General features: G+C 45.8%; 54 protein-coding genes and 1 pseudogene (2 of these 55 cut by a window edge). 26 read left to right on the plus strand and 29 right to left on the minus strand.

Annotation, left to right across the window (positions count from 1 at the left end):
- Both map and glnD read left to right on the plus strand, forming a co-directional pair.
- On the plus strand, positions 1-208 hold the 3' end of the coding sequence (map, locus tag KBW69_RS12930) for a type I methionyl aminopeptidase (RefSeq protein ID WP_257255309.1). The gene continues 593 nt to the left of window position 1, outside the view; 208 of the gene's 801 nt are visible here — the last part of the coding sequence; its start codon lies beyond the left edge, outside the window; the stop codon is at positions 206-208.
- Positions 209-298: 90 nt separating this feature from the next.
- Positions 299-3,034 carry a [protein-PII] uridylyltransferase gene (gene glnD, locus KBW69_RS12935; protein WP_257281120.1) on the plus strand — a complete coding sequence of 912 codons (2,736 nt, stop codon included), beginning with the start codon at positions 299-301 and terminating at the stop codon, positions 3,032-3,034.
- A 123-nt stretch (positions 3,035-3,157) separates the two neighbouring features.
- On the opposite strand, the gene KBW69_RS12940 is transcribed toward glnD, so the two are convergent.
- From KBW69_RS12940 to KBW69_RS12985, 12 genes are all read right to left on the minus strand, one after another.
- Complete coding sequence (locus KBW69_RS12940) at positions 3,158-3,367, minus strand: transposase (RefSeq protein WP_257281156.1); 210 nt, start codon at positions 3,365-3,367, stop codon at positions 3,158-3,160.
- A 135-nt stretch (positions 3,368-3,502) separates the two neighbouring features.
- Complete coding sequence (locus KBW69_RS12945) at positions 3,503-3,928, minus strand: type II toxin-antitoxin system HigA family antitoxin (RefSeq protein ID WP_257281121.1); 426 nt, start codon at positions 3,926-3,928, stop codon at positions 3,503-3,505.
- On the minus strand, positions 3,925-4,239 hold the full coding sequence (locus KBW69_RS12950; RefSeq protein ID WP_257281122.1) for a type II toxin-antitoxin system HigB family toxin: 315 nt from the start codon (positions 4,237-4,239) through the stop codon (positions 3,925-3,927). Before KBW69_RS12950 ends, KBW69_RS12945 begins: the two co-directional genes overlap by 4 nt.
- A 178-nt stretch (positions 4,240-4,417) precedes the next feature.
- Positions 4,418-4,816: a group II intron maturase-specific domain-containing protein gene (locus tag KBW69_RS23800; protein ID WP_373690694.1), complete on the minus strand. Its 399-nt coding sequence runs from the start codon at positions 4,814-4,816 to the stop codon at positions 4,418-4,420.
- 369 nt (positions 4,817-5,185) lie between these two features.
- Positions 5,186-5,902, minus strand: coding sequence for a hypothetical protein (locus KBW69_RS12955; RefSeq protein ID WP_257281123.1), 717 nt, complete (start codon positions 5,900-5,902; stop codon positions 5,186-5,188).
- Positions 5,903-5,952: 50 nt separating this feature from the next.
- Positions 5,953-6,252, minus strand: a complete 300-nt coding sequence (locus KBW69_RS12960) for a hypothetical protein (protein ID WP_257281124.1) — start codon at positions 6,250-6,252, stop codon at positions 5,953-5,955.
- Between the two features lie 147 nt (positions 6,253-6,399).
- A complete protein-coding gene (locus KBW69_RS12965; protein WP_257281125.1) occupies positions 6,400-7,164 on the minus strand; it encodes a hypothetical protein in 765 nt (254 codons plus the stop codon).
- Positions 7,165-7,218: 54 nt separating this feature from the next.
- Positions 7,219-7,509, minus strand: coding sequence for an integrase core domain-containing protein (locus KBW69_RS12970; RefSeq protein ID WP_257281126.1), 291 nt, complete (start codon positions 7,507-7,509; stop codon positions 7,219-7,221).
- A 48-nt stretch (positions 7,510-7,557) separates the two neighbouring features.
- Entirely contained in the window at positions 7,558-7,638 is an 81-nt protein-coding gene (locus tag KBW69_RS23805) for a hypothetical protein (protein WP_373690696.1), read from the minus strand.
- On the minus strand, positions 7,635-7,904 hold the full coding sequence (locus tag KBW69_RS12975) for an IS3 family transposase (protein ID WP_257281127.1): 270 nt from the start codon (positions 7,902-7,904) through the stop codon (positions 7,635-7,637). Before KBW69_RS12975 ends, KBW69_RS23805 begins: the two co-directional genes overlap by 4 nt.
- A 113-nt stretch (positions 7,905-8,017) precedes the next feature.
- The gene (locus KBW69_RS12980; RefSeq protein WP_257281128.1) at positions 8,018-8,185 is read right to left on the minus strand and encodes a hypothetical protein; all 168 of its coding nucleotides are present in this window, start codon (positions 8,183-8,185) and stop codon (positions 8,018-8,020) included.
- A 244-nt stretch (positions 8,186-8,429) separates the two neighbouring features.
- Positions 8,430-8,834: an ACT domain-containing protein gene (locus tag KBW69_RS12985; RefSeq protein ID WP_257281129.1), complete on the minus strand. Its 405-nt coding sequence runs from the start codon at positions 8,832-8,834 to the stop codon at positions 8,430-8,432.
- Positions 8,835-8,953: 119 nt separating this feature from the next.
- On the opposite strand from KBW69_RS12985, the gene KBW69_RS12990 reads away from it, so the two are divergent.
- Both KBW69_RS12990 and KBW69_RS12995 read left to right on the plus strand, forming a co-directional pair.
- On the plus strand, positions 8,954-9,409 hold the full coding sequence (locus KBW69_RS12990) for a transposase (protein WP_257281130.1): 456 nt from the start codon (positions 8,954-8,956) through the stop codon (positions 9,407-9,409).
- A pseudogene (locus tag KBW69_RS12995) lies at positions 9,339-10,039 on the plus strand (transposase). Before KBW69_RS12990 ends, KBW69_RS12995 begins: the two are co-directional and overlap by 71 nt.
- 196 nt (positions 10,040-10,235) lie before the next feature.
- Here the strand turns inward: KBW69_RS12995 and KBW69_RS13000 are convergent.
- Positions 10,236-10,481, minus strand: coding sequence for a DUF2442 domain-containing protein (locus tag KBW69_RS13000; RefSeq protein WP_257281131.1), 246 nt, complete (start codon positions 10,479-10,481; stop codon positions 10,236-10,238).
- Between the two features lie 22 nt (positions 10,482-10,503).
- Complete coding sequence (locus KBW69_RS13005) at positions 10,504-10,698, minus strand: DUF4160 domain-containing protein (protein ID WP_257281132.1); 195 nt, start codon at positions 10,696-10,698, stop codon at positions 10,504-10,506.
- A gap of 239 nt (positions 10,699-10,937) precedes the next feature.
- Between KBW69_RS13005 and KBW69_RS13010 the strand changes: the two genes are divergently transcribed.
- The gene (locus tag KBW69_RS13010) at positions 10,938-11,495 is read left to right on the plus strand and encodes a hypothetical protein (protein WP_257281133.1); all 558 of its coding nucleotides are present in this window, start codon (positions 10,938-10,940) and stop codon (positions 11,493-11,495) included.
- Positions 11,496-11,571: 76 nt separating this feature from the next.
- Here the strand turns inward: KBW69_RS13010 and KBW69_RS13015 are convergent, their stop codons facing one another.
- Both KBW69_RS13015 and KBW69_RS13020 read right to left on the minus strand, forming a co-directional pair.
- Complete coding sequence (locus KBW69_RS13015) at positions 11,572-11,802, minus strand: hypothetical protein (RefSeq protein WP_257255205.1); 231 nt, start codon at positions 11,800-11,802, stop codon at positions 11,572-11,574.
- Between the two features lie 768 nt (positions 11,803-12,570).
- Positions 12,571-12,735, minus strand: a complete 165-nt coding sequence (locus KBW69_RS13020; protein WP_257281134.1) for a hypothetical protein — start codon at positions 12,733-12,735, stop codon at positions 12,571-12,573.
- On the opposite strand from KBW69_RS13020, the gene ltrA reads away from it, so the two are divergent.
- Both ltrA and KBW69_RS13030 read left to right on the plus strand, forming a co-directional pair.
- The gene (gene ltrA, locus KBW69_RS13025) at positions 12,703-13,860 is read left to right on the plus strand and encodes a group II intron reverse transcriptase/maturase (protein ID WP_257281157.1); all 1,158 of its coding nucleotides are present in this window, start codon (positions 12,703-12,705) and stop codon (positions 13,858-13,860) included. The genes KBW69_RS13020 and ltrA overlap by 33 nt on opposite strands.
- Before the next feature lie 368 nt (positions 13,861-14,228).
- Complete coding sequence (locus tag KBW69_RS13030) at positions 14,229-14,555, plus strand: type II toxin-antitoxin system HicB family antitoxin (protein ID WP_257281135.1); 327 nt, start codon at positions 14,229-14,231, stop codon at positions 14,553-14,555.
- Between the two features lie 610 nt (positions 14,556-15,165).
- Here KBW69_RS13030 and KBW69_RS13035 read toward each other — a convergent pair.
- The 5 genes from KBW69_RS13035 to KBW69_RS13055 all read right to left on the minus strand — a co-directional run bounded on the left by KBW69_RS13035 (position 15,166) and on the right by KBW69_RS13055 (position 21,139).
- On the minus strand, positions 15,166-15,801 hold the full coding sequence (locus KBW69_RS13035) for a LysE family translocator (protein ID WP_257281136.1): 636 nt from the start codon (positions 15,799-15,801) through the stop codon (positions 15,166-15,168).
- Between the two features lie 107 nt (positions 15,802-15,908).
- Positions 15,909-16,610, minus strand: coding sequence for a hypothetical protein (locus KBW69_RS13040; RefSeq protein ID WP_257281137.1), 702 nt, complete (start codon positions 16,608-16,610; stop codon positions 15,909-15,911).
- Between the two features lie 113 nt (positions 16,611-16,723).
- Positions 16,724-17,284 (minus strand): hypothetical protein, encoded by a 561-nt coding sequence (locus tag KBW69_RS13045; RefSeq protein ID WP_257281138.1) that lies wholly within the window; start codon positions 17,282-17,284, stop codon positions 16,724-16,726.
- Positions 17,285-17,966: 682 nt separating this feature from the next.
- Positions 17,967-19,346: a cysteine--tRNA ligase gene (gene cysS, locus KBW69_RS13050; RefSeq protein WP_257281158.1), complete on the minus strand. Its 1,380-nt coding sequence runs from the start codon at positions 19,344-19,346 to the stop codon at positions 17,967-17,969.
- A gap of 98 nt (positions 19,347-19,444) precedes the next feature.
- Positions 19,445-21,139, minus strand: a complete 1,695-nt coding sequence (locus KBW69_RS13055) for a glutamine--tRNA ligase/YqeY domain fusion protein (RefSeq protein WP_257254596.1) — start codon at positions 21,137-21,139, stop codon at positions 19,445-19,447.
- Positions 21,140-21,526: 387 nt separating this feature from the next.
- Here KBW69_RS13055 and KBW69_RS13060 point away from each other — a divergent pair, with 387 nt between their 5' ends.
- Together KBW69_RS13060 and KBW69_RS13065 are read left to right on the plus strand one after the other, a co-directional pair.
- On the plus strand, positions 21,527-22,018 hold the full coding sequence (locus KBW69_RS13060) for a peptidylprolyl isomerase (protein ID WP_257254595.1): 492 nt from the start codon (positions 21,527-21,529) through the stop codon (positions 22,016-22,018).
- A gap of 12 nt (positions 22,019-22,030) precedes the next feature.
- Positions 22,031-22,780: a UDP-2,3-diacylglucosamine diphosphatase gene (locus KBW69_RS13065; protein ID WP_257281139.1), complete on the plus strand. Its 750-nt coding sequence runs from the start codon at positions 22,031-22,033 to the stop codon at positions 22,778-22,780.
- A gap of 20 nt (positions 22,781-22,800) precedes the next feature.
- Here KBW69_RS13065 and KBW69_RS13070 read toward each other — a convergent pair whose 3' ends face one another.
- Positions 22,801-23,427: a tRNA-(ms[2]io[6]A)-hydroxylase gene (locus KBW69_RS13070; RefSeq protein WP_257281140.1), complete on the minus strand. Its 627-nt coding sequence runs from the start codon at positions 23,425-23,427 to the stop codon at positions 22,801-22,803.
- Between the two features lie 314 nt (positions 23,428-23,741).
- Here KBW69_RS13070 and KBW69_RS13075 point away from each other — a divergent pair, with 314 nt between their 5' ends.
- The 3 genes from KBW69_RS13075 to KBW69_RS13085 all read left to right on the plus strand — a co-directional run bounded on the left by KBW69_RS13075 (position 23,742) and on the right by KBW69_RS13085 (position 26,006).
- The gene (locus tag KBW69_RS13075) at positions 23,742-24,602 is read left to right on the plus strand and encodes a universal stress protein (RefSeq protein WP_257281141.1); all 861 of its coding nucleotides are present in this window, start codon (positions 23,742-23,744) and stop codon (positions 24,600-24,602) included.
- A 478-nt stretch (positions 24,603-25,080) separates the two neighbouring features.
- On the plus strand, positions 25,081-25,638 hold the full coding sequence (locus KBW69_RS13080; RefSeq protein ID WP_257281142.1) for a hypothetical protein: 558 nt from the start codon (positions 25,081-25,083) through the stop codon (positions 25,636-25,638).
- Positions 25,639-25,733: 95 nt separating this feature from the next.
- A complete protein-coding gene (locus KBW69_RS13085) occupies positions 25,734-26,006 on the plus strand; it encodes an HU family DNA-binding protein (RefSeq protein ID WP_257254590.1) in 273 nt (90 codons plus the stop codon).
- A gap of 207 nt (positions 26,007-26,213) precedes the next feature.
- Here the strand turns inward: KBW69_RS13085 and KBW69_RS13090 are convergent, their stop codons facing one another.
- From KBW69_RS13090 to KBW69_RS13115, 6 genes are all read right to left on the minus strand, one after another.
- On the minus strand, positions 26,214-27,104 hold the full coding sequence (locus KBW69_RS13090; protein WP_257254589.1) for an omptin family outer membrane protease: 891 nt from the start codon (positions 27,102-27,104) through the stop codon (positions 26,214-26,216).
- A gap of 49 nt (positions 27,105-27,153) precedes the next feature.
- Positions 27,154-27,483, minus strand: a complete 330-nt coding sequence (locus KBW69_RS13095; protein ID WP_257254588.1) for a helix-turn-helix domain-containing protein — start codon at positions 27,481-27,483, stop codon at positions 27,154-27,156.
- 112 nt (positions 27,484-27,595) lie between these two features.
- Positions 27,596-28,822, minus strand: coding sequence for a glycosyltransferase family 9 protein (locus tag KBW69_RS13100; protein WP_257281143.1), 1,227 nt, complete (start codon positions 28,820-28,822; stop codon positions 27,596-27,598).
- Positions 28,819-30,069, minus strand: a complete 1,251-nt coding sequence (locus KBW69_RS13105) for a GtrA family protein (protein ID WP_257254586.1) — start codon at positions 30,067-30,069, stop codon at positions 28,819-28,821. Before KBW69_RS13105 ends, KBW69_RS13100 begins: the two co-directional genes overlap by 4 nt.
- A gap of 247 nt (positions 30,070-30,316) precedes the next feature.
- Complete coding sequence (locus KBW69_RS13110) at positions 30,317-31,780, minus strand: glycosyltransferase family 39 protein (protein WP_257281144.1); 1,464 nt, start codon at positions 31,778-31,780, stop codon at positions 30,317-30,319.
- 323 nt (positions 31,781-32,103) lie between these two features.
- The gene (locus tag KBW69_RS13115; RefSeq protein WP_257254584.1) at positions 32,104-33,366 is read right to left on the minus strand and encodes a NupC/NupG family nucleoside CNT transporter; all 1,263 of its coding nucleotides are present in this window, start codon (positions 33,364-33,366) and stop codon (positions 32,104-32,106) included.
- 677 nt (positions 33,367-34,043) lie between these two features.
- Between KBW69_RS13115 and KBW69_RS13120 the strand changes: the two genes are divergently transcribed.
- From KBW69_RS13120 to KBW69_RS13175, 12 genes are all read left to right on the plus strand, one after another.
- On the plus strand, positions 34,044-36,440 hold the full coding sequence (locus KBW69_RS13120) for an ATP-dependent helicase (protein WP_257254583.1): 2,397 nt from the start codon (positions 34,044-34,046) through the stop codon (positions 36,438-36,440).
- 457 nt (positions 36,441-36,897) lie between these two features.
- Entirely contained in the window at positions 36,898-38,010 is a 1,113-nt protein-coding gene (locus tag KBW69_RS13125) for a hypothetical protein (RefSeq protein WP_257254582.1), read from the plus strand.
- 386 nt (positions 38,011-38,396) lie between these two features.
- A complete protein-coding gene (locus tag KBW69_RS13130) occupies positions 38,397-39,596 on the plus strand; it encodes a hypothetical protein (RefSeq protein WP_257281145.1) in 1,200 nt (399 codons plus the stop codon).
- A 423-nt stretch (positions 39,597-40,019) separates the two neighbouring features.
- A complete protein-coding gene (locus KBW69_RS13135; RefSeq protein ID WP_257281146.1) occupies positions 40,020-41,126 on the plus strand; it encodes a hypothetical protein in 1,107 nt (368 codons plus the stop codon).
- A gap of 254 nt (positions 41,127-41,380) precedes the next feature.
- Entirely contained in the window at positions 41,381-42,610 is a 1,230-nt protein-coding gene (locus KBW69_RS13140; protein ID WP_257281147.1) for a hypothetical protein, read from the plus strand.
- A gap of 261 nt (positions 42,611-42,871) precedes the next feature.
- Positions 42,872-43,996 (plus strand): hypothetical protein, encoded by a 1,125-nt coding sequence (locus KBW69_RS13145; RefSeq protein WP_257281148.1) that lies wholly within the window; start codon positions 42,872-42,874, stop codon positions 43,994-43,996.
- Positions 43,997-44,469: 473 nt separating this feature from the next.
- Positions 44,470-45,576 carry a hypothetical protein gene (locus KBW69_RS13150; protein WP_257255593.1) on the plus strand — a complete coding sequence of 369 codons (1,107 nt, stop codon included), beginning with the start codon at positions 44,470-44,472 and terminating at the stop codon, positions 45,574-45,576.
- A gap of 211 nt (positions 45,577-45,787) precedes the next feature.
- Complete coding sequence (locus KBW69_RS13155) at positions 45,788-46,900, plus strand: hypothetical protein (RefSeq protein WP_257281149.1); 1,113 nt, start codon at positions 45,788-45,790, stop codon at positions 46,898-46,900.
- A gap of 877 nt (positions 46,901-47,777) precedes the next feature.
- Positions 47,778-48,374, plus strand: coding sequence for a hypothetical protein (locus KBW69_RS13160; RefSeq protein ID WP_257281150.1), 597 nt, complete (start codon positions 47,778-47,780; stop codon positions 48,372-48,374).
- Positions 48,375-48,727: 353 nt separating this feature from the next.
- Positions 48,728-49,846, plus strand: coding sequence for a hypothetical protein (locus KBW69_RS13165; RefSeq protein WP_257281151.1), 1,119 nt, complete (start codon positions 48,728-48,730; stop codon positions 49,844-49,846).
- A gap of 143 nt (positions 49,847-49,989) precedes the next feature.
- Positions 49,990-51,318, plus strand: coding sequence for a hypothetical protein (locus KBW69_RS13170; protein ID WP_257281152.1), 1,329 nt, complete (start codon positions 49,990-49,992; stop codon positions 51,316-51,318).
- A 349-nt stretch (positions 51,319-51,667) separates the two neighbouring features.
- The gene (locus KBW69_RS13175) at positions 51,668-52,792 is read left to right on the plus strand and encodes a hypothetical protein (protein WP_257281153.1); all 1,125 of its coding nucleotides are present in this window, start codon (positions 51,668-51,670) and stop codon (positions 52,790-52,792) included.
- Between the two features lie 84 nt (positions 52,793-52,876).
- Here the strand turns inward: KBW69_RS13175 and KBW69_RS13180 are convergent, their stop codons facing one another.
- Positions 52,877-55,237 carry a DNA polymerase II gene (locus KBW69_RS13180; protein ID WP_257281154.1) on the minus strand — a complete coding sequence of 787 codons (2,361 nt, stop codon included), beginning with the start codon at positions 55,235-55,237 and terminating at the stop codon, positions 52,877-52,879.
- 256 nt (positions 55,238-55,493) lie between these two features.
- Between KBW69_RS13180 and hmgA the strand changes: the two genes are divergently transcribed.
- Positions 55,494-56,804 (plus strand): homogentisate 1,2-dioxygenase, encoded by a 1,311-nt coding sequence (gene hmgA, locus KBW69_RS13185; RefSeq protein ID WP_257255625.1) that lies wholly within the window; start codon positions 55,494-55,496, stop codon positions 56,802-56,804.
- A gap of 76 nt (positions 56,805-56,880) precedes the next feature.
- Positions 56,881-57,671, plus strand: the 5' portion of a protein-coding gene (gene fahA, locus KBW69_RS13190; RefSeq protein ID WP_257255624.1) for a fumarylacetoacetase. 520 nt of this gene lie beyond the right edge of the window; only the first 791 of its 1,311 coding nucleotides appear in the window; its start codon is at positions 56,881-56,883; its stop codon lies off the right edge, out of view.

Genomic DNA, 57,671 nt, shown 5'->3' on the forward strand with positions numbered 1-57,671 from the left:
TAACGACTGCGTTCTGCAGGAAGGCATGACATTCACCATTGAACCTATGATCAATGCTGGTAAGAAGTTTACCAAACTCCTGGGAGATGGATGGACTGCGGTCACCAAGGACCGTCGCCCTTCTGCCCAGTGGGAGCACACCATTCTTGTTACCGCTGACGGCGTCGAAATACTGACTCTCAGAAGTGAAGAGACGCTTCCCTTTTGATCCCTGAATGGCTCGCTCATCTTATCAATAAAATCTCACCTATAAAGAGTGCGGGCCGGTTTTATTAGCGACGGAGTGCCAGGACCTATTATGAATCACGCAAGCCCACAGATTCCCGACCAGTTTAAAGCCCAACTGTTTGATAAAGACGCATTTGTTGCCGCTCTGAGCAACCAACCCTCCATCCCTCTTTACAAAAACACTATTCAGTCTGGCAGGGAAACGCTGAACCAATGGTTCAGTAAAGAAGTCAATATTGATCAGCTGGTTTACAGCCACACCTGGCTCATAGACCAGATTCTTATCACAGCGTGGGAACAGTCTGCCTGGGACGATTCTGAACACATCAGCCTGCTCGCTGTTGGGGGTTATGGCCGCGGCGAGCTTCACCCCGGTTCCGATATCGACATTCTGATTCTTCTGGAGAGTGACGAGTACCAGATCCATCAGTCTGAAATCGAAGCTTTTCTAACGACTTTGTGGGACATCGGCTTAAAAGTAGGTTCCAGCGTCCGATCCTTAAGAGAATGCACTGAACAGGCCAGAAGTGATCTGACGATCATCACCAACCTCATGGAAGCTCGCCCCCTGTCCGATCCTGAAAACCTGAATAAACAACTTCAGGAGAAGATCGACATCCACCACATGTGGCCCAGTAATCAGTACCTTCAGGCCAAATTTGACGAACAGAAAGCCCGGCATAAAAAGTACGCTGACACTGCCTACAGTCTGGAACCTAACATAAAAGGCTCACCCGGCGGCATCCGTGATCTACACATGCTGGGCTGGACGGCAAGACGTCATTTTGGTACTCAGGACCCCATCAAGCTTATGGCCCTGAATTTTCTGACGGAAGCTGAATACGAACAACTGATCCGCTGCCGGGCGTTCCTTTGGAAAATACGCTGGGCGTTGCATACACTCACAGGCCGGGGCGAAGACAGACTTCTGTTTGACCATCAGCGATCACTGGCTGAACAGTTTGGTTACCAGGACCACCCGGGCTCACTGGCGGTTGAACAATTCATGCAAAGCTACTTCCGCACGGTTCTAATCGTTGGCCAGTTCAAAGACCTGATCCTCCAACATTTTGATGACAAGATCCTGAATGCAGACAAACCGCAGACGATAACCCCGATCAATGAGCGATTCCAGATACATAATCAGTATATTGAAGTCACCCATGACCGGGTATTCGCTGATCACCCGCCAGCTATTCTGGAAATGTTTGTCCTGATGACCCGAGACCCGGATATTCTTGGCCCAAGGGCTGAAACCATCCGGTTACTGCGCGATATTCGTCACACTGTTGACAGCCAGTTTAGAAAAGATCCCAGATGTGCAAAATTATTCCTTCAGCTTTTGCAGGCACCCTACGGATTGACTATCAGCTTGAGAAGAATGGCCCGTTTTGGGATCCTTGGCCGCTACCTGCCAGAGTTTGGCCGCATAATCGGACAGATGCAATTCGACCTGTTCCACACCTACACAGTCGACGCTCATACGCTATTACTGATAAAGCATCTGCGCAGCTTTCGTTACGAAGAAAACAAGCAACGATACCCTATTGCTTCTCGAATCATCCATGACATAAAAAAACCCGAACTGCTCTATGTTGCCGGACTTTATCACGACATTGGCAAGGGTCGTGGAGGTGACCACTCCCAGCTGGGCGCAGTTGACGCCGAAGTATTCTGCCGAAGACACGGCCTGCGTCGTGTAGACACCAAACTCATTGTCTGGCTGGTACGCGAGCACCTCACCCTGTCGACCACAGCCCAGAAAAAAGACCTGTCAGACCCTGAAGTCATTCAGGATTTCGCCCGTAAAGTGGGTAATTTGAACAGTCTGAATCATCTCTATCTGCTCACTGTTGCCGACATTAATGCCACCAACCCTGAGTTATGGAATGGCTGGCGCTCTTCTCTATTGCAACAACTGTATAGTCAGACCCGGCAGGTTCTGGAGTACGGCATAGAGAATATGCCTGACAGTGATGAAAGACTGCAGGACATTCAGCAGGAGACTCTCGAACTTCTGGCTGACAACAATCTGGACACCCAATCGATCCAGTCACTCTGGGAGACTCTGGATGATGACTATTTTTCCCGTCATGACCCCCATGAAATTGCCTGGCATACCCGGGGAATTCTCGCTCACGAGGGAACACCCCCCCTGGTTCTGACCCGTGAAACCGACACTGACAGGGAACACAGTGGTTCACAAATTTTTGTTTATGCGCCTGACCGCCCCAATCTGTTTGCTGCGACGGTAGCCGGACTCGACTATCTGCACATCAGTATTCAGGACGCAAGAATCATCACTTCCAGCGATCAGTTCAGCCTGGACACTTACACGGTATTAGAAGAAGATGGTTCTGCTATCGGCAATAATGAATCACGCATTATGCAGATTCAGAGTTACCTGCAACAAATCCTCAGTGCCCCCCGGCAAATGCCAGATGCAGCACAGAAGCGCACCCCCAGACAACTGAGACACTTTGCCAAAGAGCCCCAGATTACCATCAGTAACTTGCCTGGGATTAAAAAGACACTGCTTGAGATCAAGGCAACCGACAGACCCGGGCTTTTGGCCAGAGTCGTAAGAACTTTCGTGGATCTGGAACTGCAAGTGCACAATGCCAAGGTAGCCACCTTTGGGGAAAAACTCGAAGACAGCTTCTTTATCACAGATAAAAACCATCAGCCTATCAGCGATCCCGATGTTGCCGAGCATATCTGCCAGACTCTAAAGCAGGTACTGCAACAGGCCTCCGAACAAGATGTCATCCACTTTCAGAAAGCTTTAGCTTCCAGTCAGCATTAAGTAGTGTTGCAAGCTGTTTATGACTCAATTGTGCGCGGTGTGCCTGCGCCTGTCAGGAGCCTGAGCACGACAGCATCAACAGCTTGTGCACGCTTTTTTCATGACCTGATCAGTAATGACTTATCAGACTCTACTCGTTAAGAGAGCACCGGCAATTTTGTGCAGGCAGCGGGTAGTGTCTCTCGGATCGTTGATGATTTTGGCAAGAGCTTTCGATAACTGAAGTTTCCTATCAGGTTGTCGGAACAAAAGCACCCCGGCGTTGGAGGTGATGCCGCCACCAGTAAAATCAGCCTGAACCAGTCGTGATTTACAGCGTGGAAAATGAGCGATATTGGAGGTACAAACAAAAAACCATCTCGCCCTTCTTTTTTATCGTGCAATATGCGGGCTAAAGCCAATTTCAGCCGCTGCGCCGCAGGCGCAGTTGGGTATAGGGCGAAGCCAGGAACGAACTGGAATTTTTTGTTATGCTCCGCTGAAGAATACAGACGGCGATATTTTGAAGCGTTGTGAAAGAGCCTGAATATGATCCCTGGTTAAATTTCTTGAACCATTCAAAATCATTGAAACCAAACTTTTACTTCCCAGTTCACTTTTTAAATCATCAGCTTTTAGCTGATATTGATCCATTAGTGTTCTTAGAACAGCTACACCATCATCCAGAGCTTCAACCCTTTTATTGAAATCCGAGAAACCCTCAGACTCATCTTCCCATTTTTCAATGGAGATAGAGAGTACTTCAATTAGAGGAAGATATTTATCGTAATCTTCGATTAGTTCTTCCATCAGTTCCAGAGCTTGCTCATACTCTTCCTCACTATGAATGCGACTTACAAAGCCTGCTTCAGAGAAAAAGTCTACAGCCTTTTGCTTTAGATTTGTGTATCTCATGTACCAGCCTCCTTTGCGTACTTTTTACATAGTTTGTCGTATTCAGCGTGTGAGACGATGTGTTTGACATACATTCTGCAATCCCTGAACTCAATGAAAGCTATGAGTCGAAGGTTGTTGCCACCAATATCTACTACCCACCATTTATCTTTGTACTTGAAATTATCCAAACTGGGGAATAGTGATCTCAACTCATTCGGGCTACGAAAATCACCATTTCTCAATGACTTATAGACTGCTTCTATCGCAGTAGCATCGTTTGGATACTTATTTGTAGCATCGTTAAACGGCTTTCTTGAGATAACGTGCATAAAAGCCTCTACATTCACTTATTGTGAACTCTAGCACGCACAATAGAACTTTACAAATTGTGAACTCAATGATTTGTATAGGAGCATAATCGGGATAGGGCAGAGTCTCACAACTCTGCTCCTCCCACAACACCGGCCATACGGATCACGTAGCACGGCGTTTCAAATCACTTTCATTTCATCTTTCTGCCAATGAAGGCAGACCAAGATTTCTAAAGTATCTATTCGGCAATGCTTGGGTTAAGGCTGGACTGCCACTTAAACGCCAAACTCCGTGTGCTGACTTTGCTGTATTCCATGCAAGGTACTGACTCACGCCTAATCGTCTAAGCACTCTGTAGCCTTTCCCTCCCCATTGCTTCAAAAGATAACATCGCAATCGGCGTCGAATCCATTTGTCCAGATCTCGCAGAGGACTCAGCACTTCAGATATATCGAAGTACGCTTTCCAACCAAGCAGGGATTTTCTTAATTCTGTGATTATCTGGTTTATTGAATGACCTCTCGTTCGACGGCTCAGCTGTTTGACGGTCTGTTTCAGTTTAATCAGTGCTTTCGCGCTGACTTTAACCTTCATTTCTCGTCGGCTGAACGTAATGTCCAGAAAGCTTCGCTCACGCCCTTGCCCTTTCGCTAACCTTCGGCTCTGCGAATACCTGGTAAGAGGACTTTCACCTCTCTAGTTAAGTGCCATGCTCGGCACACACGCCTGCCTCAACCGCGCGCCGAATGCGCGTCGGGTGGAGCCCGTCAGGGCTGTACAAATTCCACGCATTTGTTATGCCTTTGTTCGGATTATCTCAGTTCTTGAAAAACCTGAGGGCATTGTTCAGCAATTCTTAGCAGGGCTTTTGCGGAACCTTGAGGGTTTCGACGCCCTTGTTCCCATCTTGTATGGTTCTTATGCTGACACCCATAAAACCAGCAAAAGCAGATTGAGAAAGCTTTAGCTTTTTTCTGATTTCTTTGGCTGGTGATGGGTCTGAAGCTTGCTGCTGACACCACGCACTTGCCAGGCTCTTGCTCCAGTGTATGCTATGTTTTCATGCCCGCACTTTTTATATAACTTGAAGAAAGTAACATAAAGTTTTGATCGATCCTTTGCTAGTGGAATCTTTTTCATTATTCGTTTGTATTTGCCAAGAATTATTTCTTTCATTTCTTTGTGGAAAATCATAGGTGCTCCAGATGTCATATTGAATTCTTCGAATACTAGTATTCTAGAGAACATCAAATAATCACAAGCATTTGGGGATGCGCTGAACGACCTATCGGTTATCAGGAACTCACTATCAGAAAATAAATCTTTTATTTTTATAGTTGAGCTTTGATAATCTGATTCAATGATTTCAAACAAGGAAGACTTTGACGACAGGAGTGACTTTAGGATTATTTTTTCAATATTCGTTTTTTCATATGTAGGGTTTTCTAAACATCTAATAACAACATTTTTTCCATTTTGATCAAAATGGTCGTTGATAGCATAATCAGTATATTGATCCATTTCTACATAAGATTCTATAATAAGCTTATTTTTCTTTATCAAACCAAATGGACGAGCTGCAATCCTCATTTCTGATCCGGATAGCGCTTTAAAAAGCTTGCTGTTAAGATCTTTACTTATGGCACGAATTTGATCGTACTCAGGGTATGTGCTTTGCATTTTAAAAATCTTCTAGAGCTAAGGATGATGAAATATTGCATGAGCTTTGATTAGAGCCTAACCGCAAAGCTGACGGGCAGCATAGCTGCCCCCATCAAGCGAGTTGTTAGGTGGCATGTTAATTGCGCGAGGTGATTCACGATCTGAATCAAAAACTCTTCGTCTTTGTCGAAACGACGATCAATCGCTTTATTGAATGCTTTTTGTTCTGCAATAAACGCATCAACCTCTTTGAACTTCTCACGTTGTTCATTGAGAATCAGGGAGTCAACTCCGTGAGTAGCTTCAAGAATTTTGTTGTTTTCGTGGAATGCATAGTCGAGAGCGTTTACCTTGGCTTCTGGTGACATAGATACTACCTGTTTTTATTGAGTGAGCCATAAGCGTAGCAAACATTGAAAGATGACACAGAGACACCTAACGCTAAGCTGTGGGGCCGGAGCATGCAGTGCGGAGATCCGCCCCGAAGGGGTGATTCCCGATTTAGGTTGTGGTGCTTATTTCATGTATGATGACAAGGCATTAGTATCAAGCGGGGTTAATTCAGTTTTTAATGTGTTGTACATATGTGCTTGTATATGCGTACAATTTACACTCATCAATGCTTCAGCTTTTTTAAGTTTTCCTTCAATCTGCTCTTTAGTCTGTATGTAAAAACCACCTATTGAACCGTCCCAGCCTATAAAATATTCATCGATCAGAAATATTAGTGTGTCAACTAATTGGCCAGTAGCGATGTCTTTAACGATAACTAATTCTCCTGCTTTGAGACTTGAGGTTACTAACTCTGACATATGCTTTATTATTACTACATCCTTTGTGAATGAAGCAACTTGTGATAAATCAACTATCTCCCCCGTTGCAACAAATATCAGTACGACACTGCTAGGGGGGAATCTTGTAGCGAGCATTCCTCTTCCAAGCAACTCACCATCATCGTATTTAAATATATTTTTCCAACCACTTGCCATTAGTTCAAAAAAACGGTCATTTACATTAGAAGGTAATTCACAAGTTTCCATTTCATCATCGAACTCAAACATTATCCTTTGTCGGGCAAATGATTCCAAAGGAGTACTTTGGCCTCCAAAAAAATCATAGTCAATGCCATTTATCAAAACAGGGAAAAAATTGAAATGATAATATGGAGTAACTGCATGACTTTTTTCAGATGAGCTTTTTATTACAATTTTTATTGCGAAAGATTCACTTGAAAACACTAATAAAGAGAGTAAGAAAGTTAATAAATACTGACGTTTCATCGACCTTTAACCTCAGTCAATCTTAAAATCTTTAGAGTAGTAGCAGTTATAGAATTAGCAACCTGAGTGTAATCGAGCTCGATTGTAAAAATGCTGAATGTGCCCTGCTATAGCATCTCGAAGATGATGGATATTCCAGAACGTCTCTTCGGTCACGAGCTCCCCCTTCAAGGTATGGAAAAAGGACTCCATTTCAGCATTATCACTACAACGCCCAGGTCGATTCATACTGGCAATAAAGCCATAGCGTTTATGCAGTCTCTGTATCTCTGTGGCACGATACTCAACGCCCATGTCAATGTGGAACACCAGCCATAGCTCAGGTCGACGTTTTCGGACGGCCATCAACAAGGCTACTCTGGTTAGCTTGGCGATTCGATGATTTTTAAGTGACTAGCCAAGCACACTGCGGGAGTAGAGGTCGATAACAACAGCCATATAACACCACTGCCCTCGCACTTTTATGTATGTCACATCTCCGACCCAATACTGATTGATAGCTGTGGGTTTGGCGAGGTCTTTGCGGACGTTTTTTGCAGGCTCGTCCACACGGGGCGACAATGGTTTCTTCGATAGATGCGTGTTTTACGACCCACCAGACCTGCGTTTATCATCATGCGTTCAACGCATTTTCTGCTCACACAAATGCCTTGCAGTCTGAGAGTCTTGAAGAGTCTGGGGCTGCCATAGCGACCTTTATATTTTTTAAACAGGGCAGTAATTCGCTTTAACAGCTTCACGTCAGACTGCTGTCGGATACCAGGGGTTCTGATATTCCAGGCATATAAACCACTCCTGGATACATTGAACCTCTGACAAAGCCTCTGAACGCCAAAGCGATCCTTAAAGCGGGCTATGAACGAGAATTTTTCCTGCGTTGTTCCGCAAGGAACCTTTGCCATTTTTTTAGCAGGTCATTCTCCAGTTCAAGTTCGGCAATCCGTTCTTTCAACTGGCGCAGCTGGCCTTGCTCGGAATGTACATCAGATGGAGTTGACTTAACTTTGCGCTCATCAGCCACGAGCTGTCTCTCAAAATATTCCTTGCGCCAACGAAACAACATATAGGGATGAATGTCGAGAGCTCAACGACATCCTTTACCATTTTGTTGAGTCCAATGGTCATTCTAACAGGCGACACTTTAAATACGCTGGTGTACTGGCGAGTTTTTTCCCAGTTTGATAAGCAGGCACGTGGTCACCGTTTCAGTTAGATTTGAGTGTCCACTAAAACGGGGGAGATTCACATCCCTTTGACTGAACTTGTTAGCCGTTTTTCACCGATATTTCGTGCAGAGCAGCCAATGCGGCTTGCGCCTTTTCCGATTGAACAAAAACATGATCATGAAAATATGCTGCAATTACATTCGCACTGATACCTTTTGACGCAAGTTTGTTTGATATTATTGCAGTTAACCCAACAGCCTCTAAGCTTGAATGCACAGTTAAAGTGATTTGCTTGTAGGTATTTTCAAAACTAATGTCAGCATTTTCTGCAGAGCTTTTGGATAAAACCAATGTTAAGCCCTCTAATTCAGTGAAAGTAGCAAGTGGATTTAAGTATATATATTCGGACAGTTGACCTGTTACATTGCAAAATACAAACTCACCTTCAACTAACACAGGACTCATACTTTCCAGAAGTCTTTCAAGATCTACTATTCCTGTCATTACGATACATCTCGATGTTGTTATGACGGCTAACCTGCATATTGCACGATAAAGAAGAAGGGCGAGATGGTTTTTTTATAATTCAGTTGCTTACACCGACAATAACTACCAAATCGCCCATGACAAATTGTACCTCCAATATCGCTCATTTTCCACGCTGTAAATCACGACAGGTTCAGGCTGATTTTACTGGTGGCGACATCACCTCCAACGGCGGGGAGCTTTTGCTCCGACCACTTGATAGGAAACTTCAGTTATCGAAAGCTCTTGCCAAAATCATCAACGATCCGAGAGACACTGCCCGCTGCCTGCACAAAACGGAAACCGTCGTCAAACAGCGCCTATATGTTCTGGTTTTAGGCTACGAAGATCTGAATGATCACCAACAGCTTCGCTATGACTTGGCTCTGCAAACAGCTACAGATTCTGAGCATCAACTGGCCAGTCAATCAACGCTCTGTCGCTTTGAAAAGCACGCAAACAGGGAACAGGCTGTCCAGATGCATGAGATTCTCATTGAGCAGTTTCTTGCTTCATTCCGCAAGCCGCCCAAAAAAAATCTTGTTCCGGGGTGACAGCGGCTTTTGTCGGTCTCAGATATTAAGCTGGTGCGAGCGGAGCAACGTCGATTACATCGCAGGCATTGGCACAAATAGTCGATTAAATGCGTTGTCGCTGGATGTTCGACATCGGGCTGCCATGGGCTTCAAGGAAACCAGAGAGAAACAGCGTTGTTTCGCCACGCTCAGCTACGCAGCCAAGAGCTGGAAAAAGCGAGAGCGTAAAGTAGATGTAAAAGCTGAGTTCACAATCAAGGCAGACAATACACGGTATGTTGTTACTAACCTGAAGGGTTCTGCTAAATGGCTATACGACAGATGCTACTGTATGCGTGGTGACATGGAAAACCGATAAAAGAACAGCAATGGTTGTTCTCTGACCGCACCGGTTGCCATAAATGGTGGTCAAACCAGTTTCGTTTACTGATGTCTGGAATGGCCTATGTACTGCTGGAATACTTAAGAAGCGGTTACCACAAGCGCACGAAATTTGCTCGTGCCCAGATGCCTACATTGCGTAACCAGTTGTTGAAAATAGGTGCCGTGACTGTCCGCAACACTCGTCGGACCAGCATCCATATGAGCAGCAGCTTTCCCGATCAAAAGCTGTTTCTGGAACTGACGAGGAAGCTGGTTCCTGGATAACGGGGAATGTGCTGTTCCCGGCACGGAATAAACAATGGGGTAAGGGGGAGTTATGTCTGAATTTTGAAAAAATGGCTTTTAAAGGCTGAAAGCTTCCAAAATGACTGCCCGACAGAAACTGATGGACTAAACGTCAGCAGTTCAGACGTGGTGATGCAATATGCAGGTTAGGCGTGATTTGCACTTAGCAGGATTTTTAGTGGACACCGAGCAAGAGACCTTTAACACTCAAATCTTCATCAAGATCAGGCCAATGGATACCATCCCCCTCGCCAAGCAACTCCCAATTGTTGAGTTGTTGTTTGGTTCCATTTGAAAGAGATGGAAACCAAGAGATTGGTACGAGTATAACTCTGCCATCAACCAAGCTAACAATTAGCTCAGATTCAGAAAATTTAACATCTTGAGCTAATGGGTGCGCCTCAACCTTTAAAGTATTCATTCCATGCCTCCAAGAATTTATCTTAATTTTTATCTACATGCTTTTGAAGCTCCCTTATCTCTTTGGCAGAGAATCTTGTTGAGCTTGCAAGCATGACAGGTTTTAAGCAGAATTTTGCGAGAGCTTTGTCACGCTGAATATGAATATGGGCAGGTTCTCCATTTTCATTGGAGTAGAAGAAAAACCTGTATGGCCCGATTCTTAAAATAGTTGGCAATCTGAGCACTCCCATGGTTAGATCATTTAGAAAACAAAATATTGATGTTCGTCTGAGATCATATGATTATGAGTCATAAGATAGCTGATTCGTTCAATTTTTTCGATTTTTGTTTTAGCGCCTAACGCCTGGTTCAGCCGCCGCCGAAGGCGTTCGGGTGGAGTGGCGAAGCCACTGAACGAACTGAAATCATTTGTTATGTTTCTATAATTCGATGCTTAAAGTTTAAGGGGTTTCTAATGCGTAAAAGTATCCTGTCTTTAGCAATGGTTTTTATTTTGAACTCTTTTGCTTTGAACTCATACGGTATTGAAATATTTCTTAAAGATGGAAATATTGCTATAAAAGATATTAATTTTTTAAAGGTTATTACGCCTACAGATTTGCGCTTACAGTCAATAACTAATTTAATCATAAATGATTCTTTTTATAATCCATCTCATGGCTATATTACAAATATCGCAGTAACAACAGAAGATAGTTCTGACATTATTTTTCAAGTTAATGAAGAAGGTGTTGTTTCCGAAGGGTGTCAATATTCCTCTTGCGAACAAAGTACAGCTTCCTCAATAGCAGAACCTAATTGTTTTGCAGGCGCGTGTGAATATCCATCTAACAGGAAGGAAGAAACTTCTTTACTTGGTGCGAAAGATCGATATAAAAGAGTAAAAACCATTAAAGCATCGCCTTTCATATGTTCTTGTTGCAAAGAAAAGAAAACTAGCAAGAATACATTCAGAGCAGATGAAGAGATTATATGCAATGCATGCTATGGAGAAAAAATTAGTAAAGAGTGACTACTTTGTGCAACATAACCGCAAAGCTGAGGGGCAGCGTAGCGGTCCCCGTCAAGTGAGTTGTAAGGTGGCGTGGTTATTGGCGGGAGAGTAAGGCTTGGAGCATTTCTTTGATAGCGGCAATATCAGAACCTTGCTGGTCAAGGCGCTTATCTTGCTGGTCAAACCGTTCGCTGGTTTCTTTGCTCTGTTGGTCAAATCTCTGGTGCATCTCACTACGGGTTTGACCAAGGCCGTCAACTACGTCAGTCAGGGTATTACGGATATGATCAATCTCTGTCGACTGAGGTTTGGATTTCGCACCCATGGGTTACCGCTTACCCTTTCGCTAACCTTCGGCTCTGCGAATACCTGGTAAGAGGACTTTCACCTCTCTAGTTAAGTGCCATGCTCGGCACACACGCCTGCTTCAGCCGCCGCCGAAGGCGGTCGGGTGGAGGGGCGCAGCCCCGGAACGAACTGGAACTTTTTGGTACGCCCGGCATGGGCATGAACTTATGGGGTGAAAGTCCCCTGTGGGTAAACCAGCATCGGATCTTGCGCCTAATAAGCCAACCGATGATAACCACTAGCTTAAGGCAAGTGCAATCCCGCGAGGGATTGTGCGGAGGCAGTCTGACTGCAAAGGTGCGAGCCGACGGACAGAAATTGCATACAAGGCCGAGTCTCGTGGGCGAGTGAGCCAAGGATCACAAAGCCCTCTGGTTTGAGAGACACGGTAAATGCGGCGGTTGTGCTCCGACAGTTCATGTTCTTATCCGGGGAGGTCTGTTCAACATGCGATTGGTTATTCCCAGTTCTCAGCCACTGGTTACAACAGGCTCGGCGAGCAAGATTCATCACCCTGTTCGAGCAAACCCGATGACAACCGATAGCGCCCAAAGGAGTAATCCTGTGTGGTGATTGAACAGAAGTCAGCAGACGTCATAGTAGTTGTTCGACAGGAGTCGTCAGCGAAGGACTGAACACCGAAGACAAAGAGGAGACTGATTCCCTCGGAGCAGTGCAGCCGAACGGCGAAACACTGTATCTGGCGACAGAATCTTTAACCAGCTTTGAACCACAATCTACTAAGTTATGCACTGGAACCTGCCAACTTACTGAAGGCATGCGACTGCATGGATGCAGGAGGTAGGGCGAAGCAGGAGCCAGAGCCGAGAAACAGGTCAGAAGCAACAAGGGCGCTCCCGGCATTGATGGAGTCACCATTGAGACCTACCCTGACTTTGCTAAACAGCATTGGCCTTCAGTGCGCCAAGCCTTACTGGATGGAACATATAAACCGTCTCCGGTGCTTCGGGCTGTCATTGAGAAACCCGATGGAGGAGAAAGGTTGCTTGGAATTCCTAACGTTCAGGATAGGGTCATACAACAGGCCATAGTGCAGGTGTTAACCCCTATCTTTGATCCCGGATTTTCAAACAGCAGCTTTGGTTACAGACCGGGAAGATCTGCACAAGATGCCGTGCAACAGGTTAAACGCTATATCAAACAGGGGCTGCATCAGGCAGTTGACGTTGATCTGAGTAAATTCTTTGATACCGTCAGCCATGATGTCCTTATGTCGAGAGTCTCTCGTAAGATTAACGACAAGTGCCTATTAAAACTGATAGGCCGCTACCTTCGTGCTGCCGTCATGATTGATGGGCAATGCTACCCGACTCGGGTAGGTATGCCACAAGGCGGCCCTCTTTCGCCGCTACTGTCAAATGTACTTCTCGACGATCTGGACAAGGAACTGGAATACCGGGGTCATTGCTTCGCACGTTACTGTGATGATTTTGTGATACTCGTTGGCAGTCAACGATCAGGGGAGCGAGTGATGGATAGCATTACCCGTTACCTTGAACGAAGGCTGAAATTAACGGTAAATCCGACCAAAAGCGAGGTGGTGAAAGCCACCAAAGCAGAGTTCCTGAGTTTCACCTTTACAGGTAAGAAAATCCGGTGGACAGAGAAGAGCCTGCGCTGTTTCAGGCGGCAAGTCCTTAAACTCACCAGCCGCAGCTGGGGTGTATCAATGGGCTACCGCTTGCGAAAGCTTACCGAATATATCAGGGGCTGGATGGGTTTCTTCAGAATAACCGAATATTACCGTCCTATACCGCTACTGGATCAATGGATACGTCGGCGTATCCGCTGCTGTTTTATCAAGCAGTGGCGTAAACCGAAAACCCGCTATCGAAATTTGGTCAGGTTGGGCGTTGATCACATCAAAGCCGCCGGGATCGCAATCAGTAGCAAAGGGTATTACCGGTTAAGCAAAACCTTTGCAACACAGCAGGCACTCAACGACAGTCACCTCGCAAAACTTGGGCTTGTTTCACTGAAAGACTTATGGATTAAGTTTCACTATCCTCGGTGAACCGCCCGGTGCGGACCCGCATGCCGGGTGGTGTGGGGAGAGCTGGAGAAAGACCAGCTCTTACCCGATTATGTTGCGTCTATCAGCTTGCGAATAGTATTAATAGTGCTACTATACCCATATGGCTAATATCACTGAAATTCTCAGTCAGATGAGAAGTAACCCCAAAGGCGTGAGGTACAAAGACCTGTGTAAAGTCTGTGACTCATACTTTGGTACACCAAGGCAGTCAGGATCAAGCCATAGGGTGTATAAGACACCTTGGGTTGGTGATCCAAGAGTGAACATTCAAAACAGCAAGGGCAAAGCTAAACCTTACCAAGTACGGCAGGTGTTACAGGCGCTTGACCGCATAGAGGTTGATAAAAATGGATAAGCAAATTGATAGATATACATACCGGGTAACATGGTCTGAGGAAGATCAAGAATATGTTGGTTTATGCGCCGAATTTCCTAGTTTGAGCTGGCTGGAAGAGACACAAGTAGCCGCTTTATCAGGAATCCAGAATTTAGTTCTGGAAACTGTAGAAGAAATGGAAAATGCCAATGAAGAAATACCTCAACCATTTTCAACTAGAGACTATAGCGGAAAAGTTCTCTTAAGAATTACACCAGAAACGCATCGTTTACTGGTTATCCAGGCAGCAGAATCAGGAGTGAGCCTGAATCGTTATATAGCCAGCAGGTTGCACTGAGCAACATAACCGCCTGCGTGTGGGATGCCGCCACAGGCGGCATCCCAGGCAGCTTGCTGCCGACACCACGCTTTTGTTAGGTTTTCGATTGTTTGAATGCCCCGGTGGTTGCCCACCGAGGACTTGGAATTAGAGTAAACCGATTTCGTGAAGAACCATTGTGCAGGCGGATACCGACATAATGATTCTATCTACACTGACGTTTACTCTGGTTGCGATAAGCATTTTCATGGCTGATACCATTTCAATGCAGTCGCAACAGCGCTGCGCGACTACGTTAAACGTGGCCGTGCTTTGGTGGTTACTGTGATAGACGTACTTGTCCAGTGCGGGAACACTGGGGCATTGCTTCTCAACATTGACCACCTAACGGAGTGTGTGCCCAGGCTCCGGGGAGTTTTCCAGTCGGGGCCGACTGTTCCCGCAGCCGGTTATCCTTGACTGGGAACTTCCAAACTTTTTATCTGCCGATAAGATTGTATGGCGTGACGGGCTTAGTATTTGAGCTAAATCACAGACGCCGGTTGAGGGAACCTAACGCCTGGGTGAACCGTGCGCCGAAGGCGCGTCGGGTGGAGCCCTTTAGGGCGGAACGAATTCCACCCAATTGTTAAGCTGACGGTTTTGCAGATGTCAGAAATAATCCTGTACTGATGAAAACGCTACCTGAAACTTTGTTAAAAATTTTGGCTCTTCCACTTCTCATAAGCCAATTAGTAGATTTGCTTCCAAAGTAGGAATAAAGCATAAGCCAAAATAGTTCCATTGTTGCAAAGGTGGCTGTAAATACAATGTATTGGGTTATTAATGATTGCTCAGCAACGATGAACTGGGGAAATAATGCTGTAAAGAATGCAATTGCTTTTGGGTTGCTAGCACCTACTATAAATCCACTTCTGAAAAGATTTGTTACTGATTGTTTTTTACTTTTCTGATTATTCAGAGCTATTTCAATGTTCTCTGATTTTGATGTAAATGATTTGATTCCTAAATAAATAAGGTATATAGCTCCAACCCATTTTATTATATTAAAAGCAAGCTCTGATGATGAAATAAGAACTCCAAGACCAGTAAACGATAATGTCATTATACCAGTGATTGCAGTCAAACTACCTAGAGCTACATAGATTGAGGACTGAAAGCCATCTGTCACTGACTTTGTAAGACAAAGAAGCACACTTGGGCCAGGTACAACTGTTAGTACAAGAATCGCAACTGCATAAATCGCCCATAAATCAAAATCCATTATTTACTCCATTCTTTCTTTAGTCAGCTTAACGCCTGCTTCAGCCGCGCCGCCGCAGGCGGCGTCGGGTGGAGGGGCGAAGCCCCGGAACGAACTGGAAGCATTTGTTATGCGTCTTCTCTCTGTTCTAGTAGTGGGCTTGGTGTACTGCTTGGAAGCTCTTCTGTTCTTGCTTGTGTTTTCCAAACTATTTCTGATATTTCTTTTATGCGGTCAACAATAGGTTTAGCATCCTTACCAAATTTCCCGATAACCACTCCAGCGTCGCCAATCATTCCCCAGAATCGATCAAGATCAGAAACTCGTTTATGTAATTCTGACTGTAGTGACTCCAATCTTTTTAACAATCTTTGTCTGTGATTTTCTTCAAAGTTTTGATTCTCTGAAATCTTTATGCGCAACTCATTAACAAGAGTTTGAATCCTATCTATATCTCCTTGAGAGAACTCATATGCAAAATTAGATTTTAAAACAACTTGATAGCGTTTTTTATACGACTGTAGCTTTATCTCATTTGACTGAGTGTAATAAACTTCACGAGTGGCAGAAACATAGTTAAATAAATTTTGACATATCTGATCAAAACTACCTTCTATTTGTGGCGGCATAACTCCTGAAAAAAATTCATTTGATTCAATTATCGTATCAATTAAAGCTGCTCCTTCCATTAGATTTTCAAGTTCAAATTCTTCCCATTCTTGATTTGGAAATTCCGAATTCAAGCTATCTAATGTGATAGTACAAGCTTTAACAATAGCTTCGACTGGATTTTCATCAACAGTCTGTAGAAATTCTTCAGTGAATAACATCTATACTCCTTGTTTTGTTTTGACGCATAACGCTTGGTTCAGGTGACGCGCCGCAGGCGCGGTCACCTGGAACCACTTGTTATGCGCATGTATGATGTAAGTGCAGTTAATATCTATTTAAATTCTTTAAGTTTTGATTGGGCATTTTTAACCGTAGAGCTTCTTCTATAGGACAAAATATCTGCAGCAAACTGTGAAATAAATTGATCCGAATAGTCCTCAAATTGATTATTTAAGTTATTACTGCTGTAGGCTAATGATGACATATGAAAATTTGATGATTGATATTCTAAAAATAAGTTGTCATATCGTTCGTAGCTTTTTTTATATGAGTCAACGGTTAGACTACCAACGCAAGTCCCGTTCTCTGTTCGTATAGTCATTCCAGCAATTAAAAGATTTACTGATAAAGGATTAATTTCAGAGCCTAGTGGATTTGTTATAACTGATACCCCACTTTGCTCTAATTTCAATCTTGTGTTTTGTCTTATTTTTTCAGCATTCGTCCAGCAATTGTTTTTTCCCATATCGTTAACAATCAAATATACGTTTTTTATGAGTCCTAATGTCTCTTGTTTTTCGACCACAACGTATGATTGATTATCTTCAGCGTGTGATAAATTTGCTGCCATTATTAAAAAAAATAACAACATTTTTTTGGATAGAAGTTTCATTTAAAATACCGTGCAATATGTGATGAGTACAATGTAGCGCATAACAGCTATTAGACCTCAAGCGAGTGATATCAGATATTACACTCACACGCGGCATATCCCCCAAAATCAGGGAAAATAAACTCACTTGAGATATATCCCAACTTTTCAACCTGTCGAAAAATCATGAATTATCAACAGCTTATAAGCTATTTTAACTACTGCACTGAATAAGCCGCAAGTGAGTTATTTGCATTTTGGTATTTCTGCCAATAATACTGTACAAAATAACAGCCATTGAACTTGCCATGCCATCTCATTTTATGACAGATGTACGAAATAGCCTCAGTGTGAAGCGCTAAAGTTTGAAAACTGAACAATCGATTTATTGGGCACAAAGACCTAAAGAAAATCAGGATTTACAATCATGTGTCAAACCCTGGTGATCAAGTGGTAAAGAGCCTTTTGTGCTAAACATAAAAGGCACGCTACCGCCCGAGGAGCTTCAACTGCCAAAACAGCTGACAAGCGCTTATCCTCTGGCTCAATAGCTTTTTTGACAGTCTGAGTGAGTATGTTTTATTGCACGACATGGTATCAGTATTCACTATTAATAAACAGGTATTAGCGCCTGATTGTGAATGCAGGAGTGAAAGCTTTTGAGGAAGACAGGGCCTGAGGATATCAAGCCCTGTGCAGTCTGTCAGCGTTCAATACGCCAGCTGGTCCCTTCACGACTGTCCTGAAGGATAACACCCCGACTGGCCAGCTCTTCACGGATACGATCCGCTTCAGCGAAGTCACGAGCTTTTTTGGCGTCCTTGCGTCTCTGAATCATTGCTTCAATCCAAGCCTCATCAACATCGGCTCCGGACTTCAGGAACGACTCAGCATCCCCCTGCAGAACCCCCAGAATACCGCCCAGTTTGACCAGCAAGGCTGCCAGCGGCAATGCCTGCTGCTCATCTTCGGCACGCACGGTATTTAGCTCACGTACCAGCTCAAACAGAGACGCCAAGGCTTCCGGAGTATTGAAGTCATCATCCATGGAAGCCATGAACTTTTCTTCAAAACGAGTACCTTCAGCCGCACTGACACCCGCTACATTGAGCCCTTTCAGCGCTGTATACAGACGCTCAAGACGAACCGAAGCCTCTTTCAGACTGTCTTCCGAGTAATTGACCGGGCTGCGGTAATGGCTGGAAATCAGGAAGTAACGTACGACTTCGTCCGGGTACTTATCCAGCACTTCGCGAATCGTAAAGAAGTTACCAAGGCTTTTGGACATCTTTACATTATCAATGCGGATCGCACCCGAGTGCATCCAGGTATTCACGAAGGTCTGGCCATTGGCCGCTTCACTCTGGGCAATCTCGTTTTCATGGTGAGGGAACTTGAGATCCGAACCGCCGCCATGAATATCAAAGGTTGCTCCCAGGCAGCATTTACCCATGACCGAGCACTCGATATGCCAGCCAGGACGACCATTACCCCAAGGGGAATTCCAGCTTGGCTCGCCTTCTTTGGCACCCTTCCAGAGCACAAAGTCCATAGGATCTTCTTTTTGCTCATCGACTTCGATTCGGGCACCGGCTTCCAGCTCTTCCAGAATCTTGCCAGACAGTTTGCCATAGCCATCGAATTTGCGAACCCGAAAATAAACGTCGCCATTACCCGGTGCGTAGGCAAAACCTTTCTCGACCAGATCGCCGATCATGTCGATCATGCCTTCCACGTGTTCGGTCGCTCTGGGCTCCTTATCAGGCTCCAGATTACCCAAACGCCTGAAGTCTTCCCGCATAGCCGCAATCATGCGATCCGTCAGTACATCAATGGTTTCACCGTTTTCAATAGAGCGACGAATAATCTTATCGTCAATATCGGTGATATTGCGAATATAAGTCAGGTTGTAACCTTTGGCTCTCAGGTAACGAGAGACCACATCAAAAGCCGTAACCGTTCTGGCATGACCAATATGGCACAGGTCATAAACTGTCATACCACAGACGTACATCCGCACATGATTTTCATCCAGCGGTTTAAAGGCTTCTTTGGTGCGGGTCAGTGAGTTGTATATCTGCAACACGTTATTTGTCCTGTAGCCCGATGATTCAGGCTATATGCTCTCCTCGTTGCTCTCCTGACAATGGAGGCTGACAAGGAGAGCTTGATTCCACTAATTCAGACTTTGCTGGCCCAGGTATCCTTGAGACCAATCGTCATATTGAATACTGGCTTTTCAGCACAGTGCTCTCGTCGATCGGCGACAAAGTATCCTTCTCTCTCAAACTGAAAGCCCTGTTCCGGTTTGGCTTCCACCAGAGAGGGTTCTACCCAGCCTGTCACGACTTCCAGAGAAGACGGATTCACATGGGCCATAAAGTCTTCCTCACCCTTGTCAGGAGCAGGGTGATTAAACAGTCGATCGTACTTACGGATCTCTGCCTGCTTGCCGTGGGTCGCTGACACCCAGTGAATGACACCGCGAGGCTTAATGCCTTCAGGAGGATTTTCACCCACAGTACCGGGTACATAGCTGCAGTGAATCTCTGTGATTTCGCCCTGCTCGTCTTTGATCACTTCGTCTGACTTGATGACATAAGCACTGCGCAGACGGACATATTCACCAGACACCAGACGCTTGAACTTCTTGCGTGACAATGTGGTGTCTTCAGTAAAGTCAGCGCGATCAATATACAATTCGTGTGTAAACGGCAGGTGACGCTCACCCAATTCAGGCTTGTTTGGGTGTACCGCTGCTGTCATTTCCTGTAACTCACCTTCAGGCAGGTTGGTAATCAGGACTTTCAGTGGGTTCAGAACGGCCATAGCGCGAGCTGCATTGTTGTTCAGGTCGTCGCGAATCGCATGTTCCAGCATGGAAACATCGGCAATACCATCGGAACGACTGACGCCCACCATATCGGAGAACTTGCGAATAGAAGCCGGTGTGTAACCACGGCGACGCATACCGGACACAGTGGGCATACGGGGATCGTCCCAGCCTTCCACTATACCTTCGTCCACCAGCCGCTTCAGTTTACGTTTGCTGGTGACGGTGTAGTTCAGGTTAGTTCTGGCAAACTCGTACTGTTTCGGCCTTGAGGGTACCGGCAGGTTTTCAATAAACCAGTCATACAACGGACGATGGTCCTGAAATTCCAGGGTACAGATCGAGTGTGTCACTCCTTCAATGGCATCTTCCTGGCCATGGGCAAAGTCATAGCTTGGATAGATACACCATTTATCACCAGTCTGGTGGTGGGGAACTTTGCGGATGCGATAAAGGATCGGATCACGCATGTTCATGTTGGGGTTTTGCAGGTCAATCTTCGCCCTCAGGCTGCACTGACCTTCTTCGTACTCACCGGCACGCATCTTTTCAAACTCTGTCAGGTTCTCTTCCACAGAGCGCCTGCGGCATTCGGTTTCAACACCGGGGTTATTAAAGTCACCCCGATTTTTAGCCATGGACTCTGCATCCTGATGATCCACATAAGCAAGGCCTTCTTTGATCAGGTAGAGGGCCCACTCATAGAACTGATCAAAGTAGCTGGAAGCGTAGCGTACATCTCCGCTCCAACTGAAACCCAGCCAGCGAACATCTTCCTGAATGGCATCGACATACATCTGCTCCTCTTTCTCGGGATTCGTGTCATCAAACCTCAGGTTACATTGACCATTGAATTGCTCAGCCAGTCCAAAGTTCAGACAGATAGAAGTAGCATGACCTATATGCAAAAAGCCGTTGGGCTCTGGTGGGAATCGGGTCTGGACCGATTGAACTACACCAGCGGCCAGATCTTTTTCAATGATCTGCTCCAGAAAGTTACCCGATTTTGATGGTTTGTTGGATGAAGTGTCTGTCGTGCTCATTGCAACCAGCGTCTTGGAGGAGAAAGCCCTCTCTAACATAGAAGCCCGAAAAATATCAGACCCTTTTGGATCTGACCTGTTCATGCTTTAGAGGGAATGCATTATTTTAACGTAAAAAAACCTTTTGCCACCCAAAGTGATCATGGATTTCTCCATCACTCATGGCTGTTCAGTCAACAGCTGAGACTAACATTTTCCCGGCAAAGGGTACAGGTCGGACCGGCTTTTGGCTTGAGGTTTCCGGAATAGTGCCCACTGTATCACCCTACCTGATTCAGTCGCTCAACGCTGTTTATTCCACTCAGGACTTTTACACAAGCATCATAAAGACCTAGAATTGCAAGTTTTCCGATCGCGAACCATCAGAACAGAGATTACGGTAACCCTATGGTTATACTGCATACCAATTTTGGCGACATCAAACTGGAACTGGACGCCGAAAAAGCCCCCAAGACCGTGGCTAACTTTCTGGAATATGTAAAGAGCGGCCACTTTGACGGCACCATCTTTCACAGGGTCATTGATGGTTTTATGATCCAGGGCGGTGGTTTTGAACCGGGTATGGTTCAGAAAGACACTCAGGCAGCTATCGAAAACGAAGCGGATAATGGCCTGAAAAACGCCGTAGGTACCATTGCCATGGCCAGAACGATGGATCCTCATTCAGCCTCATCGCAATTCTTTATCAATGTCTCTGACAACCATTTCCTTAACCACACCTCCAAGACACCGGATGGTTGGGGCTACTGCGTATTTGGTCAGGTCACTGAAGGCATGGATATTGTGAACAAAATAAAGGCGACTAAAACCACCTTCCGTGCCGGTCATCAGGATGTTCCTGTTGATGACGTGGTGATTGAATCTGCGGTCGTGGAATAGGAAGCCCTGCGAATGAACATAAAGTTCATTTCTGATTTGCATTTGACACCCGAACGCCCGGACACTGTCCGGGCGTTCTCTTCTTTCATGCAGGAACAGGCCTCCCAATCTGACGCACTTTACATTCTGGGCGATTTCTTTGAGTACTGGGTAGGCGATGACGCTATGGAACCCTTTCATCATGACATAGCTCATCAGCTCAGAGCCTACACAGATTCTGGCAAACCATTGTTTCTGATGGCAGGCAATAGAGACTTTGCTATTGGCAAGGATTTCCTGAGAATGACCGGAGCCACCTGGCTCAATGATCCCTGCGTCATTGACCTGAATGGCGAGACGGTTCTTCTGATGCACGGGGACCTGCTCTGCACGGGTGACCAGCAATACCTTCGCTATCGGAAGGTGATCCGTAACCCCCTGGTTCTGGGCATCCTTCGCCTGACTCCGCGGAGTTACCGAAAAAAACTGGCTCAAAAATTACGCAGCAACAGTAAAAAAGCCAAATCCACGAAATCTCTGGCCATCATGGATGTCGCTCCAAAGGAAGTGGTTCGGCTGATGGAAAAGTATCAGGTCAAAACGCTGATCCATGGTCATACCCACCGTCCGAACACCCATGAAGTTGCGCTGACTTCAGGAACCGGCAAACGGATTGTTCTGGGCGATTGGGACCGACAGGGCTGGGTATTAACCTCTAATGAATCTGGGCTGAAGATGGATGCTTTCGAAATACAGTCAGTCCCACATCAGATCGTCAGCTAATTGCTGACGAGTCAAATCCTTCAGGCGGTGACCGGGACACCACTGTGAAAACGGAACTCTTCATCCGCGGACTCAATGGCTTCCCGTTCTACCCCTGCAAAAAAAGCCACCCGTTCTTCTATGGATTCATCAGAAATGCTTTCTGCCAGAGTCAGATAATCCTTAAAATGGCGGCCTTCCGACTTAAGCAGTGACAGGTAAAACTTCTTTAGCTCATCATCAAGATAAGGGGCCAGCTTGTGGAATCGCTCACAGGAGCGGGCTTCGATGTAGGCACCAATAATCAGGGTATCCACCATTCGAGCAGGCTCCCAGGTTCTGACGTGCTTTCTAAGTACGCCGGCATAACGAGAAGCAGACAGCGGTTTGTAGGGGATACCCCGTTTTTTGATAATGGCCAGAACCTGTTCAAAATGCCTCAGCTCCTCACGGGCCAGACGGGACATTTTGTTGAGCAAATCAAAATGCTCGGTGTATCGGTACATCAGGTTCAACGCCGTGGAGGCCGCCTTTTTTTCACAATTAGCATGATCGGTTAACAGAATATCCTGATGTTTCAGGGCCTCTGCAATCCATTCATCCGGCGTTACACAGGGTAAAAAGGCATACAGTTCAGGAAAGCATACGGCCAGGCTCTGGTCACTCATTATTTCTATATCTCTAAATTTCCGGGTCTCTAAAAAAAGGTTCCAAACAACCAAGTCTCACTAAACGGCCCCGGTTAAGTCTGGACGAAGGTTAAAATTTCGGCACTACCTTACCTTTAAAGCTGAATGCTGTCATGGGTTCCTTGCCACTGATGGCAAGGACTTTTTAGTATTTCATTAATATGTTAATGGTATTGATGCAGATCATTTTCTCCCATTCGGCTATTCAGTACGATGCCATTAGTCTATAAAAACAATTAGAGCTGAGACCCCCTCAGGGTTATTGAAATCCTTAAGGTATAGAGGAGCAGGCCATGCAAGGAATACAACGAATACTGGTTATTGTTGATACTCGCAAAGCCCGTCATGTCGCACTCAATCGAGCCACCCAGCTGGCCAGGGCAGCCCACTGCAGCCTGCATATTCTGGCTCCGAACCCCAAACCTGACGCAACGTCTGCTGAGGTACTCACCGCCCTCACCAAACATGTCGAAACTGAAGGTATAGAGGTCGCCAGCCAGCAATTATGGAGAAATAACCTTCTCGACACCATTGTCCATGTCAGACAGTTGGAACGAAGTCATCTGGTGGTCAAGGATTTCCGGCAGGAAAGCTTTATGGAAAAACCTTTCTCAACGCCCACAGACTGGGCATTGCTAAGAAAAAGCAGAGTTCCTGTCCTGCTGGTTCGTCATGACCGCCCATGGGAAAATCAATCTATGCTTGCGGCCATTAAGGCCGATCCCGGAGACGCCGACCATCAGCAGCTGAATACGGCTATCATGGAAAACGCCAGGGCAGTCACAGACTATTTTGAGGCTGACCTGCATCTGGCTTCTGCCTACCCCACTATCATGCTGGCAATGTCTGACAAAGGAGATGGTCAGACCAACGAGGACCGTTACCTGAAGAACTGTCAGCATTTTGCCAAAGATTACGGTATTACTGAGGATTCTATCCATCTGATGCCTGCACCGGCCGAAACCATGATTCCGGATCTTACCCGTGAGCTGGCGACATCACTGCTGATCATGGGTACGAATGCCCGCTCAGGGCTCAGTGGACTCACTCTGGGCAATACCGCTGAAAAGTTGGCCAGCAATATCGACTGTGATCTGCTTGCCGTTCAATCCAGACACCACATGCTACCGCTGGAGCGTGAGCTGGAAGTCTGACCGAAACAGAACCCGTTCCTGAATGCTACTTTCTGTCATTCCATTCAGGTATACAGAAAGTAGCCATAACCCACCAAACCTCCCCAACACCTCATCATCACGACTCTTTACGGCAGCCTCAAGGGCACTCTGAAACACATCAGTTCCAACAGGATTCAGGACGAAAACGGCGAGAGCTTCTATATTGTTCGGGTCAGACCGGAAAAAAGCGATCTGGGCACTTCCAACAAACCGTTAACGATTATTCCGGAAATACAGAGCAATGTCGTTATTCCCACAGGGAAAAAGTCGGTTCTGGATTTATGCTAAAACCGATCATCAGAGTCCGTCATGCTCTTCTGAGGGGAGCCTCAGGTGTATGAGCCTGAGTGAGAATAGACAGTTTATGACCAAAACCGGAATCCATTGGTTTGGATTCCTGACTAAACGGTTTCCAGTTTTTTTTAATAACGCCGGATTGAATTTGCTGAGGAAACTGATGACCAACGAAGATTCAATATCAACCCCCAGCGACACTCTCCTGACAACACATGGGGTTGAAAACTCTGACACCAGTAACCAGCCTGTTTTCTCTATCAGACTGAATCGTAAGCTTTCAGCAGAAAAGGTACTGAGTGACGATCAGTTACCGGACGGCAGAGCCGTTAAATGTAATCCGGCCTTTCAGCCCCTCACTGAAGAGTCCTCTCTAACTGAAGAGCAGGTATACTTTCATGCAGTTGAGGAAGGCAAAATCGCCAGTTATGCCCCCCGGCATAACACCATTGATCTCAACCAGTTATTGAGCGGAAAACATACATTGCCTGCCGGTTTACAGAGACTGGCTACCCTGCTCTGTACCAGGAAACAAGCAGTCAATGAGGATCTGATTGATCAGGTATTGTTCCGTCTTAATCATGATGCCAGTGACAGCCATTGCGATTGCGAGTCCAGCGATGGGCAGGCTTACGCCATCAACCTTCTGGATCCAGCGCATCAACGACTTTTGATTGTGAACTATGAGGGTCAGCAATATGAACTCTATCCTTCTTCCTGAGTACGCCTGATACCAGGAATGCCCGTCGCCCATCCTGAGTTTCCTCCGGTTGGGTATTCTTTCTCACCCACAGGTAACCATTGTCGAGACGCGCTATGAACAAGAAAGAACTTGTTGAAAAGGTCGCGGAACAATCCAACCTTTCAAAGAACAAGGCAGAGCAGGCCGTCAATGCCTTCATTCAAAATACCCAGGATACCCTGGCAAAGGGAGATATCGTGCAACTGATAGGATTTGGAACTTTTTCAGTGGTGGATCGAGCGGCACGCAAGGGAAGGAACCCGCAAACGGGCCAGGAAATTCATATACCCGCCTGCAAACTGCCTCAATTCAAACCCGGCAACAAACTGCGTGAAGTGGTGAAATAGGCAGACGACTCAAAGCTGTCTGCCGGATCATCACCCAAACCGCCATGATCAAAAAACACTGAAGACCGGTCAGGACAAAGCCAACAAGGCTTTTGTCCTGACCGGTCTTCAGTGAGTCTTTCATTGCAGTAAAAGTAATTGTTTGATTCACAGTCGTTAGAAAGACGCTTTTCAGCACTTATATCAAGCAATAATGTATTAAATTGATCAGAAACTGTATTTAAGCCCAATGGATATTACTGAACTTTCGCTGGCTGCTCCTCCTGCATCCTCAACATAGTATGTATCCAAACCATCATTGATCGTCACATTCATGTTTTTCTCAGAAAATTTTGTGTAAGCATATTCACCATAAATCTTCATTACCGGATTTAAATGATAGGCATAATTAAGTGATAAAAAAGTGTAAGTTGAATTGCCATCACCTTCGCTTTTAAAAGTAGTGTTTCTAAGATGGTGCGTGTCGAAGTCATCCGCTTTAACCAGGGGACTCCATTTTACTTGAGCACCAAACTCAGATTTTCCGCGTCTGTAGTTTCCGCCCAATCCCAGATACAATGTTGAAAATTTTTGCTCGTATGAAATGATAAGAGTGTCATCAGGAAAAGTGCCGACATATTGACCGAAACCGTAATTGTATGAGCCTCCTCGTGCCTCATACTGTGTTTTTTGACTTAACAGGCCGCCAGTAACACCCACTTTATAGTGACTTTGCGAAAGCAACCAATAAGAAGCACTCAGATCTATTGTGAAGGCTTTGGTTGTTTTTGTATCAGGGTGTTTTGATATGTGAGATGGTTCCGATATTCCTGATTCCCAGTCCCAGTCTCTATCTGTCATATGGCCATCGCCATCAGTTAAGGTCATCCAGTAGTTTGCAGTAAATGTCCAGCTTGCGTTTAAATCCCAAATTGCACCTAGCTTAATAACAGGCGCATTGTCAGTTTTCCAATCGAGTTGACTGACTTTCTCAGCGCCGAAATACACTAATTCGGTTGCCTCTCCATTTAAGACGCCCAACGAGCCTTCTAATGTTACTTTGGCATGTGCGCCGGTATCTGCAACGGCAAAAATCGGCAATAAAATTAGCTTTTTCATCACTCACCTCTAATAATTGAGGTGCCAGCATACGTGCCTATGATGCCGATCATCCCATGGCTCTCATAACATTGAGAATGGCTCGCTTTTTCTTCAGGTTCATTCTGTTCAGGTTACGTATGATTTCATCATCGACTTGGGTGTCGCAAATGGTATCGGCGGGTGAAGTCAGGTATTGGTTCCCCCTGCCCGTCGCCAACCATTCAAACGACACTTCCAGTAGTTCGGCCATTTTTCGGAGGTTTTCAAGACTGGGGCTGCTCATTTCAGTTTCCCACTGAGCCAGAGCACTCCGGGAGACACCGATCATATCAGCCAAAACTTGTTGAGAATAACGCTTTTCCTTGCGTGAACGAAGGATCCTTGTTGTCAGGTTCATCCTTGAACTCTCGTTGATAATCGAAAAAAATACTTTATTAAAATTCAGTGTAACACATGCTCTGGTAATGACCGGTTGTAATTAGGAAACCCTTTCTTCACAACCCTGACCTCTAATCTGCTTTTACGATCAGACCGGTATCCAGGGCTGGCCTCAATGCATCCAATACCTGCCCGGACTCAATCACTTTCAGGCACTGGTTATCTACGCAGCTGGTCTTCCTGTGATTCCCGGCACTGACACAGGGCGAACAGGGCAATCCGGCATAGATGGGCGTTGAATTCCCGAGGGCACCATAAAGTGCAGGCGTTTCTGGCCCAAATATCACAAAAGTTTTCAGTTCTGTGACGGATGCAAAATGGGGAGGGCCTGAATCATTGGACAACATCAGTTCAGAGATCGAGTAAAGGGGGACCAGTTCCCTGAACTCAAAAGCTCCGGCAGTGTTGAGACAGCGCTCATGATCAACCTGCTGTCTGAGCATTTCAGCTTCCGGACGCTCTGCCGGAGCACCGGTAATCACCACCAGAATGTCGGAGTATTCAGCCAGCAAGCTCTGAATAACATCCACATAACGATCTTTCATCCATCGTCTTTGGGGGAGCAGGTCACTGGCATTCGGGTTCACCAATACCAGACGCTGGATACCGGGCTTAAAGTCACTGTAAAGAGATTTCAGCTTAGTGACGACCGATGACCTCAGGTCACTGTTCACTTCCGCTCTGGCCAGTTCAATAGTCTCGTCAAATCCATCTTTTTGATAAGGCTGATGCGGTGCATTTTGAGAAGCCTTTACCAGAGTCATAAAGTTTCTGGAAATATGACGGTGAGGGTTGTACATCACCGGATGAGTTAAATGATTACCCCGGTAAAGCCCCTCTTCGTGAACCCGATCAAAACCTGTCCGGTTGCCGGCACCGCTGAGACGGGTAAGGATGGCTGTAAAACGGGAGAACAACTCCAGATCAATAACCGTATCAATCTTCTTTTTTCGACACCAGATCAGGAATTTAAGGCTACTGAGTGCCAGACTGAAAAGGTTATCTGGTTTAATCAGGCAAATATTGTCCCGGTCAACGGTATTTAATAAATGCAGGCTGACTGCATTTTTCTCAAAAATGACAAAATGTAAGGTTTTGCCCTGCCCTTTCAACCAGCGCATGGAGGGGTCAGCCAGAATGGCACTGCCCATTTCAGACAATTCAATAAACAGTACATTGCTGGAAACTGTTTCTTGCCCCTTGCGAATCCAGTCAAAAGGCCAGAAAGCCAGTTTCAAAAGCAAGCAGAGCGGGACACCTACATAGTGATCAACCCATCGCATAGTATCTACTTTCACAAGTTGGCTCCCTTAGCTACATTGGACTTTCGTCCTGCAAATACAAATACCGTTGCTATGGTGAAATTAAATAGCATGCCTGCCAAAACACCAGACACGAGCGCCAACTGTTTGTATTCCAAAAAGAAAGGCACAAAGCTCGTTAATAAATAATAGGTACCCCAGTTGGGAATAAAACTGACCACACACATAGCCAGATACTTACTCCATTGCTTCAGTTTTTTCTCCTTGGGGACATGGGAATAGGTAAAGTTACGATTCCAAAACCAGTTCCAACTGGCAGCGACCCAATAGGAACCTCCTCTGGCCATCAGGTGAGGAACTCCCAGCCACTGGCCTAACAGGGTGTAAACACTCATATCCACCAGGAATCCACTGGCTCCTACCATACCGAACTTGGTCAGTCTCTGCCCCAACAGAAACAGTTTATTGAATAGGGTTCCGGATTGCTTCATGCGAACTGCCAGCTCGTCCTGATAAAGAGAGCGCAAACAGTGAACGGACAAGACAAGAGCCAGCAGCGCAAGTACAAACTGTAAATACATAATCACTTTGTAGGAGCGAAAACCATTGTCGTATAGCGGCAGTACGACCACACACAACAGACCCAACAGGATAAAGACTACACGACTCTTAAAGCCCGATTTCAGTTTACTGGCCAGAAAATCCCCTATTACTGCAGCCAGAATACCCACCCAGGCACCCAGAAAAATATCAAACGGCCAATGCGCCCCTACAACAACGCGTGATAATGCAGAAAAGGCTGCAACCAAAAGAATCAGATATTGAATGCGTGATTTTAAATAAAGAAACGCAAGCCCAACTAAAAGAAAAACCGTACCGCTATGCCCTGAAGGCATAGTATCTGTTTTTAGTACAGGCCCCAGGACATTCACGGCTTCAAGCCCCAGCTCGCCGACAGGACGTAAAGAGGAAAGAAGAGCCTTACCACCACTCAGCAAGAGATCACCCACTAGCATGGTGAAAATAATAGCCAGCTGTTTATCGGGCATTTTGTAGAACAACAACATGGCCAGGGGAAAGAGGAAAAAGCCATCTCCAAGGTTGGTTAATAACACCCAGAAAATAGCAGTGGGTGATTCAGAACCCCATTCATTAATATGATAAAAAACTGAATGATTAAGCGGAGTCACTGAGAACACAGCCACAAAGGGCAGCAGAAAGCAACTGGCTTTATATATTGTTGAGCGAGACCGGCCAGAACCTACTCCGAGCAAATCGGACATTCCTTATATAACCTCAATACCCTATGAAAACAGCTCTCAGTAATAAAAATGATGATTCACCCTGAATAGATGAAAAATGTTTAACAGTAAAAACCAAGTTACTACAGACAGTAGAATATGCAAAGACCGTATAAAAAACAGATATAAACCCAATGTGAAACTAAAGGAGTATGGACGGATGCAAAGATAGAAAGTTTCAAAAAAAACCATCAATAAACCATCGATAGGATTTCCTGTAAAAAACGACTCAATGAGCCGGTTTACACCGGTAAAACTGGAATCTATTAACCGTAACAGTATCCACTCCGGACTCTGTTTCATCGACCAGACTGCACGAAAAGTTCTGTATTTCAAGATGATCATTCCCAGGAACTGTTTGCTTGTCCCGCACCAGCAGACCATAACTATCGGCTTCTGGTTTACCATGCCAGAAATCAAACTGGGTTAAACGGTCGGCCAACACTTGAACGGGCTCTGGATAGGCGTACCAGGCTATACGACTGGCCTTAGTCCAATTATCCACCATCAGAACCGGTTCCAACCCCTCTTCTTCCTGCCACTTCTGCCTCAATAGCTGTGCCTGTTCAGCTGCCGCTTTCCAGCCCACCAGATCCTTAATGGCTGATGCCATGAAAGGGAAAGTAGAAAGAGGCATAAATGCCAGAAAGAAGAACACGAAGCCAATCAGTCCAAGTGACAGGGAGGAGGAAAAAACAGCCAGACTTTTCAACCACCAATGGGACCAGCCAAGGCAGATCCAGTAGGCCGACAAAGGCGCCAGTAATGTCCAGCCAAGGGCTGGCCAGTTAGGCAACACAGTACCATCACCGGCAGACCAGCCAATAACAACCAGTACCGGAAAAGCACTCCAGACAATCAACCAGCAGGATGCCCTGTCCTCCTCCGGGATTCGTTTCCTGATCAGTGAAAAAGCAGCGGCTATGGCGGCCACATAAGCCAGAATGGAATAAAGAAACATTTGTGCTAACTGCATGACCAGTGCATCTTTCAGAGACCACTCCTCAACTCCGACACCACGATCAAACTGATAAGCCAGAGACGCCCAATCGTTGTCAGCATTCCAGACTAATACGGGAGAGATCAATATCAGTGCTATCAGGGCGGCCAACCATGGACCGGCCTGTCGAAGCCAACTCAGTCCCTGATACTGAATCATGAACAGGGTCATGCCCAGGGGCAGGAATATCGCAGTGTATTTACTCAACCCTGCCAGCCCGTAAACGATGCCCAGACCCAGCCAATACAGCAAACGATTTTGATTATGGATACGGTAAATCAGTTCCAGAGACAAAAGACCAAAGACCATCAGAGGCAGATCGGGCACCAGCCCCCACCCCATCAGTTGCAGCATAGGTGCCGTATTGATCAGAAAGACGGCAACCAGCCCCACCCAGGCTGGGCCATCAGGAAAGAGAATCCCGCTGAGTCTAAACACCAGATAACTGCTCAACGCATAAAGAATCGCAGGGACAAGCCTTACTGTAAATTCATCGTAACCCAGAGGGGCTATCAAGGTCTGTAACCAACCCACCATAGGCGGGTGATCAAAATAACTGAGGGCCGGATACAGGGCATAAAGTGCATAGTGAGCTTCATCGACACCCAGCGACACTCCGGGTGCCATGGCTAAATGAATCAGGAGCACCACAATAATGATACCCCAGGAGGCAACTCGCCCTCGTTCCTGCATGAAACCCCCGGTTAAAAGGATTGGATAAAGCCTTCAACCATCATTCCACTACCATTTAGCATTCTTTATCAGGCAGATGGTGGGCAAACTCTTTGAATCTGTTTACAGCTTTCTCCAAACTGAAACAGAACAAACCGGCCTATTACTCTACGACAAGTGCTGTCTAAAAAAAAGTCAATTAATGAATGATGATCATTTCATTTTGATCCAGTCCTGCAGGTTAAAGACCAAGGATCTGTATAAGGGGAATATGGAAAAAATAGCGAAATCAGACAGGAAGCATTGGACGAGCCGGTCATTTCCGACCCATCCGGCAACGCGCTTTAAACGGCCAGCGTCAGAAACAGACCCGCAATAGTAGCACTCATGAGGTTTGAAAGTGTACCAGCTACAACCGCTTTCAAACCAAAACGAGCGATGTCATGACGACGGTTAGGTGCCATGGAGCCCAGACCACCCAGCAAAATAGCAATGGATGAAATGTTAGCGAAACCACACAAAGCAAAGGTCAGAATCGCCTGGGAACGATCAGACAACAAGGCAACACCGGCTTTCGCTGCTGCTTCAGCATCGACATAGTTTGCCAAACTACTGAAAGCAACAAACTCGTTAACGATCATTTTTTGACCCAGGAAGCTGCCCGCAGTCAGAGCTTCAGACCAAGGTACACCGATCAGGTAAGCCAGAGGAGAGAATGCATAACCCAGGATCAGCTCGATAGTCAGGTCCGGATAACCGAACCAACCACCAGCCCAGCCCAGCAAACCGTTGAGCATGGCAATCAGGGAGATGAAAGCCAGTAACATAGCACCGATCATGGCAGCCAGTTTGAGCCCACTGGCAGCACCCGAAGCAGCCGCATCGAAAATGTTAGCTGGCTTATCTTCAGCGTTCTGCTGCTCAATGTCGTCTATATCATCATAAGGTCTCTCGGTTTCAGGCTTGATAATTTTTGCCATCAACAGGCCACCCGGAGCTGCCATAAAACTGGCAGCAATCAGGTACTTAAGCTCAACCCCCATACTGGCATAGCCCACCATGACCGCACCGGCAACGGAAGCCAAACCACCCACCATAACGGCAAAGAGTTCGGACTGAGTCATGCGGCTGATGAAAGGACGAACCAGCAGAGGTGCTTCAGTCTGGCCAACAAAAACGTTAGCAGCAGCAGACAGTGATTCTGTGCGACTGGTGCCGAGTAATTTGCGCAGAGCACCGCCAAGTAGTTTGATGACAAGCTGCATGATACCAAGGTGATAGAGCACCGCTACCAGAGCCGCAAAAAAGATAATGACTGAGAGAACATGGACAAAGAATATAAAGCCCAGTTTGAAGCTGGCCAGTTCGCCAAAGAGAAAACCAATACCATTATTAGCATATCCCATAACAGCATTTACGCCGTTGGTAATAGCTTCCAGAATGTATTGTCCGGCGGGGATATACAGAACAAATGCGCCGATACCTGCCTGAATGGCAAAGGCACCACCCACCGTTCGCAATTTTATTGCTTTACGATTGTCCGAAAGCAGTATTGCAATACCCAGCAGGACTGCGATTCCTACCAGGCTTATAAGCATGTGTTGCATGGGGATGATCACCTTTAAACAGAGTCTCGGGGCATTATACTTATATATTTATTGGCTTTAGTAGAAAGTAATTACCGAATAAAAACATAATAATGACAAACCCTATCTAAAATTCGCCTCAGGTATCAGCAAGGATGATAAGCGTTTCTTTGACCTTCCCGCACTTATCAAAATAACGACTACTCTTGCTAAAGGTCAGCCCGCCCTCGACCCAAGCAACCTAAAAAATTGCTACAAAAGTACTCTCTGACTAAAATCTTTGGCTGATGGTTATTCGTTGGTGTAATTAAAGATAACTTCATTCGAGGCGGTGCACCCAATCATGATCTCTCCGCCTTTTCAGGTAACTGCACAGGACCGGGTTGCGTTGCACCCACCCATTTCAGGCCTGGCTTCTTTTACAACTGCGATCCAAACCCGGGCTCGTGTGCCGTCAGTCACGACTACAGACAAGACAACGGACAAATTGTCAACATTAATTTAACGGTCCCATCTGGCTCGGAGGAAATACTACCGTTTGTCGCAAATGGTGGCAGGGCGGAAGCGCCTTTCCATTTTCAAATACCCACTGTTCGTCTGTTCTGTTCGATAAAATTCGTATGAGTCTACGCCCCCGGGACCATTCTTTGGTACTATGATTGCCTCGTCTGATAGATTAACACTGGCGCATTGATTGTATGGAACTGACCGGCTCTCAACAGAGGGTAACTGAGCATGTAAATGGACATGCCCTTTGTATAGCAGTAGCCGGTTCAGGTAAGACCACTACCCTGGCCTTTCTCATTAATGAGTTACTGAACCAGGGTGTTTCCCCTCGACGCATCGTGGTTATGATGTTCAACAAGTCAGCCCAGCTGGACTTTACCGACAAGCTCCGCAGACGATGCCGACAGTGGCCGGTTCTTCCAAAAGTCCGAACCTATCACTCAACGGGCCTGAGACTTTTGAAGTCGCTCGAAGAGTGGGGGTTGAGATCGTCCTACAATCATCGCCCCCTGACAGAGAAAGAGATCGAGCTGAAAGTCCGTGAGCTTTTGCTGGCATTAGCACCTGACGTGCTTCAGGACAGGATCAAAGCAGACAGCGCCCGATACATTGAAGTGGCTGCCGGTTTTATCGATAACGTTAAGGCCAGTTTGGACAAGCCTTCCACAGTCCTGATGCGGGCAGACTATCCCGATCATTTTCAATTTCTGGTGGAACTTTTTGAAACCTTTGAGCAATGGCGCCACCAGCATCGCAGAATAACCTTTATGGATATGCTGTACGACACAGTATGTTTGATAGAAGCCAACCCGGAAATCATCCCCCGCATCACCAACAAAATAGATCGAATTATAGTGGATGAATACCAGGACACTTCAACCTTGCAACACAGGTTGACACGCATCATCGCTGGAGACAGAGCCAAAGTGATTGCCGTAGGCGACCCCGATCAAACCATCTATGAATTTGCCGGGGCCAATATTCAGAATATTCTCCGGCACTTCGAAGCGGATTATGCCCGCACCGATGCCGTTCACGAGTTGACTCTGCCTCATACCTTTCGCTATGGCCACGAGATCGCCATGGCAGCCAGCCACCTGATCAGTCGTAACAAAAACAGAAAAGGTGTGATCTGTATTGCTCACCCGGACAACCCGGATTCAAGCATCTCAATCTCACAGGGAGCTGGCGAAGATACAGAGCGGGTATTGGCAACCATTCAACAGCATATTTCCGGCTCCGGGTCGCAGATAGCTGTGCTTTTAAGAGTCTGGGCACAATCGGTGCCATTGGAACTGAGGTTGTTGGCAAGCGGTCTACCCTACCAATGTGAAGGCCCTTACCTGTTTGACCGTCCTGAAATATCAGCCTTGATCGCTGCCCTGAGAATAGCCTCTGGTGATTTGCAGCACTTAAACTCTGCCGCTCGATATGAGGTATTGTCTTTGCTGTTTACCCTACCTCATTTGGGCATAAAAGCGGCTCTGGTAAAGCAACTTTCCGCCAACCTTCAAGAGCACAATCAACTTTGGGGGAAAGAATTGGGCCTTTCAGCCAGCAAAATCGCTGGCATCAATAATTATCAACGCCAGAAACTGTACGACAGGGCTGAGATATTGCTATCACTGGAAAAAACATCGAATCAGGAATCTGCCACTGCGGTACTGCAACGCTACATTCAACGCACGGAGCTCAGGGAAAGTCTGCAATCCATGAGCCTCAACGATCAGAGAACGGAAGAGCAATTGCTGGCTATCGATGGTTTTCTCAGTTACCTGAGAAAAATGAACCTCACCGTCAGTGACAGCTGTTTGCACCTGGACGAATTGAGATCCAGACAGAATCAACAAACCAGACACTCCGGGCAGCATGCCTATGACCAATCAGAACAGATCGTGATCAGTTCCTGCCATCGGGCCAAGGGACTGGAATGGCCCATCGTTCTGATTCCGGGACTGACCCAAAAATACTGGCCGTTCAAAAGAGAGGATGAACTGACTCCGGGCAGCAGTGAAGATCTGGAAGCTGAAAGGAGACTACTTTACGTCGCCATGACCAGGGCCAGAGAAAAACTCTATCTTTTTACCGGCAACGGATCCCTGAACACCAGAGCCAACAGCTGGATGAATAACGACTCACAGCAGATCAGCCTGTTTCTAAAAGAAATGCAGATCCCCCACGTCAAATCCGTTTGCCAGTCACTCAATCAGACTTCTGAAGATGAACTGGTCAATCAACTCAAAAAAACTGGTCTGACCAGAGCGGCACGTCAATACTTTCAGGCAATAAAGCCGAATCTGGCAAAACGGCTTGAAACAATTCCTTCACTGGCAGAAAAGCATCGCTCCAAGTCTGCCTCTTCAGTACGCAGTCCGGCCTATCTATCAGCACGACAGAACATCTTTCGCAGGGAAGTGCCAGAAAACGCACCTTGGCAGGTGAACCGGAGACTCAGACACAGTATTTTCGGAGAGGGTAAAGTCATTGAAGTCAATGACACCAACTTTGTCATCCTGTTTGACAGGCAGCATAGTGTAAAAAGATTTGCCCGCAATGAGCAGGTTTTACATCTGTTTGAATTACTTTGAACGCTCCGCCAACCAACTGATAGAAACCGTAAAGCCGCTTCTGGCTTTCTCTTCAATACTTATCATCCAGGTAATTTTGTGTGTTCTGCCAATGAATGGCGAAAATACCATCCCTGAACTATACATTATCCCGGAAAATAAAAAGGCCGAAGGACTGTGAATGAATAGCAGGTTCCTGATCATACTTATCAGGTTTTACCAACTGGAAAGGTTAGCCAAGGTAGGCCGCTTATAAAGTATTTATCACTCATCAATCTCATACTGGATGCAATCAAAAAAAGAGGCTGCTTCAGGCAGATTAGGTTTGGCTGTTCATTTGCTTCTGGCAAATCAATTACCCTGATTAAGGACACGAATAATGAAAATATCCGGTAAACCGATAACGATACTCTCATGCTTAATATTTATATGTTCAGTTGCCCATTCAGACATATCGAAAGAACAACAACTTAACTTATTGAGCCACTACAATAATGCATCGTTAGTTGAAGACGGTCTGAAACTGGTAGGCATTAGTTCCAGGCTGGCAGTTTCTACCGTGATCAGTTATGGATTCTGGTACGGCATCTGCAAATCAAACGAGCCGCTATCTATCCTTACGGGTCGGTTTGACCTATCCGATATAGAAAGAAATAATTTACAAGAGGTCAAATCTTCTTTTTGTAATCAACTCGCATCCATTATTACCTCTACTGAGGTTGCTTTGGCCGGACATGTACGACCCTGGCCTTTTGCTCAGCCGCTTCGATTTGTTGGAACAGGATTCATTGCCTACAGAGCGCACAATAACGACAATCCTTATTTTACACCCATAATAACAATGGCTTACTTTACGCACGAGATAGTGGCCAGGACGATAGCCGGAGCCTCTGTCATACAGGCTCTGAGGAATGATGACAGACCTGAAATCCATCCTGAAGATTACGCTCACAGTGAATATACTATGTTGAAATCAATCGCTGGCATGATGGTCGGGACAATAGTTCATAACGAGTTTATTGCCAAGGGCTCTTCTCGAGTAGAAGCCATCTTTGCTTACGTGATATCTGCTTCAGTAACACAGGCTTTAACTTCATTATTCTCTTTACCACCCTCTAATTCAGGCGATAGTCATGCCTTCGAGCCAGAAAGAACAGCAGCAAACTTAGCCGGAGCCGGAGTCATAGCCGGATCAATAGCCGGAGCCACAGCCGGAGCCATAGCCGCTGGAACCGCCTTTGACCGACTCTTGTTCATAGCCGCAGTTAGCACTCTGTCTTTATCGCTACCCAAATTTGAATCTTCATCCCAACTTAAAGACAAAATCAATGCTGGAGCTATGTCCGGGCTCATAGTCGGCGCCGGAGTCATGAAACTTCTGACAATACAAAACTCAAACCTGGACTCAAATCATTTATTAAGAAACGTTGCTATTACTCTGGCTCCTGCATTGGCTCTCGCTCTGATCAATGGCGTTTCAAACTATGACATCTATGGTTTCTCACTTGAAGAAAGTTTCACCGAAACAGCCCGTAACCAATGGAAGAAGTTTTATGCTCCTTTGGATTATTTGCGCACCTTGTTTAATTGACAGATAGTTGTTTTGAAAGCTTGGCGAAACGGTTGGATGACATTCAATCTGGACTGACTTTTCTCTTCGCCCGGGCCTCTTGCCCGGGCGATTTAACAAAAGCCCCCTTCCGACTTTTATGACCGTCTACGTCCAAAAACACCTTTGATCGTTCCAGACAAAAATTGCTCCTGACTCATATAGCACGACAGTTAACGCCTGCCAATGAATGGCGAAAATACCGTAGCTGAACTATATAGTTTCTTGCCAGCAGTGTGGGTCAAATGACTAGAGCAGCATGAGAGTTCCTGTTTGTGCTGATCAGGTGAAGCCGTCTACTCCCACGGGAGTGTATTCACGCTTCATTTACTCATTAAAAGCCAGTATCCGGTTTAAGGATATAAATAATGAAAATACACGGTAAATTGTTACCGCTGTTCTCGTGCTTGGTATTTATAGGTTCATTGGCACATTCAGGCGCATCAAAGGAAGAAAAATATTACTTGTTGGGTCACTTCAATAATGCATCGTTAGTTGAAGAAAGTCTGCAACTGGCAAGCAGTGGTTCCGAGCTGACAGTTTCCACCGTGATCAGTTATGGATTCTGGTACGGCATCTGCCAATCAGCCGGGCTGGTATCTACCCTTACGAGTCGCCCTGCCCCCCCCGATACAGAGGAAAGTGAGTTACAAGAGTTCAAATCTTTTTTCTGCAATCAACTCACAGCCGTCATTACCTCCACCGAGGTCGCTTTGGCCGGGCACGCATGGCCCTGCCCCTTTGTGCAGCCGCTGCGATTTGTTGGAACGGTATTCATTGCCTATAAAACGTACACTCATTACGATCCTTATTTCACCCCTGTTTTGACCATGGCTTACTTTACTCATGAGGTAATCGCAAGAACGATAGCCGGAGCCTATACGATAAAAGCTTTAAGGTATCACGGACGTATAATCGAACCTAAAGATTATGCCAATAGTGAATATATCATGTTGAAATCTATCGCTGGCATGATGATCGGGGCAATAGCTTATAACAAGTTGCTCGCCGGAGGCTCTACTTATACAGAAGCGTTTTTTGGTTACCTGATATCTGCCGCAGTGACAAGGACTCTAACGGCACTATTCTTTCTACCAGCATCTGATTCAGGCGCTGATCATGCAGTTGGAGCAGATAGCTTAGCGGGAGCCGGAGTCATATCTGGATCAATAGCCGGAGTCATAGCCGGAGCGATAGCTGTTGGAACCCCCCTTAACGAACCATTTATGCCAATGGCCGCACTTGGCACATTGGTTGTCTCTCTAAAAGAGTTTGAATCTTCATCCGAAATTAATAACAAGATCAATACTGGAGCTATAGCCGGACTTGCAGTAGGAGCCGGAGTCATAAAACTTCTGGCACTACAAAGCTCAATCCTGGGCTCAAGCCATTTATTAAGAAATGTCGCTATTACCTTGCCTCTTGCATTGACTATCGCTCAGATCAATGGCGTTGCAAACAATGCTGTTTATGGTTTTTCACTTGCAGAAAGTTTCACCAAAACAGCCCGTAACCAATGGAAGAAGTTTTATGCTCCTTTGGATTATTTACACAGCTTGTTTAATTGAAACACTGAACTAAAAGGTCTTTTGCCAGAAGTAAGTGGCAATTAGCTAGCAGCCTGTCGGACTTAAGGCTGTCCTACTGCGGTTGCAATAAATTGGTCTAGAAATTCCTGCTTCTTCGTCAAATAGCTCGCTATTCTCCTCAGAAGCAGAAATTTTTATCCTCAATTTCTTGCAATCCTCGCTACGGACGCTTAAGTCCGACAGGCTGCTAGGGCATGACAGTTCCTGTGTGTGCTGATCAGGTAAAACAGTTTATTCTTGGTATGGGCATATTCACTCGTCATCTGCTCAAAAAAACCAGCACACAAATTAAAGATATCAATAATGAATGTATCCGGTAAATTAATACCACTGTTCTTGTGCTGGTTATTTATAAGTTCATTGACTTACTCAGGCGTATCGAAAGAAGAACAATTTAACTTATTGAGCCACCACAATAATACATCATTAATTGAAGACGGTCTGAAACTGGTCGGTGGTAGTTCCGGGCTGGCAGTTTCTACCCTGATCAGTTACGGATTCTGGTACAGCATCTGCAAATCAACCGAGTGGGTATCTACCCATACGATTCGGTTTAGTCTGTCTGGTACAGAGCAAAATGAGTTACAAAAAGTCAATTCTTCTTTTTATAATCAACTCGCAGCCCTTATCACCTCCACTGAGATTGCTTTGGCCGGACACTTATCACTCTGGCCTCCGGATCAGCCCTGGTGGCAGCCTCTGAGATTTGTAAGAACAGGACTCGTTGTTTATAACACATACACTACTGACGACCCTCATTTTATACCCTTAATAGCTATGACTTACTTTACACGTGAGACAGTGGCAAGAACGGTAGCCGGAGCCTGTACCGTAGAGACTTTGAGGCATCGTGCCAGACGTTCAATCCAACCTGAAGATTATACCTACAGTGAATATGCCATGGTGAAATCAGTCGCTGGCCTTATGGTCGCGACCATCGTTTATGACAAGTGGGTCACCAAAGGCTCTTCACATATAGAAGCAATCTTTCCTTATCTGGTGCTTGCTTCATTGGCAGAAACAATATTAGCAACGGGCTCTTTTTCAGTCTTTAATTCGGGCAATAGTAGTACAGTCAATGTAGAAGCAGAAGCCTTAGCCGAATCAATAGCCGGAGCCACAGTTGGAGTCACGGGAACCCTATCTTCTGAGGACTTAAACCTGTTCCTTTTCGCAGCCGCATTCAGGACTCTGGTACTCTCCCTACCTGCAGTTGAATCGTTATCCGGAGTTGAAGACACTGTTCTGACTGGTGTAATGGCCGGACTCGCAATCGGAGCCGGAGTCATGGATCTTATGTTAATAAACAAACCAGAACCGGACTCAAACCATTTATTGAGCAACGTCGCTATAATCTTGATTCATGCATTCACCCTTGCTCTGATTAATGGCTTTTCAATCAATGCTCTATATGGCGTATCGCTGGAAGAAAGTTTTTTCGAAACAGCCCGCAACCAATGGAAGAAGTTTTATGCTCCTTTGGATTACTTGTACACCTTATTTAATTAACAATGATTGAGATGCGAGCGACGGTTAACCAGATTAGATTTCATCTTATAAATCGCCAAACAATGATGGCGAAAATCCCATTCCTGCACTATAAACTCTCGTGGAAACAACAAAATCCTAAGTACTGGTGACAGTCTCCTGCGTGTGCCTACCATGTTTTCACAACCAAAACAAATGGGTTAATAGTGGTACGGGAAGACTCGGTTTGTCGTTTTCCAATAAGAAATCAGTTACTCCAGTTAAGGATATGAATAATGAAAACATCCGGTAAACTAATACCGATCTTCTCATGCTTGTTCTTTATCTGTTCGGTCGCTCATTCAGGCGCATCAAAGGAAGAAAAATATTACTTGTTGGGTCACTTCAATAATGCATCGTTAGTTGAAGAAAGTCTGCAACTGGTGAGCAGCAGTTCCGAGCTGGCAGCTTCCACCGTGGTCAGTTACGGATTCTGGTACGGCATCTGCCAATCAGCCGGGCTGGTATCTACCCTTACGAGTCGCCCTGACCCTCCTGGTACAGAGGAAAGTGAGTTACAAGAGTTCAAAGCTTTTTTCTGTAATCAACTCGCAGCGGTCATTACCTCCACCGAGGTCGCTTTGGCCGGGCACGCATGGCCCTGCCCCTTTGTGCAGCCGCTTCGATTTGTTGGAACGGTATTCATTGCCTATAAAACGTACACTCATTACGATCCTTATTTTACACCTGTATTGACCATGGCTTATTTTACTCATGAGATAATCGCAAGAACAGTAGCCGGAGCCTATACCATAAAGGCTTTAAGGAATCATGGACGTATAATCCAACCTAAAGATTATGCCAATAGTGAATATATCATGTTGAAATCTATCGCTGGCATGATGGTCGGGGCAACAGTTTATAACACGTCGGCCTTGAGAGGCGTTACTATTGTAGAAGCAGTCTTTGCATACCATGTATCTGCTACAGTGGCAGGGACCTTAATAGCACTATTCATTCAACCAGCATCCAATTCAAGTGCTGATCATGCATTTGGAGCAGATAGCTTAGTCGGAGCTGGAGTCTTAGCGGGATCAATCGCCGGAGCTGGAGTCTTAGCGGGATCAATTGCCGGAGCCACAGCCGGAGCGATAGCTGTTGGAACCCCTCTTAATAACCTATTCATGCCCATGGCCGCACTTGGCACTTTGGTTGCCTCTATAAATGAATTTGAATTTTCATCCGAAATTAATCACAAAATCAATGCTGGAGCTATAGCCGGACTTGCAGCAGGAGTCGGAGTCATGAAACTTCTGGCACTACAAAGCTCAATCCTGGACTCAGACCATTTATTAAGAAACATCCCTATCAACTTGGCTATTGCATGGACTATCACTGAGATCAATGGCGTTGCAAACAATGCTGTTTATGGTTTTTCACTTGCAGAAAGTTTCACCAAAACAGCCCGTAACCAATGGAAGAAGTTTTATGCTCCTTTGGATTATTTACACAGCTTGTTTAATTGAAATACTGAACTAAAAGGTCTTTTGCCAGAAGTAAGGGGCAATTAGCTGGAGCATGACAGTTCCTGTTTGTGCTGATCAGGTAAAATAATTTATTCTCGGTATGGGAATACTCACTCGTCATCTGCTCAAAAAAAACCAGCACACAAATTAAAGATATCAATAATGAATGTAACCGGTCTATTAATACCACTGTTCTTGTGCTGGTTATTTATAAGTTCATTGGCTTACTCAGGCGTATCGAAAGAAGAACAATTTAACTTATTGAGCCACCACAATAATGCATCACTGGTTGAAGATAGTCTGAAACTGGTCAGCAGGAGCTCGGGGCTGGCGGTTTCCACTGTGGTCCATTATGGAGTCTGGTACAGTATCTGCAAATCAACCAAGTTGTTGTCTGACCTTGCGAGACGGTTTAGCTCTATCAACACAGAGAAAAACAACTTGCAAGAGGTCAAATCATCTTTTTGTAATCAATTGGCAGCCGTTCTGACCTCCACTGAGGTTGCTTTGGCCGGAAAGGTTTCACCCTGGCCCCTTGAGCGGCTCTGGTGGCTACCGCTGCGATTTGCAGGAACAGGATTTGCTGGTTACAGAGCATACACTACTCAGGATCCTTATTTTATACCCATAATGACAATGGCTTACTTTACCCATGAGGTTGTGGCAAGAACCGCAGCCGCTGCTGACACCGTGCAGGCTCTGAAGCATCACGATAGACGCTCAATCCAACCTGAAGATTTTGTCTTCAGTGAATACGCTCTGTTGAAATCAATGGCTGGCTTGATGATCGGGACAATAGTTTATGAAAAGTTGGTCAGCAAAGGCTTTTCACCTGTTGAAGCAAGCTTCGTATATCTCCTTTCTGCTTCATTGTCAAAGTCAATATTAGCAATAGGCTATTTATCAGCATCTAATTCAGAAAGTGCTCATGCCTCAGAGGTAGAAGCAGGAGCAGAAATCTTAGCCGGAGCCTTAGCCGGATCATTAGCTGTAGCTACAGACGGAGCCATCGGAGTCGTAGCGGCCTGGAGCTTAAACCCAGTCTTGTTCATAGCCGCAGTTGGCACTCTGGCCTTCTCTCTACCTGAGGTTGAATCCATATACAGAGTTAAAGACAAAGTCCTGTCCGGAGCTCAGACTGGAGTCGGAGTCGGAATTGGAGTCATGGTAATTTTGATAAAACAAAACTCATACCTGGACTCAAACCGTTTATTGAGAAACGTCGCCATTACCCTGACTCCTGCATTGGCTTTGGCTCTGATCAATGGCCTTTCAAACAATGCTGTTTGTGGTGTCGCACTTGAAGAAAGTTTCACCGAAACAGCCCGTATCCAATGGCAGAAGTTTTATGCTCCTTTGGATTATTTGTACACCTTGTTTAATTGACAAATAGTTGCTTTGAACGCTTCGCGAAGGATCTGAATGACTTAAATGTCAGCTGACGTTTCTCTTTGTTAGAATAACTTGACAAAATCATCCCACCGACTTTTATATCGGCCTGTTTCCAAAAACACCTTTGATCGTTCGAGGCGAAACTTGCTCCTGATTCGGACAGCACAATAGTCAACACCTTCCAATAAGTGGCTTAAACTTCATAGCTGAACTATAAAGTCTTTTATCAACAGTAAAGGGGCAAATGGCAGGGACACTATGAAAGTGCTTGCGTATGCTGATCAGTTGAAACAGTTTACTCCCGACAGGTGAAAATTCGTTGATCATTTTCTCAGATAAAATCAGTATCCGAATTTAGGATATAAATAATGAAAATTTGCGTTAAATCACTAACACTATTCACGTGCTTATTTTTTATAAGCTCATTGGCTCATTCAGGCTTATCGAAAGAAGAACAATTTAACTTATTGAACCACTACAATAACGCATCGTTAGTTGAAGATAGCCTGAAACTGCTCATTAGTAGTTCCAGGCTGGCAGTCTCCACTGTAATCAATTATGGATTCTGGTACGGCATCTGCAGATCACCCGAGGTGGTAACTGCCCTAACGGGTCGCTTTGACCTGCCTCGCACAGAGGAAAGTGAATTACAGGAGGTCAAAGCATCTTTTTGCAACCAACTCGCAGCCGTTATCACCTCCACTGAAGTTGCTTTAACCGGGCACCTATCACTCTGGCCCCTTGAGCTAACCTGGTGGCAGCCACTGCGATTTGCAGGAACAGCATACGTTGGTTATCAAACATACACGAACTGTCCTTTTTATCCTGCCGCCGTTATGACTGCGGCATACTTAAGCCATGAGGAAGTGGCAAGAAACGTAGCCGGAGCCACTACCATCCGAGCTTTAAGGCATAAGGACATAGGCAAAACCCAACCTTTAAATTATGCCCTTAGTGAATATAAAATGTTGTCATCAGTCGCTGGCATTATAGTCGGGGCAATAGTCTATAAAAAGATGCTCAACAGAGGTTTAACTTCTGTGAAAGCAGCCTTTGCTTACATGATATCTGCTTCATTGACGAAGACATTATCAACAATATGCTCTCTTTCATTACCTAATTCAGGCAGTGCTGATAGAGTCGAGAAAGAAGCAGGTGCCATAGCAGCAGCTGGAGCCGGAGCAATAGCCGGATCGGTGGCAGCAGCCGGAACCATAGCTCTTTGGTGGCATGGAGATCTATTCCTGGATACAGCTACACTTAGCACCATTGCCTTTGCCATAGTTATACCTGCACACTATCACATAGACGTAGCCAGAGCCGTAGTCGGAATGACATACGGAGTCGTTTTCTTGCAATTTCTATTGCAACAAAGCCTGGAACTGGACTCAAGGCATTTAATGAGAAACATCGCGATTACTCTGGCTCCTGCATTAGCTCTCGCTTTGTTCAATGGACTTTCAAACCATGCTGTTTATGGTGTCACACTTGAAGAAAGTTTCACAGAAACCACCCGTAACCAGTGGAAGAAGTTTTATGCTCCTTTGGATTATTTGTACACCTTGTTTCATTGATAGTGCTCAATCTTGTAGCGGATGTAATTAAAGAATCAGGTTACTTCTGGCAGGTAAGGTTTGACTGATCATTTGCTAATCAAATCAGTCACCCTGATCAAGAGCATGAATGATGAAAAAAACCGGCAAACTAATTCCTCTATGTTCATGCCTATTATTGATATACTCAGTCGCTCATTCAAGCGTATCGAAAGAAGAACAATTTAACTTATTGAGCCACCACAATAATACATCATTAATTGAAGACGGTCTGAAACTGGTCGGTGGTAGTTCCGGGCTGGCAGTTTCTACCCTGATCAGTTACGGATTCTGGTACAGCATCTGCAAATCAACCGAGTGGGTATCTACCCATACGATTCGGTTTAGTCTGTCTGGTACAGAGCAAAATGAGTTACAAAAAGTCAATTCTTCTTTTTATAATCAACTCGCAGCCCTTATCACCTCCACTGAGATTGCTTTGGCCGGACACTTATCACTCTGGCCTCCGGATCAGCCCTGGTGGCAGCCTCTGAGATTTGTAAGAACAGGACTCGTTATTTATAACACATACACTACTGACGACCCTCATTTTATACCCTTAATAGCTATGACTTACTTTACACGTGAGACAGTGGCAAGAACGGTAGCCGGAGCCTGTACCGTAGAGACTTTGAGGCATCGTGCCAGACGTTCAATCCAACCTGAAGATTATACCTACAGTGAATATGCCATGGTGAAATCAGTCGCTGGCCTTATGGTCGCGACCATCGTTTATGACAAGTGGGTCACCAAAGGCTCTTCACATATAGAAGCAATCTTTCCTTATCTGGTGCTTGCTTCATTGGCAGAAACAATATTAGCAACGGGCTCTTTTTCAGTCGTTAATTCAGGCGTTAGTAGTACAGTCAATGTAGAAGCAGAAGCCGAAGCCTTAGCCGGATCAATAGCCGGAGCCACAGTTGGAGTCACGGGAACCCTATCTTCTGAGGCCTTAAACCTGTTCCTTTTCGCAGCCGCATTCAGGACTCTGGTACTCTCCCTACCTGCAGTTGAATCGTTATCCGGAGTTGAAGACACTGTTCTGACTGGTGCAATGGCCGGACTCGCAATCGGAGCCGGAGTCATGGATCTTATGTTAATAAAAAAACCAGAACCGGACTCAAACCATTTATTGAGCAACGTCGCTATAATCTTGATTCATGCATTCACCCTTGCTCTGACCAATGGCTTTTCAAACAATGCTCTATATGGCGTCTCGCTGGAAGAAAGTTTTTCCGAAACAGCCCGCAACCAATGGCAGAAGGTTTATGTTCCACTGGATTATTTGTACACCTTGTTTAATTAAGAATGAGTAAGATGCAAGCGACGGATAATTAGATTATGAATCACCAAACAATGATGGCGAAAATCCCATTACTGTACTAAAAAGTCTCATTAAAACAACTAAGTTCCAAGGACTTGTGACAGATTCCTCAGTGTGCTGGCCGGTTTTTTTACAACTAAAAACAAGCATATTAATAGTGGTACGGGAAGACCAGGTTTGTCGTTTCCTGGCAATAAAACAGTTATTCGAGTTAAGGATATGAACAATGAAAACATCCGGTAAACTAATACCACTATTCTCGTGCTTGTTATTGATCTGTTCATTCGCTCACTCAGGCGTATCGAAAGAAGAACAGTTTAACTTATTGAGCCACTACAATAATGCATCATTAGTTGGAGACAGTCTGAATCTGTTTATCAGCGGTTCCGGGCTGGCCGTTTCGACCCTGATCCAATATGGATTCTGGTACGGCATCTGCAAATCACCCGAGGTAGTATCAGCCCTTGCAGGTCGCTTTGACCTGTCAGGCACAGAAGAAAATGAGTTACATGGGATCAGAGCATCTTTTTGTCATCAACTCGCAGCCGTTATCACCTCCACTGAAGTTGCCTTAGCCGGGCACCTATCGCCGTGGCCCCTTGAGCTGCCCTGGTGGCAACCACTGCGATTTGTAGGAACAGCCTACGTTGGTTATCAAACATACACTCACCAGAATCCTTATTCTGCCACCATTAAAACTGCGATTTATTTTACCCATGAGGTAGTGGCAAGAACCGTAACCGGAGCCAGTGCTATTCGGAGCTTGAGGAAACAGAACACAAGCACAATCCAACCTTTAGATTATGCCCGAAATGAATATTTCATGTTGTCATCAACTGCTAGCATGCTGGTCGGAATAATGTTCTATAAAAAGATGCTCGCCATAGGTTCAACATCTTTGGAAGCGGCCATTGCTTACTTGATATCTGCTGGATTGACGGAAACAATATCAGCAATAAGCTATCTTCCAGTACTTAATTCAGACAGTGCTGGTATAGAGGAGAAAGAAGCAAAAGCCATAGCAGCAGCGGGAAGCGGAGCCATAGCAGCAGCGGGAAGCGGAGCCATAGCCGGATCGATTACTACAGCCATATCCGCGGCCATGGTTTCCTGGGGCAGATCAGATCTATCCTTGAACATAGCTGAACTTATCACCATAACCTTAGCTATACCTGACGTTAGACACCTGAATGGAAGTGAGATCTTAATCGGAACGATAGCCGGAACCGGATCCATACAATTTTTATTTCAACAAAGCCGGATACTGGACTCAGAACATTTAATGAGAAACGGCGCTGTTACCTTGGCTCCTGCATTAGCTCTGGCTTTAATCAATGGCGTTTCAAACAATGCTGTTTATGGTTACTCACTTGAAGAAAGTCTCACCGAAACAGCCCGTACCCAATGGATGAAGTTTTATGCTCCTTTGGATTACTTGTACACCTTGTTCAATTAACAACGAGTTCGATGCGAGCGACGGCCAATTAAATTTCATCTTATGAATGAGCAAACAATGATAGCGTGAATTACATTGCTGTACTATAAGGAAAGCCTCATGAAAACAACAAAATTCTAAGGACTTATGACTCGTTCCTGCGCGTGCTGATCGGGTTTTCACAACCACAAACAAGCAGGTTTGTGGCGGTACGGGAAAACTCGCTTTGTCGTTTTCTGATAATAAGTCAGTTACTCAAATTAAGGATATGAATAATGAAAACATCCGGTAAACTAATACCGTTATTCTCATGCTTGTTATTTATCTGTTCGGTTGCTCACTCAAGCGTATCGAGAGAAGAACAGTTTAATTTATTGAGCCACTACAATAATACATCGTTAGTTGAAGATAGTCTGAAACTGGTGAGCAGCAGTTCCGGGCCGGCGGCTTCCACCGTGATCAATTACGGACTCTGGTACGGCATCTGCAAAACAACGGGGCTGGTCGCTACCCTTTCCGGTCGCTATGACCTGTCTGTCACAGATCAAAATGAGTTACAAGAGGTCAAATCATCTTTTTGTAATCAACTCGCTGCCGTTATCACCTCCACCGAGGTTGCTTTAGCCGGTCGCGTATCACCCTGGCCCCTTGAGACACCTTGGTGGCAGCCAATGCGATTTGTAGGAACAGCCTACAGTGCTTATGAAGCATACACTCATCGTGATCCTTATCTTATACCCATAAGGACTACGGCTTACTTTACCCATGAGGTAGTGGCAAGAACAGTAGCTACAGCCACCGCTGTCGGGGGTTTAAGGTATCAGAATGAAAGTACAATCGCACCTTTTGACTATGCCCGCGCTGAATATAACATATTGTCATTTATTGCTGGCATGATGGTCGGAACAATAGTCCATGAAAAAATGATCGCCAGAGGTTTCTCGCCGGGAAAAGCAGCTTTTGGTCACATTGTATCCAGCGTATTGACAGACGGAATATTATTAATAAGTTATCTCTTAAAACAAATTTCAGACGATGATATTAGAGTTGAGACAGCAACGGCAGCAGAAGTCTTAGCCGGAACGGGAACCATAGCTGGGTCATGGGCCACAGCCGTAGTCGGAGCCGTAGATTCTGCGCAATCACCAAATTCATTATTCTCGGGTCAATTCGCAGTACCCATGTTCGTGGCTATGCGTCTGACTCCTGCCAGAACTGAACTATGGTCCGTCGTTGGAATGATCACCGGATCGATAGCCGGATCGGGAGTTATGTACCTTCTGTGGCAACAACACTCAAAACTCGACTCAAACCATTTATTGAATAATGTTGCTCTTACCCTGGCTCCTGCATTGGCGCTCGCCCTGATCAATGGCTTTTCAGACAATGCGGTGTATGGCTACTCACTGGAAGAGAGTTTCACCGAAACAACCCGTAACCAATGGAAGAAATTTCACGCTCCTTTGGATTACTTGTATACCTTGTTTAATTGACAAGACGCCCTGACATCCTTCACAGGCGCAAGGCTTTGAGCTTATTCAACACTTCCGGTAAATGGCGAAATTTCCGTTGCTGTACTATATCGTCTCTTGGCAGCAGCAAGACTCAAAGAACCCGGACCGAATGAGAGACTCCTATGTGCGCTGGTCATGATTTTACAGTTACAAAAAACAAACTACTCCCGGTTCGGGAAGATTCGGTTCGTCATTTACTGACCAAGAAATTAGTTGCCCGAATTAAAGACACAAGCAATGAAAACATTCCTAAATTAATGCCGCTGTTCTTGTGCTTGTTAATTATCTGTTCGGTGGCTCATTCAGGTATATCGAAAGAAGAACAATTCAACTTATTAAGTCACTACAATAATGCATCGTTAGTTGAAGACAGTCTGAAACTGGTCACCAGTGGTTCCGTGCTAGCCGTTTCCACCGTGATCAATTACGGATTCTGGTACGGCATCTGCAAATCACCTGAGCTGGTCTCTTCCCTTGCAGCTCGCTTTGGTCTGAATGGCCCAGAGAGAAATGAATTACAAGAATTCAAATCTTCTTTCTGTAATCAACTCGCAGCCGTCATCACTTCCACTGAGGCTGCAATAGCAGGACAAGTATCACCTTCGTCCCCTGAGCTGCAATGGTGGCGACCACTTCGATATGTTGGAACCGCATACATTGGTTATCGAGCATATACAAAATGCGATCCTGGTTTTATACCCATAATGACTGCGGCTTATTTTACCCATGAAATGGTGGCAAGAACGGTAGCCGGAGCTATCACCATACAAGCTTTAAGGTATCCTGACAGACCTTCAATCCAACCTGTAAATTATACCTGTCGTGAATATGCCGTATTGAAATCAATCACATGCGTGATGTTCGGGGCAATGCTTTATAACAAGTTTCTCGCCACAGGCTCTTCAACGGATAAGGCAATCTATGCTTATCTTGCGCTTGCTTCATTGATAGAGTTAGTACTGCCCGTGAGCCATTTTTCAGCATCTCATTCAGGCAATGCCCATGCAGTCGAGCTACAAGCAGGAGCCGAAACCTTAGCGGGGTCAATGGCCACAGCCTCAGCCGGAGCCTTCTTTGTTGGGATCTTTGACTTAGCATTGTCCACAGCCGTAGCAGGTTATATGGTCTTCTCACTCAGTAAAACTGAATTTTTATCCGGAGTTGAAGACGAAGTCCTGTCTGGAGCTTTAGTCGGAGCTGGAGTCGGATTCGGAGTCGGATTCGGAGTCCTGATACTTCTGTTAAAACAAAACTTAGAGCTAGACTCAAACCGTTTATTGAGAAACATCGCTATTACCCTGGCTCCTGCCTTGGCTATCGCTCTGATCAATGGCTTTTCAAACAACATAGTGTATGGCTACTCACTTGAAGACAGTTTTTCCGAAACCGCCCATAACCAGTGGAAGAAGTTTTATGTTCCTTTGGATTACTTGTACACCTTGTTTAATTAACAATGAATGAGATGCAAGCAACGGCTAATTAGATTTTATCTTATAAATCGCCAAACAATGATGGCGAAAATTACATTGCTGCACTATAAAGCCTCATGAAAACAAAAAAGTTCTATGGACTTATGACTTATTCCTGCGTGTGCTGGTCATTTTTTTACAACGACAAACAAGCAGGTTAATAGTTTTTCGGGAAGATCCGATTTGTCGTTTTCTGACAATAAAACAGTTACTCGAGTTAAGGATATGAATAATGAAAACATCCGGTAATCTAATACCGCTATTCTCATACTTGTTATTGATCTGTTCGATCGCTCACTCAAGCGTATCGAGAGAAGAGCAGTTTAATTTATTGAGCCACTACAATAATGCATCGTTAGTTGAAGATAGTCTGAAACTGGTGAGCAGCAGTTCCGGACTAGCCGTTTCCACTGTAATCAACTACGGATTCTGGTACGGCATCTGCAAAACAACGGGGCTGGTCGCTGCCCTTTCCGGTCGGTTTGGCCTGTCCGGCACAGAGCAAAATGAGTTACAAGAGGCCAAATCATCTTTTTGTAATCAACTCGCTGCCGTTATCACCTCCACCGAGGTGGCTTTAGCCGGTCGCGTATCGCCCTGGCCTCTTGAGACGCCCTGGTGGCAGCCACTGCGATTTGTAGGAACAGCATACAGTGCATATGAAGCATACACTAACCGCGATCCCTATCTTATACCCATAATGACTACGGCTTACTTTACCCATGAGGTGATGGCAAGAACGGTAGCCGGAGCCACTACTGTCGGGGGTTTAAGGTACCAGAATGAAAGTACAATCCAACCTTTGGACTATACCCACACTGAATATAAAATGTTGTCATTTTTCACTGGCATGATGGTCGGGACAATAGTCCACGAGAAAATGATTGCCAGAGGTGTCTCTCCGGGAAAAGCAGCTTTTGGTTACATCATATCTGCCGTATTGACAGACGGAATATTATTAATAAGTAATCTCTCAAAACGTATTTTAGACGGTGATATTAGAGTTGAAACAGCAACGGCAGCAGAAGTCTTAGCCGGAACCGGAGCCATAGCTGGGTCATGGGCCACAGCTACAGTCGGAGTCGTAAATGTTGCGCAATCACCAAATTCATTATTCTTGGGCCACGTCACATTAGCCAACTTGTTTGTGGCAGAAAGTCTGACTGCTACTGTTCGAACTGAACTATGGTGCGCCGCTGGAATGGCGACGGGATCGGTAGTCGGAAGCGAAGTTGTGCATCTTCTGTGGCAACAACGCTCAAGACTGGATTCAAACCATTTATTGAATAACGTTGCTCTTACCCTGGCTCCTGCCTTGGCTCTCGCTCTGATCAATGGCTTTTCAAACAACATAGTCTATGGCTACTCACTGGAAGAGAGTTTCAGCGAAACAGCTCGTAACCAATGGAAGAAATTTCATGCTCCTTTGGATTATTTGTACACCTTGTTTAAATAACAGAGAGTTGATGCGAGGGTGAGAAACGTTACGACCTATGGGTGATGATGGTTAAAGCCCAGTCTGACACGATGACTTGAAACGTCAAAACAGCCCCATCTGTCCGTCAATCAACGTATTAAAATCAAGATTTATAAAAGGTAGAACTCCGTCCGCCACCGGCTTTAGCTGCTTGTCGATGTAATGTTGATAATCAATAGGGCTGGTGCAATATTCCAGCGGCTCAGGTCCATTGACTGTCATCAGGTACTGAATCCAACCTTTTCGCTGATACTTAAGTGATTTTCCCAGTGACTGATTGATCTCATCCGCCTTTCTGGCCGCCCTGACCTGGGGAGGAATGTTTTTAACATAGTCCTTGAGATTTCGCCGCAGTCGCTTTCGATATACCAGTTTGTCATCCCACGCTCCGGCCAGCGTTTTCTGAACGGTTTCCGTGACCAGCTTTTCCGGGGATTGATCATTAAACACTAACGAGAACAGTTCCGTTTGAAAATACTTGGCCAATGCCGTCCAGTCAGAACGCACCGTTTCCAGCCCCTTGAATACCAGTTCCTGTCCACCAACAGTGGATTTAATGCCGGCATAGCGTTTTTTACTGCCGGTGTCCGATCCACGTATGGTAGGCATCAGAAACCTCTGGTAGCAAGTTTCGAACTCAAGTTCCAGCGCCGAGTCCAGTTGCAAATCTTCTCTCAGTTTGGCTGTCCAGCGGTCATTGATCATACGTTCCAGTTTTTTACCGGTCGATCTTGCCTGTTCATCGGAATAGGCCTCATCTAAAAGCACGAAAGTAGAATCAGTATCACCGTAAATCACCCGATAGCCCTGCCCTTCTAGCCATCGGGCTGTCTGCTGCATGATTTCATGCCCTCGCAGGGTAATGGAGCTGGCCAACCGGGTGTCATAGAAACGACAACCACCTGAGCCCAACACGCCATAAAAAGAATTCATAATAATCTTCAGCGCCTGAGAACGGGCAGCATCGTTTTGCTTCTTGGCCTCATCCCTTTGAGCCCAAAAGGAAGCAATAATATCAGGGAGAAAATGCCGCTCACGTGAGAAAAGTGCGCCACGAAAACCGGGAATCGTACCTTCCGGTTCTTTCAAACCTTCTACCAGCCCGAGGGGATCAATTTTGAAGGTTCTGATGATCGAAGGATAAAGGCTCTTGAAATCCAGAACGATCACATTGCGATAGAGTCCGGGAATGGAATCCATGACATAACCCCCCGGACTGGCCAGACCACCCCCTTCTGGTAAATTCGGAGCCACATAACCGGCTCTGTGCAAACGTGGCATATAGAGATTGGTAAAGGCCTGGACTGAGCCTCCCATCCGATCAAGCTCCAGCCCGGTCAGATGACTGCGCAATCTCAGGTAATCAAGAATGTTGGTGTGTTCAAAAATCTCTTCAACCAGTCGGCAGTCTTGCAGGTTGTAACGGGCCAGCTTTTCCTTGTTATGGTGAAAGTCATGATTAATGATAGCCATCCGGTTATCTACGTCTTCTGTCGCTTTACCTTTGCCCAGCAGCGTCTGTGCCACAAACTCCAGACTAAAGCTGTCAAACTGATAGGTTGCAGCCTTTAAGGCCTCGATACCATCGATGACCATTCGACCGGGCAGAGTAATGAAGCCCTGTCCACTTTCACCTCTGCGATTTCTCCAGCTGGCTGCCTGTTGCCCCCTTCCCAGTTTTAACTTCATTCCATAGCGTTCCGCTCGTTTGAGCAGTAGCCGAAAATCAAAGTTAATGACATTCCAGCCAATCACTATGTCGGGGTCCAGAGTTCCAAGCGTCTCTTCAAGCGCCACAAGAAGTGCTTTTTCATCCGGAACCCATTGTATCCAGTCGACCCGCTCCTGATCGCCTACCATGATAACCCGTCCAAAGTCTCCTCCCGAAAGACCCACTGAGTAAAGTTCTCCCCGCTCGGAACATTCAATATCCAGGGAAACTACTTTGAAGTCGGGATTAAACTCTGCAGGACGAATGCGCGCATTGCGGTACTCCCGATAACCTGACTTCTGCACCGGATCTCCGGTGAATGCCACGCCACCGTAGACAAACCTCTCCATCAGAAACCGGTCTGCCAGCCTGACATCGGCTTCCAGCAACTCTATGCCTCTGGTACGAAAATATTCCTGCATCTGAAACGATTGCTGCACGTTATGACTATAAAGGGCAGTGACTGGCTCATGGCGAAAGTTCTTCAGAGGCAGCGGTTTTGCCTCAATCGTTGGATAAGTCCTGAAAAACTCACTCTGTAGCGGCTCAAACTCAGAGGAAACGACAAAGCAGACGGGACGCACCTCTTCAATTACCAGTCTTGCAGGGCCATCATCGGTGACAACCCACATAATAACTTCCGCCTGTCCCCTGTGGTCCTGGCTATGTCGGCTCAGAAGAAAGCCTCTGCGTACAGGCTCGGTATTTTGCAAGTCAGTTCTCAAATGTTGTTCTGTTTTCGGACTGGCTCCCGGGAGAGCATAATTTCCTGATATTAACATTGCCGCAGCAGCGCGGGGAGGCTAAAAACAAGAATCCGGATGGACAAACTCTCAGGACTGGCTAAAAATGGAGATACTTCAAGACCTTAACAAACGGCCCCTTGTGAGGGGTTGCATAAAAACACTGCTTCATCTTTGAACAGGGTGAAGTGATTTTTGAGATAAGAAAAATGACAGGTTCAGTTTAATGACATTACCTGACGATCTTGAATACCTGACAGGCTTTGGTAACGAACACGAAACAGAGGCATTACCCGATGCCCTGCCCAAGGCCTGCTTCAATCCTCAGAAAGTGGCTTATGGTCTGTATTGTGAACAGTTTTCAGCCACTGCTTTCACAGCGCCCAAACACCAAAACCGCCGAACCTGGACCTACCGAATCCGCCCTTCTGCTGTTCAGGGAAACTACCAGTGCTGGGATAAGAACCCCTTGCTGGAAACCGCTCCCCTGGATCTGCCTCCTGTGCCGAGCCCACTTCGCTGGGACCCCCTGCCCGCTCCTGAACAACCGACTGATTTTATCAGTGGCCTGACCACTATTGCAGCCAATGGTAAAGCCATCACGCAGATCGGTAGTGCCATTCATCTATACGCAGCTAATCAAAGCATGGAAAAGCGTTTTTTTTATAATGCCGATGGCGAGCTGCTGATTGTCCCTCAAACAGGGGCTCTGATGATCTTTACCGAACTGGGTCGATTACAGGTCAGTCCGGGCGATATCGCCGTGATTCCGCGGGGTATGAAATTCAGGGTCAACCTACTGGAGAGTCAAGCCAGCGGCTATCTCTGCGAAAACTATGGAGCCCCGCTCACCCTGCCGGAACGTGGCCCGGTAGGTGCCAATGGCTTTGCCAATGACCGGGATTTCCAATACCCCGTTGCCTGGTATGAAGATAAAGAAGGTGATTTCGAACTGATCGGTAAATTTGCCGGTCATCTTTATGTCTGTGAGCTCAATCACTCCCCATTGGATGTCGTTGCCTGGGTGGGGAATTCTGCGCCCTATAAATACGAGCTGTCCCGCTTTAATGCCATCAACACAGTAAGTTACGACCATCCTGACCCCTCTATTTTTACAGTACTGACATCTCAATCTCATACACCCGGCGTCGCCAATCTGGACTTTGTCATCTTCCCTCCCCGCTGGATGGTGGCTGAAAACACCTTCCGCCCCCCCTGGTATCATCGCAATTTTATGAGCGAGTTCATGGGATTGGTTCATGGTGTTTATGACGCCAAGGAAAATGGATTTGTACCCGGTGGAAGCAGTCTGCATAACAGTATGTCACCCCATGGTCCTGATGCAGACGTATTCAGGAAAGCCAGCGAAGCGCAGCTTAAACCCGTGCGTTATGAAAATACTCTGGCCTTCATGTTTGAATCCCGATACGTCTATGTACCCTCAAAATTCGCGATGGAGAGCGACATACGACAAAAAGACTATATTAAATGCTGGTCTGGCCTGCAGAAGCACTTTGACCCGAACCAGAAACCTTAAACAAGAATAATCATGAGTGTCAGGCTACGCTATTGGCTGCTGACACTCTGTTTTTCCAATGCACTCAGGATAGATAATGATTTCACTGAACGAGACTCATGACGTCAATCTCACCAGCTGGGTATATTGTGCTAACCAGTCAGACTGCGACTTCCCCATTCAGAATCTGCCTTTTGCTGTTTTTCGCAAAGGCAGCGAGCCCTTTCGGTGCGGCGTAGCCATTGGTAACCAGATTCTGGATCTCAAGGCGACAGCAGCACTGAAACCTTTTGACGGCAAAGCAGCCGACGCACTCGCAGCTTGTGCCCACGATAACCTCAATCCCCTGATGGAGTTGGGTTTTGAATATTGGAGTGCTCTCAGGCTGAGCCTGTCCAGGGCACTGAGAACAGAGTCAGAGCTTGAAAGCCAGCTGAAACCCTTTCTGCTCACCATGAATAAAGCCGAATTTGCCCTGCCCTGCCAGATTCGGGATTACACTGACTTCTATTCATCTATCTATCACGCCAAAGCAGTCGGTTCATTATTCAGACCCGATAACCCTTTGCTGCCTAACTACAAATGGGTGCCTATTGGCTACCATGGCAGAGCCTCTTCTATTGAAGTTTCAGGGCAGACTTTTCATCGTCCACAAGGTCAAACCAAAGCGCCGGATGCAGAACAACCCTTATATGGTCCTTGTAAACGACTCGACTATGAGCTTGAAATGGGCATTTTCATCGGTCAGGGCAACCCTCTGGGTGCTCCTGTTGCGCTGGATGAGACCGATCAGCATGTATTCGGAATGTGTCTTCTGAATGACTGGTCTGCACGGGACATCCAAGCCTGGGAGTACCAGCCCCTGGGACCGTTTCTGGCCAAAAGCTT

The organism is Endozoicomonas sp. ISHI1, from assembly GCF_024606225.1.
GTDB lineage: Bacteria > Pseudomonadota > Gammaproteobacteria > Pseudomonadales > Endozoicomonadaceae > Endozoicomonas_A.

Bases quoted from the DNA above. Each gene is read 5' to 3' on its own strand.
- KBW69_RS13035 (WP_257281136.1), bottom strand. From the start codon at position 15,801: ATGGATTTTGATTTATGGGCGATTTATGCAGTTGCGATTCTTGTACTA.
- KBW69_RS12965 (WP_257281125.1), bottom strand. From the start codon at position 7,164: ATGAAACGTCAGTATTTATTAACTTTCTTACTCTCTTTATTAGTGTTT.
- KBW69_RS13065 (WP_257281139.1), top strand. From the start codon at position 22,031: ATGAACATAAAGTTCATTTCTGATTTGCATTTGACACCCGAACGCCCG.
- KBW69_RS12945 (WP_257281121.1), bottom strand. From the start codon at position 3,928: ATGAGATACACAAATCTAAAGCAAAAGGCTGTAGACTTTTTCTCTGAA.
- KBW69_RS23800 (WP_373690694.1), bottom strand. From the start codon at position 4,816: ATGAAGGTTAAAGTCAGCGCGAAAGCACTGATTAAACTGAAACAGACC.
- KBW69_RS13160 (WP_257281150.1), top strand. From the start codon at position 47,778: ATGTTCTATAAAAAGATGCTCGCCATAGGTTCAACATCTTTGGAAGCG.
- KBW69_RS13020 (WP_257281134.1), bottom strand. From the start codon at position 12,735: ATGCTGTTTAGCAAAGTCAGGGTAGGTCTCAATGGTGACTCCATCAAT.
- KBW69_RS13080 (WP_257281142.1), top strand. From the start codon at position 25,081: ATGACCAACGAAGATTCAATATCAACCCCCAGCGACACTCTCCTGACA.
- KBW69_RS12985 (WP_257281129.1), bottom strand. From the start codon at position 8,834: ATGACAGGAATAGTAGATCTTGAAAGACTTCTGGAAAGTATGAGTCCT.
- KBW69_RS12990 (WP_257281130.1), top strand. From the start codon at position 8,954: ATGACAAATTGTACCTCCAATATCGCTCATTTTCCACGCTGTAAATCA.
- KBW69_RS13060 (WP_257254595.1), top strand. From the start codon at position 21,527: ATGGTTATACTGCATACCAATTTTGGCGACATCAAACTGGAACTGGAC.
- KBW69_RS13010 (WP_257281133.1), top strand. From the start codon at position 10,938: ATGCGTAAAAGTATCCTGTCTTTAGCAATGGTTTTTATTTTGAACTCT.
- KBW69_RS13095 (WP_257254588.1), bottom strand. From the start codon at position 27,483: ATGAACCTGACAACAAGGATCCTTCGTTCACGCAAGGAAAAGCGTTAT.
- glnD (WP_257281120.1), top strand. From the start codon at position 299: ATGAATCACGCAAGCCCACAGATTCCCGACCAGTTTAAAGCCCAACTG.
- KBW69_RS13030 (WP_257281135.1), top strand. From the start codon at position 14,229: ATGGATAAGCAAATTGATAGATATACATACCGGGTAACATGGTCTGAG.
- KBW69_RS13040 (WP_257281137.1), bottom strand. From the start codon at position 16,610: ATGTTATTCACTGAAGAATTTCTACAGACTGTTGATGAAAATCCAGTC.
- KBW69_RS13055 (WP_257254596.1), bottom strand. From the start codon at position 21,139: ATGAGCACGACAGACACTTCATCCAACAAACCATCAAAATCGGGTAAC.
- KBW69_RS12950 (WP_257281122.1), bottom strand. From the start codon at position 4,239: ATGCACGTTATCTCAAGAAAGCCGTTTAACGATGCTACAAATAAGTAT.
- KBW69_RS13130 (WP_257281145.1), top strand. From the start codon at position 38,397: ATGAAAATACACGGTAAATTGTTACCGCTGTTCTCGTGCTTGGTATTT.
- KBW69_RS13075 (WP_257281141.1), top strand. From the start codon at position 23,742: ATGCAAGGAATACAACGAATACTGGTTATTGTTGATACTCGCAAAGCC.
- KBW69_RS12955 (WP_257281123.1), bottom strand. From the start codon at position 5,902: ATGCAAAGCACATACCCTGAGTACGATCAAATTCGTGCCATAAGTAAA.
- KBW69_RS13110 (WP_257281144.1), bottom strand. From the start codon at position 31,780: ATGCAGGAACGAGGGCGAGTTGCCTCCTGGGGTATCATTATTGTGGTG.
- KBW69_RS13120 (WP_257254583.1), top strand. From the start codon at position 34,044: ATGGAACTGACCGGCTCTCAACAGAGGGTAACTGAGCATGTAAATGGA.
- KBW69_RS13085 (WP_257254590.1), top strand. From the start codon at position 25,734: ATGAACAAGAAAGAACTTGTTGAAAAGGTCGCGGAACAATCCAACCTT.
- KBW69_RS13015 (WP_257255205.1), bottom strand. From the start codon at position 11,802: ATGGGTGCGAAATCCAAACCTCAGTCGACAGAGATTGATCATATCCGT.
- KBW69_RS13090 (WP_257254589.1), bottom strand. From the start codon at position 27,104: ATGAAAAAGCTAATTTTATTGCCGATTTTTGCCGTTGCAGATACCGGC.
- KBW69_RS13105 (WP_257254586.1), bottom strand. From the start codon at position 30,069: ATGTCCGATTTGCTCGGAGTAGGTTCTGGCCGGTCTCGCTCAACAATA.
- KBW69_RS13045 (WP_257281138.1), bottom strand. From the start codon at position 17,284: ATGAAACTTCTATCCAAAAAAATGTTGTTATTTTTTTTAATAATGGCA.
- KBW69_RS12960 (WP_257281124.1), bottom strand. From the start codon at position 6,252: ATGTCACCAGAAGCCAAGGTAAACGCTCTCGACTATGCATTCCACGAA.
- KBW69_RS13000 (WP_257281131.1), bottom strand. From the start codon at position 10,481: ATGAATACTTTAAAGGTTGAGGCGCACCCATTAGCTCAAGATGTTAAA.
- KBW69_RS13140 (WP_257281147.1), top strand. From the start codon at position 41,381: ATGAAAACATCCGGTAAACTAATACCGATCTTCTCATGCTTGTTCTTT.
- hmgA (WP_257255625.1), top strand. From the start codon at position 55,494: ATGACATTACCTGACGATCTTGAATACCTGACAGGCTTTGGTAACGAA.
- KBW69_RS12970 (WP_257281126.1), bottom strand. From the start codon at position 7,509: ATGGCCGTCCGAAAACGTCGACCTGAGCTATGGCTGGTGTTCCACATT.
- KBW69_RS13170 (WP_257281152.1), top strand. From the start codon at position 49,990: ATGTGCGCTGGTCATGATTTTACAGTTACAAAAAACAAACTACTCCCG.
- KBW69_RS13070 (WP_257281140.1), bottom strand. From the start codon at position 23,427: ATGAGTGACCAGAGCCTGGCCGTATGCTTTCCTGAACTGTATGCCTTT.
- KBW69_RS13115 (WP_257254584.1), bottom strand. From the start codon at position 33,366: ATGCAACACATGCTTATAAGCCTGGTAGGAATCGCAGTCCTGCTGGGT.